General features: G+C 64.4%; 61 protein-coding genes (2 of these 61 only partly in view). 35 read left to right on the forward strand and 26 right to left on the reverse strand.

The features are described from left to right. Positions 1-125 carry the beginning of an MFS transporter gene (locus GJ698_RS15895; protein ID WP_154358720.1) on the reverse strand. It extends 1,090 nt beyond the left edge of the window, so 125 of the gene's 1,215 nt are visible here — the first part of the coding sequence; its start codon is at positions 123-125; its stop codon lies off the left edge, out of view. A 94-nt stretch (positions 126-219) separates the two neighbouring features. Here GJ698_RS15895 and GJ698_RS15900 point away from each other — a divergent pair, with 94 nt between their 5' ends. After that, on the forward strand, positions 220-1,113 hold the full coding sequence (locus GJ698_RS15900; RefSeq protein WP_154358722.1) for a LysR family transcriptional regulator: 894 nt from the start codon (positions 220-222) through the stop codon (positions 1,111-1,113). 2 nt (positions 1,114-1,115) lie between these two features. Here GJ698_RS15900 and GJ698_RS15905 read toward each other — a convergent pair whose 3' ends face one another. Genes GJ698_RS15905 through GJ698_RS15920 form a run of 4 tightly spaced genes read right to left on the reverse strand, consistent with a single transcriptional unit; the run spans position 1,116 to position 3,606 of the window. Further along, complete coding sequence (locus GJ698_RS15905) at positions 1,116-1,988, reverse strand: hypothetical protein (protein WP_154358724.1); 873 nt, start codon at positions 1,986-1,988, stop codon at positions 1,116-1,118. Positions 1,989-2,002: 14 nt separating this feature from the next. Continuing rightward, on the reverse strand, positions 2,003-2,782 hold the full coding sequence (locus GJ698_RS15910; protein ID WP_154358726.1) for a hypothetical protein: 780 nt from the start codon (positions 2,780-2,782) through the stop codon (positions 2,003-2,005). Between the two features lie 2 nt (positions 2,783-2,784). Further along, the gene (locus tag GJ698_RS15915; protein ID WP_154358728.1) at positions 2,785-3,285 is read right to left on the reverse strand and encodes a hypothetical protein; all 501 of its coding nucleotides are present in this window, start codon (positions 3,283-3,285) and stop codon (positions 2,785-2,787) included. Positions 3,286-3,312: 27 nt separating this feature from the next. After that, a complete protein-coding gene (locus tag GJ698_RS15920; protein WP_154358730.1) occupies positions 3,313-3,606 on the reverse strand; it encodes a DnaJ domain-containing protein in 294 nt (97 codons plus the stop codon). A 140-nt stretch (positions 3,607-3,746) separates the two neighbouring features. Here GJ698_RS15920 and GJ698_RS15925 point away from each other — a divergent pair, with 140 nt between their 5' ends. The 4 genes from GJ698_RS15925 (at position 3,747) to GJ698_RS15940 (ending at position 8,430) form a co-directional block, all read left to right on the forward strand. Next, complete coding sequence (locus GJ698_RS15925; protein ID WP_154358733.1) at positions 3,747-5,513, forward strand: glutamine--tRNA ligase/YqeY domain fusion protein; 1,767 nt, start codon at positions 3,747-3,749, stop codon at positions 5,511-5,513. A gap of 150 nt (positions 5,514-5,663) precedes the next feature. Then, complete coding sequence (locus tag GJ698_RS15930; protein WP_371865332.1) at positions 5,664-7,475, forward strand: CHASE domain-containing protein; 1,812 nt, start codon at positions 5,664-5,666, stop codon at positions 7,473-7,475. Positions 7,476-7,562: 87 nt separating this feature from the next. Beyond that, on the forward strand, positions 7,563-8,153 hold the full coding sequence (locus GJ698_RS15935; protein ID WP_229260014.1) for a glycine-rich domain-containing protein: 591 nt from the start codon (positions 7,563-7,565) through the stop codon (positions 8,151-8,153). Positions 8,154-8,223: 70 nt separating this feature from the next. Further along, the gene (locus tag GJ698_RS15940; RefSeq protein ID WP_154358735.1) at positions 8,224-8,430 is read left to right on the forward strand and encodes a hypothetical protein; all 207 of its coding nucleotides are present in this window, start codon (positions 8,224-8,226) and stop codon (positions 8,428-8,430) included. 71 nt (positions 8,431-8,501) lie between these two features. On the opposite strand, the gene GJ698_RS15945 is transcribed toward GJ698_RS15940, so the two are convergent. The 3 genes from GJ698_RS15945 to GJ698_RS15955 all read right to left on the reverse strand — a co-directional run bounded on the left by GJ698_RS15945 (position 8,502) and on the right by GJ698_RS15955 (position 10,288). Beyond that, on the reverse strand, positions 8,502-8,741 hold the full coding sequence (locus GJ698_RS15945) for a hypothetical protein (RefSeq protein ID WP_154358737.1): 240 nt from the start codon (positions 8,739-8,741) through the stop codon (positions 8,502-8,504). A 272-nt stretch (positions 8,742-9,013) separates the two neighbouring features. Beyond that, positions 9,014-9,265, reverse strand: a complete 252-nt coding sequence (locus tag GJ698_RS15950; RefSeq protein WP_154358739.1) for a hypothetical protein — start codon at positions 9,263-9,265, stop codon at positions 9,014-9,016. Between the two features lie 150 nt (positions 9,266-9,415). Continuing rightward, a complete protein-coding gene (locus GJ698_RS15955) occupies positions 9,416-10,288 on the reverse strand; it encodes an SDR family oxidoreductase (protein WP_154358741.1) in 873 nt (290 codons plus the stop codon). Positions 10,289-10,377: 89 nt separating this feature from the next. Here GJ698_RS15955 and GJ698_RS15960 point away from each other — a divergent pair, with 89 nt between their 5' ends. The 5 genes from GJ698_RS15960 to GJ698_RS15980 all read left to right on the forward strand — a co-directional run bounded on the left by GJ698_RS15960 (position 10,378) and on the right by GJ698_RS15980 (position 15,390). Further along, positions 10,378-11,403 (forward strand): CDP-6-deoxy-delta-3,4-glucoseen reductase, encoded by a 1,026-nt coding sequence (locus GJ698_RS15960; protein WP_154358743.1) that lies wholly within the window; start codon positions 10,378-10,380, stop codon positions 11,401-11,403. Between the two features lie 75 nt (positions 11,404-11,478). Further along, positions 11,479-12,717 (forward strand): MFS transporter, encoded by a 1,239-nt coding sequence (locus tag GJ698_RS15965; RefSeq protein ID WP_154358745.1) that lies wholly within the window; start codon positions 11,479-11,481, stop codon positions 12,715-12,717. Further along, on the forward strand, positions 12,714-13,373 hold the full coding sequence (locus GJ698_RS15970; protein ID WP_154358747.1) for a DUF1345 domain-containing protein: 660 nt from the start codon (positions 12,714-12,716) through the stop codon (positions 13,371-13,373). The genes GJ698_RS15965 and GJ698_RS15970 overlap by 4 nt, the downstream gene beginning before the upstream one ends. 7 nt (positions 13,374-13,380) lie before the next feature. Then, positions 13,381-14,937 (forward strand): dienelactone hydrolase family protein, encoded by a 1,557-nt coding sequence (locus tag GJ698_RS15975; protein ID WP_154358749.1) that lies wholly within the window; start codon positions 13,381-13,383, stop codon positions 14,935-14,937. A gap of 75 nt (positions 14,938-15,012) precedes the next feature. Further along, the gene (locus GJ698_RS15980) at positions 15,013-15,390 is read left to right on the forward strand and encodes an HPF/RaiA family ribosome-associated protein (protein ID WP_154358751.1); all 378 of its coding nucleotides are present in this window, start codon (positions 15,013-15,015) and stop codon (positions 15,388-15,390) included. A gap of 22 nt (positions 15,391-15,412) precedes the next feature. Here GJ698_RS15980 and GJ698_RS15985 read toward each other — a convergent pair whose 3' ends face one another. Then, positions 15,413-16,192 (reverse strand): helical backbone metal receptor, encoded by a 780-nt coding sequence (locus tag GJ698_RS15985; protein ID WP_154358753.1) that lies wholly within the window; start codon positions 16,190-16,192, stop codon positions 15,413-15,415. 128 nt (positions 16,193-16,320) lie between these two features. On the opposite strand from GJ698_RS15985, the gene GJ698_RS15990 reads away from it, so the two are divergent. Continuing rightward, positions 16,321-17,292, forward strand: a complete 972-nt coding sequence (locus GJ698_RS15990; protein ID WP_154358755.1) for a GGDEF domain-containing protein — start codon at positions 16,321-16,323, stop codon at positions 17,290-17,292. On the opposite strand, the gene GJ698_RS15995 is transcribed toward GJ698_RS15990, so the two are convergent. Then, positions 17,293-17,919 carry a DUF5610 domain-containing protein gene (locus GJ698_RS15995; protein ID WP_154358757.1) on the reverse strand — a complete coding sequence of 209 codons (627 nt, stop codon included), beginning with the start codon at positions 17,917-17,919 and terminating at the stop codon, positions 17,293-17,295. Positions 17,920-17,980: 61 nt separating this feature from the next. Here GJ698_RS15995 and sbcB point away from each other — a divergent pair, with 61 nt between their 5' ends. After that, the gene (sbcB, locus tag GJ698_RS16000) at positions 17,981-19,423 is read left to right on the forward strand and encodes an exodeoxyribonuclease I (protein WP_154358759.1); all 1,443 of its coding nucleotides are present in this window, start codon (positions 17,981-17,983) and stop codon (positions 19,421-19,423) included. A gap of 135 nt (positions 19,424-19,558) precedes the next feature. Next, on the forward strand, positions 19,559-20,926 hold the full coding sequence (locus GJ698_RS16005) for a serine hydrolase domain-containing protein (RefSeq protein ID WP_166454885.1): 1,368 nt from the start codon (positions 19,559-19,561) through the stop codon (positions 20,924-20,926). 9 nt (positions 20,927-20,935) lie between these two features. On the opposite strand, the gene pyrF is transcribed toward GJ698_RS16005, so the two are convergent. Next, the gene (gene pyrF, locus GJ698_RS16010; protein WP_371865333.1) at positions 20,936-21,757 is read right to left on the reverse strand and encodes an orotidine-5'-phosphate decarboxylase; all 822 of its coding nucleotides are present in this window, start codon (positions 21,755-21,757) and stop codon (positions 20,936-20,938) included. Between the two features lie 95 nt (positions 21,758-21,852). On the opposite strand from pyrF, the gene GJ698_RS16015 reads away from it, so the two are divergent. Together GJ698_RS16015 and GJ698_RS16020 are read left to right on the forward strand one after the other, a co-directional pair. After that, positions 21,853-22,614, forward strand: coding sequence for an SDR family NAD(P)-dependent oxidoreductase (locus GJ698_RS16015; protein WP_154358763.1), 762 nt, complete (start codon positions 21,853-21,855; stop codon positions 22,612-22,614). Between the two features lie 288 nt (positions 22,615-22,902). Then, on the forward strand, positions 22,903-23,295 hold the full coding sequence (locus tag GJ698_RS16020; protein ID WP_154358765.1) for a VanZ family protein: 393 nt from the start codon (positions 22,903-22,905) through the stop codon (positions 23,293-23,295). Here the strand turns inward: GJ698_RS16020 and GJ698_RS16025 are convergent. Then, positions 23,249-23,464 carry a hypothetical protein gene (locus GJ698_RS16025; protein WP_154358767.1) on the reverse strand — a complete coding sequence of 72 codons (216 nt, stop codon included), beginning with the start codon at positions 23,462-23,464 and terminating at the stop codon, positions 23,249-23,251. The two genes, GJ698_RS16020 and GJ698_RS16025, sit on opposite strands and share 47 nt — an antisense overlap. Positions 23,465-23,601: 137 nt before the next feature. Here GJ698_RS16025 and GJ698_RS16030 point away from each other — a divergent pair, with 137 nt between their 5' ends. Then, positions 23,602-23,991, forward strand: a complete 390-nt coding sequence (locus GJ698_RS16030; RefSeq protein ID WP_154358769.1) for a hypothetical protein — start codon at positions 23,602-23,604, stop codon at positions 23,989-23,991. On the opposite strand, the gene GJ698_RS16035 is transcribed toward GJ698_RS16030, so the two are convergent. Together GJ698_RS16035 and GJ698_RS16040 are read right to left on the reverse strand one after the other, a co-directional pair. Beyond that, positions 23,988-24,890: a TraB/GumN family protein gene (locus GJ698_RS16035; protein ID WP_154358771.1), complete on the reverse strand. Its 903-nt coding sequence runs from the start codon at positions 24,888-24,890 to the stop codon at positions 23,988-23,990. The two genes, GJ698_RS16030 and GJ698_RS16035, sit on opposite strands and share 4 nt — an antisense overlap. 134 nt (positions 24,891-25,024) lie before the next feature. Next, a complete protein-coding gene (locus GJ698_RS16040; protein WP_154358772.1) occupies positions 25,025-25,786 on the reverse strand; it encodes a substrate-binding periplasmic protein in 762 nt (253 codons plus the stop codon). Between the two features lie 61 nt (positions 25,787-25,847). Between GJ698_RS16040 and GJ698_RS16045 the strand changes: the two genes are divergently transcribed. Together GJ698_RS16045 and GJ698_RS16050 are read left to right on the forward strand one after the other, a co-directional pair. Beyond that, on the forward strand, positions 25,848-26,855 hold the full coding sequence (locus GJ698_RS16045) for an LLM class flavin-dependent oxidoreductase (RefSeq protein ID WP_154358773.1): 1,008 nt from the start codon (positions 25,848-25,850) through the stop codon (positions 26,853-26,855). A 114-nt stretch (positions 26,856-26,969) separates the two neighbouring features. Continuing rightward, the gene (locus tag GJ698_RS16050; RefSeq protein WP_154358954.1) at positions 26,970-28,121 is read left to right on the forward strand and encodes an MFS transporter; all 1,152 of its coding nucleotides are present in this window, start codon (positions 26,970-26,972) and stop codon (positions 28,119-28,121) included. A gap of 97 nt (positions 28,122-28,218) precedes the next feature. On the opposite strand, the gene GJ698_RS16055 is transcribed toward GJ698_RS16050, so the two are convergent. The 6 genes from GJ698_RS16055 to GJ698_RS16080 all read right to left on the reverse strand — a co-directional run bounded on the left by GJ698_RS16055 (position 28,219) and on the right by GJ698_RS16080 (position 31,828). After that, positions 28,219-28,680 carry a hypothetical protein gene (locus GJ698_RS16055; protein WP_229260015.1) on the reverse strand — a complete coding sequence of 154 codons (462 nt, stop codon included), beginning with the start codon at positions 28,678-28,680 and terminating at the stop codon, positions 28,219-28,221. Continuing rightward, positions 28,677-29,501, reverse strand: coding sequence for a hypothetical protein (locus GJ698_RS16060; RefSeq protein WP_166454886.1), 825 nt, complete (start codon positions 29,499-29,501; stop codon positions 28,677-28,679). Before GJ698_RS16060 ends, GJ698_RS16055 begins: the two co-directional genes overlap by 4 nt. Beyond that, on the reverse strand, positions 29,501-30,292 hold the full coding sequence (locus GJ698_RS16065) for a hypothetical protein (RefSeq protein WP_154358774.1): 792 nt from the start codon (positions 30,290-30,292) through the stop codon (positions 29,501-29,503). The genes GJ698_RS16060 and GJ698_RS16065 overlap by 1 nt, the downstream gene beginning before the upstream one ends. Positions 30,293-30,338: 46 nt before the next feature. Continuing rightward, a complete protein-coding gene (locus tag GJ698_RS16070; protein WP_154358775.1) occupies positions 30,339-30,848 on the reverse strand; it encodes a DUF6160 family protein in 510 nt (169 codons plus the stop codon). A gap of 118 nt (positions 30,849-30,966) precedes the next feature. Beyond that, positions 30,967-31,476, reverse strand: a complete 510-nt coding sequence (locus GJ698_RS16075; protein ID WP_154358776.1) for a DUF6160 family protein — start codon at positions 31,474-31,476, stop codon at positions 30,967-30,969. 67 nt (positions 31,477-31,543) lie between these two features. Beyond that, a complete protein-coding gene (locus GJ698_RS16080; protein ID WP_154358777.1) occupies positions 31,544-31,828 on the reverse strand; it encodes a hypothetical protein in 285 nt (94 codons plus the stop codon). 97 nt (positions 31,829-31,925) lie between these two features. Here GJ698_RS16080 and GJ698_RS16085 point away from each other — a divergent pair, with 97 nt between their 5' ends. Genes GJ698_RS16085 through GJ698_RS16110 form a run of 6 tightly spaced genes read left to right on the forward strand, consistent with a single transcriptional unit; the run spans position 31,926 to position 37,548 of the window. Continuing rightward, positions 31,926-32,693 carry a C39 family peptidase gene (locus tag GJ698_RS16085; protein ID WP_154358778.1) on the forward strand — a complete coding sequence of 256 codons (768 nt, stop codon included), beginning with the start codon at positions 31,926-31,928 and terminating at the stop codon, positions 32,691-32,693. Between the two features lie 36 nt (positions 32,694-32,729). Beyond that, complete coding sequence (locus GJ698_RS16090; RefSeq protein WP_154358779.1) at positions 32,730-33,743, forward strand: transporter; 1,014 nt, start codon at positions 32,730-32,732, stop codon at positions 33,741-33,743. After that, positions 33,743-35,359 (forward strand): OmpP1/FadL family transporter, encoded by a 1,617-nt coding sequence (locus tag GJ698_RS16095; RefSeq protein WP_154358780.1) that lies wholly within the window; start codon positions 33,743-33,745, stop codon positions 35,357-35,359. Before GJ698_RS16090 ends, GJ698_RS16095 begins: the two co-directional genes overlap by 1 nt. A 20-nt stretch (positions 35,360-35,379) precedes the next feature. Beyond that, complete coding sequence (locus GJ698_RS16100) at positions 35,380-35,922, forward strand: DUF2059 domain-containing protein (RefSeq protein WP_154358781.1); 543 nt, start codon at positions 35,380-35,382, stop codon at positions 35,920-35,922. Next, positions 35,919-36,899, forward strand: a complete 981-nt coding sequence (locus GJ698_RS16105) for an AraC family transcriptional regulator (RefSeq protein ID WP_154358782.1) — start codon at positions 35,919-35,921, stop codon at positions 36,897-36,899. Before GJ698_RS16100 ends, GJ698_RS16105 begins: the two co-directional genes overlap by 4 nt. A gap of 4 nt (positions 36,900-36,903) precedes the next feature. Continuing rightward, a complete protein-coding gene (locus tag GJ698_RS16110; RefSeq protein ID WP_229260016.1) occupies positions 36,904-37,548 on the forward strand; it encodes a cyclic di-GMP-binding domain-containing protein, MshE-related in 645 nt (214 codons plus the stop codon). 79 nt (positions 37,549-37,627) lie between these two features. Here GJ698_RS16110 and GJ698_RS16115 read toward each other — a convergent pair whose 3' ends face one another. Further along, a complete protein-coding gene (locus tag GJ698_RS16115) occupies positions 37,628-39,244 on the reverse strand; it encodes a M28 family peptidase (RefSeq protein WP_154358786.1) in 1,617 nt (538 codons plus the stop codon). 102 nt (positions 39,245-39,346) lie between these two features. Here GJ698_RS16115 and gluQRS point away from each other — a divergent pair, with 102 nt between their 5' ends. Both gluQRS and GJ698_RS16125 read left to right on the forward strand, forming a co-directional pair. Next, positions 39,347-40,258 carry a tRNA glutamyl-Q(34) synthetase GluQRS gene (gene gluQRS, locus GJ698_RS16120; protein ID WP_154358788.1) on the forward strand — a complete coding sequence of 304 codons (912 nt, stop codon included), beginning with the start codon at positions 39,347-39,349 and terminating at the stop codon, positions 40,256-40,258. A 42-nt stretch (positions 40,259-40,300) separates the two neighbouring features. After that, positions 40,301-41,797, forward strand: coding sequence for a CYTH and CHAD domain-containing protein (locus GJ698_RS16125; protein WP_154358790.1), 1,497 nt, complete (start codon positions 40,301-40,303; stop codon positions 41,795-41,797). Here the strand turns inward: GJ698_RS16125 and GJ698_RS16130 are convergent, their stop codons facing one another. From GJ698_RS16130 to GJ698_RS16140, 3 genes are all read right to left on the reverse strand, one after another. Next, positions 41,798-42,184, reverse strand: coding sequence for a hypothetical protein (locus tag GJ698_RS16130; protein ID WP_154358792.1), 387 nt, complete (start codon positions 42,182-42,184; stop codon positions 41,798-41,800). It lies immediately after the preceding gene. Positions 42,185-42,220: 36 nt separating this feature from the next. Further along, positions 42,221-42,817: a LysE family translocator gene (locus GJ698_RS16135; protein WP_154358794.1), complete on the reverse strand. Its 597-nt coding sequence runs from the start codon at positions 42,815-42,817 to the stop codon at positions 42,221-42,223. 100 nt (positions 42,818-42,917) lie between these two features. Then, complete coding sequence (locus tag GJ698_RS16140; protein ID WP_154358796.1) at positions 42,918-43,844, reverse strand: LysR substrate-binding domain-containing protein; 927 nt, start codon at positions 43,842-43,844, stop codon at positions 42,918-42,920. A gap of 91 nt (positions 43,845-43,935) precedes the next feature. On the opposite strand from GJ698_RS16140, the gene GJ698_RS16145 reads away from it, so the two are divergent. Genes GJ698_RS16145 through GJ698_RS16165 form a run of 5 tightly spaced genes read left to right on the forward strand, consistent with a single transcriptional unit; the run spans position 43,936 to position 49,096 of the window. Then, positions 43,936-44,643 (forward strand): HAD family hydrolase, encoded by a 708-nt coding sequence (locus tag GJ698_RS16145; protein WP_229260017.1) that lies wholly within the window; start codon positions 43,936-43,938, stop codon positions 44,641-44,643. Positions 44,644-44,674: 31 nt separating this feature from the next. Next, complete coding sequence (locus GJ698_RS16150) at positions 44,675-46,216, forward strand: hypothetical protein (RefSeq protein ID WP_229260018.1); 1,542 nt, start codon at positions 44,675-44,677, stop codon at positions 46,214-46,216. After that, positions 46,203-46,739, forward strand: coding sequence for a DinB family protein (locus GJ698_RS16155; RefSeq protein ID WP_154358798.1), 537 nt, complete (start codon positions 46,203-46,205; stop codon positions 46,737-46,739). Before GJ698_RS16150 ends, GJ698_RS16155 begins: the two co-directional genes overlap by 14 nt. After that, the gene (locus GJ698_RS16160; protein ID WP_154358800.1) at positions 46,736-47,737 is read left to right on the forward strand and encodes a 2-hydroxyacid dehydrogenase; all 1,002 of its coding nucleotides are present in this window, start codon (positions 46,736-46,738) and stop codon (positions 47,735-47,737) included. The genes GJ698_RS16155 and GJ698_RS16160 overlap by 4 nt, the downstream gene beginning before the upstream one ends. A gap of 15 nt (positions 47,738-47,752) precedes the next feature. Beyond that, a complete protein-coding gene (locus GJ698_RS16165; protein ID WP_154358802.1) occupies positions 47,753-49,096 on the forward strand; it encodes a DUF3422 family protein in 1,344 nt (447 codons plus the stop codon). On the opposite strand, the gene GJ698_RS16170 is transcribed toward GJ698_RS16165, so the two are convergent. Beyond that, complete coding sequence (locus GJ698_RS16170) at positions 49,086-49,922, reverse strand: alpha/beta hydrolase (protein ID WP_154358804.1); 837 nt, start codon at positions 49,920-49,922, stop codon at positions 49,086-49,088. The genes GJ698_RS16165 and GJ698_RS16170 overlap by 11 nt on opposite strands. 141 nt (positions 49,923-50,063) lie before the next feature. Here GJ698_RS16170 and GJ698_RS16175 point away from each other — a divergent pair, with 141 nt between their 5' ends. From GJ698_RS16175 to GJ698_RS16185, 3 genes are read left to right on the forward strand one after another with little or no spacing between them, the layout of a single operon-like run. Next, the gene (locus tag GJ698_RS16175) at positions 50,064-50,837 is read left to right on the forward strand and encodes an alpha/beta fold hydrolase (protein WP_154358806.1); all 774 of its coding nucleotides are present in this window, start codon (positions 50,064-50,066) and stop codon (positions 50,835-50,837) included. An 11-nt stretch (positions 50,838-50,848) separates the two neighbouring features. After that, positions 50,849-52,000 (forward strand): M23 family metallopeptidase, encoded by a 1,152-nt coding sequence (locus tag GJ698_RS16180; protein ID WP_154358808.1) that lies wholly within the window; start codon positions 50,849-50,851, stop codon positions 51,998-52,000. A 2-nt stretch (positions 52,001-52,002) separates the two neighbouring features. Beyond that, positions 52,003-52,851: an alpha/beta hydrolase family protein gene (locus GJ698_RS16185; RefSeq protein ID WP_154358810.1), complete on the forward strand. Its 849-nt coding sequence runs from the start codon at positions 52,003-52,005 to the stop codon at positions 52,849-52,851. Between the two features lie 6 nt (positions 52,852-52,857). Here the strand turns inward: GJ698_RS16185 and GJ698_RS16190 are convergent, their stop codons facing one another. Further along, positions 52,858-53,226, reverse strand: coding sequence for a MerR family transcriptional regulator (locus tag GJ698_RS16190; RefSeq protein WP_154358812.1), 369 nt, complete (start codon positions 53,224-53,226; stop codon positions 52,858-52,860). Between the two features lie 67 nt (positions 53,227-53,293). Between GJ698_RS16190 and GJ698_RS16195 the strand changes: the two genes are divergently transcribed. Further along, positions 53,294-54,089, forward strand: the 5' portion of a protein-coding gene (locus GJ698_RS16195) for an NADH:flavin oxidoreductase/NADH oxidase family protein (protein WP_208023831.1). It continues 434 nt past the right edge of the window; 796 of the gene's 1,230 nt are visible here — the first part of the coding sequence; its start codon is at positions 53,294-53,296; its stop codon lies off the right edge, out of view.

Genomic DNA, 54,089 nt, shown 5'->3' on the forward strand with positions numbered 1-54,089 from the left:
GGCATCAGCGGCTGCACGCAGTACAGCAGCGCGAACGTGGTGAAGCCGCCAAAGAACATGGCGCGGTTGCTGCGTTTGAATTCGGCGCTGCCGAGGGCGATGCGGGGCATGGTGGCGGCTAACATGATGATCCTGCGAGGTACGATGACTTCATCTTAGGATTGCGCCACTAAGCTGTCCAATATATATTTAAGTCGTTAGTTATACTTTAAAAAGATAATGGAACTCCGCCACCTGCGCTACTTCGTTGCCGTTGCCGAAGAACTCAGCTTTACCCGCGCCGCCGAGCGCCTGCATATCGGCCAGCCGCCGCTTAGCCACCAGATCCAGATGCTGGAAGCCGAAGTGGGCGCTCAGCTGCTGGAGCGCAGCAAGCGCTGGGTGCGGCTCACCGAGGCCGGCAAGCTGTTCCTGGACGACGCGCGCCGCGTGCTGGCCCTGTCCGAACAGGCGATGCAGACCGCGCGCCGGGCCGAGCGCGGCGAGGCCGGCGAACTGCGCGTCGGCTTCACCTTCTCCACGCCGCTGACGCCGCTGTTCGCGGCCATGATCAACCGCTACCGCCAGCGCTATCCGGGCGTGCAGCTGACCTTGAAGGAGATGTCGACGCTGGGGCAGATCGAAGCGCTGGCCGCGCGCGAGCTCGACCTGGGCCTGGTGCGGCCGCCGGAACTGACGCTGCCGGAATCGGTGGAACTGACGGTGTTGCGGCGCGATCCGCTGGTGATGGTGCTGCCGATCGGCCATCCGCTGGCGCGGAAGCACAGCATCGCCATCAATGACCTGAAGGGCGAGCCGCTGGTGATGTATCCGGAAAGCGCCGGCACCGGCATCCATCCGCAGATCAACCGGCTGTGCCGCGAGGCCGGCTTCAAGCCGACCATCGCCATGGAGGCGGGCGAGGCCTCGACCATCATCGGCCTGGTGGCGGCCGGCTGCGGCGTGTCGGTGTTGCCGAGTTCGTTCAACATCATCCAGATGAGCGATGTCTGCTACCGGCCGATGGCCGATGCCGAGGCCACCACCACGCTCTACCTGGCGCGCCGCAAGGACGCGGTGTCGCCGCTGGTGGCGGCCTTTGTCGCAGTGGCAACCGAGGCCGCCGGCGCATAGGCTCAGGAGTAGTCGGCGTCCAGTTCGGAGCCGGCGTAGTTCTCCAGTTCCGCGAACAGCGTTTTCATCGCCGTGCGGCCCTTGATGTTCTGCAGCACGGTGCAGTTCTGGCGATAGCTCTCGATGCGCTCCAGCAGCACCGGGTGATGCTGCACCGGCACCTTGGCCAGCAGCGCCGCCCAGCCGGCCTCGTAATCCGGCTTGTTCTTGCGCACCGCCTTGACAAAGCGCTCGAACTCCTTCTGGCCGGTGCGGGCGACGATCAGGCCGCCGCCTTCCACCGCGAAGATGATGGCCAGCGCGATCACGCCTTCGGCATTCAGGTCGGCGTCGCTGACCGGGCCTTCGGTGTTATGGCGGCGCAGCCAGTTGGCCAGCCGCACCACCGCCTGCACTTCCTTGCGCTGCTTGAACTGCACCGCGTAGCGCGCGCTGCCGTCCCAGTTCTGGTTCGGATCGGTCTGGCAGATGTCGATGAACTTGTCGCGCAGGCGCCGCGCCGCGTACACCGGATCGGTGTCGTACTCGCCCACCAGCGCATCTTCCGGCAGCGCCGACAACTCCTTGATCATGCGGAAGCCGACCTGGAAGGCGTGTTCGGCGCCCTCCTCGATCAGCAGGTCCAGCGCGGCCAGGTCGTCGGCGTCCGGCAGCTCATGGTCGAGCCCCAGCGACACGCAGCCCACCGTCAGCTGCAAGGCCTTCTGGATGCCGTCGGCGGTGCGGTCGTTGGTGAACTTCTCGGCCACCATGGCGGTGATGCCGGTCAGCTCGTCGGCCAGCGCATAGGCCGCGTCGTCGTCCGGATTGGCCGCCAGTTGCTGGATCGCACGGGTCAGGCGCGGCAGGGTTTCTACTACGATTGCAGGCAGCATGTATCAGGCACCTGTCACGAGAAGATGTTGGTGCCGACCGAGCGGCGCGAGGTCTTGGCCACGCGCGTCGACGGCACCTGCTTGCGCAGACGGTACAGCAGTTCCTTGGTCGAGCGCTGCAGAATGGTCGGCTCTTCGTCCGGATCGTCGTTGTACTCGGCGTCGGCCAGGTCGGCGCTGTGGCGGAATTCCGGGAACAGCTCGAACAGCGCGCGGTCCCAGCCGTCTTCCGAGGCTTGCGCCAGGGCCACGGCCAGCGGAACCACGTCGTTGTCGGACGAGGTCTGGCCGGTCAGGTACGGGCCTTTCGAGATGATCTCGCCAGCCACCTCCAGGATTTCCTTCGGCGCCATCGAGAACAGGATGGCGAACGCGGTCGAACCGTGGTCGGTGGCCGAAGCAGCCGCCAGCAGTTCGTTGCGGCGCTCTTCGTCATCGGTGGAGAACACCACGCCGTGGATGTGCGCGAACAGCGACTCGGCGATGCGCTCCGGGTCGTCCTCGATCTGGTCGTCCGGCCAGGTGGCGGCGATGAAGGCCAGGCTGTCGGCCCAGGCCTTCGGCGGCACCAGCAGCGTCGCCAGCGACATCTTGCCGCCGTCAAAGCCGGCCATGTGCAGCGCCGTCACTTGCGGCGGAATGTTGTTGAGCACTTCCACCACCGCAAGGTCGCCGAACTGGTCGGCGGCTTCGGCGAAGGCTTGCTCGGCGTGGCTCAGCGAGCCGGCCAGCACCAGCTCCGTCACTTGCTTGCTCAGGGCTGGCAGGTTGGCGCTGTTGTTTTCATCGGACATGCTTATTCTCCATCCTGGTCGAACATTTGCGCGAAGTCGTCGGTGGCCGCATCTTCGTCTTCGATATCGTCGCCATCGTCGTTGGCCGACAGCTGGTCCAGCGACTGGTCGTCATCGTCCCACTTGCGCGGATTCTTGTGCAGGAAGGCGGTGATGATGGCCTGGCGCGCCAGTTCCGGCATGCTCTCGCCGATCGCCTCGTACATGCGGGCCGCGTCGTCGCCCTTGCAGGCGGCCATGGCGAACACGCGCGCCGGGTCGCCGAACTCGTAGTCTTCCGCTTCGGCCAGCAGGCCTTTCGGGTCGCTGAACTCGATGTGATCGACCAGCGCGAACGCCAGCATGTTGACGTCCTCGATGCCGCCGCCGCTGGCGTACTCGGACACCAGCGCCTCCACCATGCGCTGGTAGTTCTTGCGGTCCGGCGGGTCGCCGAGGATGCCTTCGATCTGGCCTTCCAGCTCGCGCGATTGATAGGCGAACTCGGGGTGTACTTTTCTCATTGCTTGCTTTCTTAAAAACTGGGTGGCTTACGCCGCCGGCAGCGTGGTGCCGTGCAGGGCGAAGACCGAACGCCATAACTGATAGGCTTCCGCCTCCGCGTCGATGATGATGCGGTGGTTGACGCTCTGGTTGTATTCCTCGCGCTTGACCGGGTCCGACAGGACCTCGTAGGCCTTGGTCACGGCCTTGAAGCGCGCATCGGCGCCGGGCGCGGGGTTGCGGTCCGGGTGATAGCGCATCGCCAGCGAGCGGTAGACTTTCTTGATCTCGTCTTCCGTGGCGTTCGGCGCGATACCCAGTGTATTGTAATAATTTTCCATTTTGGAAACTCCGGGCCTGTGCAAAACTCATTAAAGATGCATTATACCTGTCCGACGCGCCGCAGCATTTACCCTCAGTCCGCCCGGCTGATACGGTAAAATGCCCCATACACGAACTTTTGCATAGCCAAACTTCTCAGATGAGCAACGACAAAAACAGCCCAGCGCCAGCCCTACCGTCCAATTTCCTGCGCGCCATCGTCGAACACGACCTGGCGGCCCACACCCATGACCGCGCCGGCATGCCAAGCGTGATCACCCGCTTCCCGCCGGAGCCGAACGGTTACCTGCACGTCGGCCACGCCAAGTCGATCTGCCTGAACTTCGGCCTCGCGCGCGACTACCAGGGCCGCTGCAACCTGCGCTTCGACGACACCAACCCGGCCAAGGAAGAGCAGGAATACGTCGACACCATCATCGACAGCGTCAAGTGGCTGGGCTTCGACTACGACTATCCGACGGCGGACGGCGGCGTCGAGCATCACCTGCACTACGCCTCGGACTACTTCGACCAGCTGTACGCGATGGCCGAGTACCTGATCCAGCAAGGCTATGCCTACGTCGACAGCCAGTCGGCAGACGAGATGGCGGCCAACCGCGGCAATTTCAATACGCCGGGCACCAACTCGCCGTTCCGCAACCGTCCGCGCGAGGAATCGCTGCAGATCTTCCGCGACATGAAGGCCGGCAAATACGCCGACGGCGAACACATCCTGCGCGCCAAGATCAGCGAAGATGCGATGGCCTCGCCGAACATGAATATGCGCGATCCGGCCATCTACCGCATCCGCCACGCGCACCACGTGCGCACCGGCGACGCCTGGTGCATCTACCCGATGTACGACTACACGCACCCGATCTCGGACGCGCTGGAAAACATCACCCATTCGATTTGCACGCTGGAATTCCAGGACCACCGCCCGTTCTACGACTGGCTGCTGGAAACCCTGTCGAAAGGCGGCTTCTTCACGCTGCCGGTGCCGCGCCAGTACGAATTCTCGCGCCTCAACCTGACCTACGTCGTGACCTCCAAGCGCAAGCTGCGCCAGCTGGTCGAAGAAAAAATCGTCGACGGCTGGGACGACCCGCGCATGCCGACCATCGTCGGCCTGCGCCGCCGCGGCTACACGCCGGAAGCCATCCACCTGTTCTGCGAACGCATCGGCGTCACCAAGGCCGACGGCTGGATCGACATGAGCACGCTGGAAGGCTGCGTGCGCGAAGACCTGGACCCGAAAGCGCCGCGCGCCACCGCCGTGCTGCGTCCGCTGAAACTGATCGTCGACAACTATCCGGAAGGCCAGAGCGAGGAATGCACCTCGCCGGTCCACCCGCACCACCCGGAAATGGGCGTGCGCACCTTCCCGTTCTCGCGCGAGCTGTGGATCGAGGAAGAGGACTTCATGGAAACCCCGGTCAAGGGCTACTTCCGCTACTTCCCGCCGATCGGCGACAACCCGGGCAGCCGCGTGCGCCTGCGCCACGGCTTCGTCACCGAGTGCACCGGTTTCGACAAGGATGACAACGGCAAGGTCATCGCCGTCCACGTCAAGTACTTCGAGGATTCGAAATCCGGCACGCCGGGTTCCGACACCTACAAGGTCAAGGGCAACATCCACTGGGTGTCGGCCGCCGCCGCGGTGCAAGCCGAAGTGCGCCTGTACGACCGCCTGTTTACCGACGCCCAGCCGGACGCCGGCGGCAAGGACTTCATCTCGCTGCTGAATCCGAACGCTAAGGAAGTGGTCACCGCCTACCTGGAGCCGGGCATGAGCGCGGCGCAGGCCGACCAGCGCTACCAGTTCGAGCGCCACGGCTACTTCGTCGCCGACCGCGTCGACTCGCAGCCAGGCAAGCCGGTGTTCAACCGCATCGTCACGCTGAAGGACAGCTGGACCGCGAAGTAAGCGCCCGCTCACTCTGAAGACGGCACCTGCGGGTGCCGTTTTTTATGCACAAAGCGTCCAGGACAAGCAAACACTAGCATTAAAATACTTGACTTGCCGAAGTGTTATTTCCTATAGTCAAAAGACTATTGTGATTTGCAAGGATCCGAGGTGACCGCCCTGTTCGCGCAAAAACAACTGTTTTCCGCGTCCCGGCCGGTCTGGTGGGCCGGCGTGCTATTGTCGCTCGGAGTAGGCGGGCTGTTCTATCTGGCGGCCGACCGCACCATCGAATACGACGCCGGCGAGCGCTTCCTGCACCAGGCGCAAAACGCCCAGTACAACATCAATTCCCGGCTGAACGCCTACACCGACGTGCTGCGCGGCACCGCCAGCTTCTTCCACGCCGCCGAACAGGTCGACCGCGCCAGCTTCCACCGCTACGTGCAGGGCCTGAACATCGCCAGCCAGTTCCCGGCGCTGGACAATATCAACTACGCCCGCTATGTGACCGACGCCCAGCGCGACGCCTTCGAGCACAGCATGGACAGCGCGGCCGACGACGCGCTCGGCTATCCCGGCCAGTTCCAGGTCACGCCGGCGGAGCGCCACGCCGAATACTGGGTGCTGACCATGATCGAACCGCTGGCGCCGTTCCGCGAAAAAATCGGCCGCGACATCGGCTGCCGCGGCCCGGTGGCGCGCGCGCTGCGGCAGGGCCGCGACAGCGGCGAGCTCAGCGCCTCCGGCATGCCGATCGACAGCGCCCACCAGCCGCAGGGCTCCGGGCTGGCGCTGCGGCTGCCGGTGTACCGCACCGGCCAGCCGCTGGACACGCTGGCGCAGCGCCGCGCCGCCTACGTCGGCTCGGTCGGCATCGGCTTCAACGTGCCGCGCCTGGTACAGGCGGCGCTGGAGCAGATGCAGGTGCGCGACACCCGCTTGCTGCTGCTCGACAGCGGCGACGCCAGCGGCGCCGTCCAGCCGCCGGCGCAGCTGTTCGACAGCAAGCCCGAGAGTCCGGTGCTGCGGCCCAACGAACTGTTCAGCGTGGCGCTGCCCATCGATTTCCACCACCGCCACTGGAGCGCGCACTTCAGCGCCCCTAAGGCCAACTGGTTCAGCCGCTTCGACACCTGGCTGCCGTGGCTGGCGATGCTGTGCGGCTTCACCGGCTCGCTGCTGTTCTACCTCCTGTTCCATACGCTGTCGTCGTCGCGCATGCGGGCGCTCAAGATGGCCAAGGAAATGACGCGCGAGCTGCGCGCCAGCCAGGCGCGGCTGCAGCAGTCGCACCACAAGCTGCGCCGCCTGGCCGCGCACTCGGACAAGATCAAGGAAGAGGAACGCAAGCGCATCGCCCGCGAGATCCACGACGACCTGGGCCAGAACCTGCTGGTGCTGCGCATCGACGTCGACCTGCTGACCACCCGCACGCGCCATCGCCACCCGCGCCTGCACACGCGCGCGCAACGCATGCTGAGCCAGATCGACAGCAGCATCAAGAGCGTGCGCCACATCATCAACGACCTGCGCCCGACGGTGCTGGACCTGGGCCTGAACGCGGCGGTGGAATGGCAGATCGCGCAGTTCCGCACGCGCTCCGGCATGATGTGCGAACTGATCGACCACGATACCGAGATCCGCATCGACGACCGGCGCGCCACCGCCTTCTTCCGCGTGCTGCAGGAGTCGTTGAGCAACATCCTGCAGCACGCCCACGCCAGCCTGGTGCGGGTGGAGCTGCGCCAGAGCGGCGGCATGCTGTGCATGACCATCACCGACAACGGCATCGGCGTGCGCGACAGCAGCCGCAACAAGGTGGGCTCGTTCGGCCTGGTCGGCATCGAGGAACGCATCAGCCTGCTGGGCGGCACCTGCGCGATCAGCGGCAGCCCGAACGGCGGCACCACGGTGGCGATCGCGGTGCCGGTGGCCGACAGCGCCACGCGCCACGCAACTTTCCTTGCAAACATTGATTAATCTCAAGAGTCGGCGGTCGCCGGCGGTCAGAATCAAAGGCGTTCTCAGCCTTTTTCAACCCGCATCAATACCGCCAAGGAGATTCTGATGAATGCCCAAACAATGCACGCCATCGCCGCCCTCGACCTGGAACCGATCAAAGTCAAACTGATGCACGAAGAATCCGGCGAAGGCTGGACGCTGGAGCGCGCCAACGCGGTCGAGTTCGAATATCGCCGCTTCCTGCAGCTGATGAAGCAGTATCCGGACGAGCAGACCGCGCCGCTGGTCGATGTCGACACCTTCTGGCACTACCACATCCTCGATACGATGAAATACCACGCCGACTGCGACGCCGTGTTCGGCCACTACCTGCACCACTTCCCCTACATCGGCCTGCGCGGCGAGGATGACGAGGCGGCCCACCTCCGCGTCGGCCAGCGCATGCGGGAGCTGTATGAAGCCACCTTCGGCGAGGATTACGTGCGCGCCGCGACGGCCCATTCCGGCGCGTTGCCGCCGCAGATGGCGCACTCGGGCGCCATGCCGCCGCAAATCGCGCATTCGGGCGCGCTGCCGCCGCAAATGGCGCCTGCCGGCGTGGCCAACGCCAGCGCCGCCCAGGCCGAGGCGGCCATTGTAGCGGCGCAACAGTCCAGCTTCTACAGCCTGCGCCCGCGCCTGCCGCTGCCGGCCTGATACACAAAAAGCGGGCGGTATGCCCAAAAAAGTGGCATACTCGGGTGTCTACAGATGATCGGAGCGCATCATGGCCGTCAATTCAGTCACACCGAGCAGCACCACCGCCATCCAGCAAGCCGTCCCCGCCCGCCAGCCGGAACCAGTCCAGCCGGTGGACAAGCCGGCCGAACGCGTGGCCCAGGCCGCGCCGCCACCGCCGCCCCAGGCAGCCGTGGCGCCCACCGTCAACACCAGCGGCCAGCGCATCGGCACCACCATCAGCACCTCCGCCTGAACCGGCGGCGGGCTAAAAAAAACGGCGCGTTACCGTTGGGTACGCGCCGTTTTCTATTGGGTGGTCCGTGATCAGGACGCCATCATTTCGCGCAGTTCGCGAATGCTGAAATCGCTGATTTCGTGCATGCGGATCAGGATGGTGGCGCCGATCGGCAGCGTGTTGTGGCGGATTTTGGAGATGACCGGCGGGGCCACTTCCAGCGCGCGCGACAGGGCTGCATCGTTTTTCAGTTGCAGTTTTTCGATGATGGCGTCCAGCACGCGGTTCGGGTTATACGACGGCGACGCAGTGATTTCTTTAAGAGACATAGTGTTTAAGTAGGTTCTTGGCCGTCTTTTGCGAAAAAACGACACATGGGTAAGAAAAATTTTTAGCTCAATTACCAGTGAAGCACTACGAAACACGAACATTTATGCCGCGTTTTAGTGCTTAACCAAGATAATACACGCTTACGTTACAAAAGGGCTAACTCAGCGGACACTTCCGTGAGATTTTGAGAGATTTTAACCCTATTTTGTGTGGTAGTGACGATTTATGTTGTAAAAATAAGTATCAATCTATGTAAAGACCGCTCTGCGGGTCAGTTTGGACGGCTGATGCCGGCGGCAAGGAAACACCATTCCACCGCCATCAGCGTGGCGAGTTGGGCGATCGTGCCTGGGAGGAACAACGTTGAAGTCGAGAAATGTTCAGATTTGTCGGCGCTGCAATGCCAGCCCAGCTGGCGGCGTATTTCTTCCGGCACCGGCGGCGGGCAGCTGCTGAACTCACGCTGCCGCTGTCGCATATAGGCGCGGACTTGCTCCTTGGTCGGCTGCACAGTGGCTGGCATGCGCACACTCCTTGTGAAAGAAGGCTAACAATATCGTAACATACGATGACTTGCTTGATATGCATCAAACGAGTGATCTTATTAAGTTTGTCACATAAAACTGACGTAGAGCTTGCATTAGCTTAATTTTCGTTGCTTCTTTACATATCTTTACAAGCCCTGGAGCGTCGCCGCCACCGTCGGGTAGCGCAGGCGCACGCGCAATTCGCGCTTGATGCGGCGGTTCAGCAGGCGGCGCGACTCCGACATGAACGACAGCAGCGCCGGCGACACTACCTGCTGCAACGCCGCGCGCGGCAGGCGCGGCGGGCGCGGCAGCCCGAAAGCATCGGCGACCGCATCGAAATAGTGCGCCATCTTCATATCGCTGTCATCCACCGCATGGTAGCTACGGTTCGGTAGCGCACGATACAGCGCATGGACGATGATCGCGGCCAGGTCGTCGGCGTGAATGTGGTTGGTATAGACGTCGTCGGCCTCGATCAAGGCCGGCGTGCCTTGCTGCAGGCGCTTCAGCGGCAGGCGGTCGGCGCCGTAGATGCCGGGCACGCGCAGGATGGCCAGGCTGGCGCCGGCGCGGCGCGCCCAGTTGCGCAGGCTGCGTTCCGCATCAACCCGGCGCAGCGCGCGCGCATTGCGCGGCGCCACCGGCCGGCTCTCGTCAAACAGCGCGCCGCCGCAATCACCATAGACGCCGGTGGTGCTGACATACACCACCCTGCCGCCGGCCGGCAGCACCGCGCTCAGGTTGCGGGTGCGCGTATCGAGCACGCCGTCGGCCGGCGGCGGCGCCAGGTGCACCACCCACGGCGCCAGGCCGTCCAGGCGCCGCAAGGTGGCGGGCCGGTCCAGATCGGCCACCAGCGGCACGGCGCCGGCGGCGCGCAGCTCGGCGCAGCGCGCCGGCTGGCTGGTGGTGGCGAACACCCGGAAATGCCGGGACAGCAGCGGCAGCAGGCGCATGCCGACGTCGCCGCAGCCGACAATCAGCAGGCGCGGACGGTGAAAAGCGGTTTTTTTCATGTGGTGGATTGTAACGCGGGAGGCCTGCCGACCTCGCTGACTAAGGTAAAATAAAGGGTTACCGCCAACTGCTCCAAAGCCCCTATCGTATGACGTTTCAAATAACTGTACAGCCCAGCGGCCACCAATTCAGCTGCGAGGAAGACGAAACCATCCTGGCGGCGGCCATGCGCGCCGGCGTCGGCCTGCCTTACGGCTGCAAGAACGGCGCCTGCAGTTCCTGCAAGGGCAAGGTTCTGTCCGGCGCAGTCACCCACAAGCCGCACCAGGAACGCGCGCTGCCCAAGGATGAGGAAGCCAAAGGCGCGTCACTGTTCTGCTGCGCCCTGGCCCACAGCGACGTGGTGATCGAGGCGCGCGAAGTGGCCGGCAGCGACGACTACCCGATCCGCAAGATGCCGTCGCGGGTGGCGACCCTGGAAAGAATGGCGCCGGACGTGATCGTCATGACGCTGCAACTGCCGGCCAACGAGACGCTGAAATTCCGCGCCGGCCAGTACATCGAATTCCTGCTCAAGGACGGCAAGCGCCGCAGCTACAGCCTGGCTTCGCCGCCGGAGCAGGACCAGCCGCTGGCGCTGCACATCCGCCACCTGCCGGGGGGCCTGTTCACCGACCAGGTGTTCGGCGCCATGAAGGAGCGCGACATCCTGCGCTTCGAAGGCCCGATGGGCACCTTCTTCGTGCGCGAGGACAGCGACAAGCCGATGGTGCTGCTGGCCTCCGGCACCGGTTTCGCGCCGATCAAGGCCATCGTCGAGCACCTGCGCGCGCAAGGCTCGACCCGCCAGATGACGCTGTACTGGGGCGGCCGCCGTCCGCAGGACCTGTACATGGACGCGCTGTGCCGCGAGTGGGCCGCCGCCCTGCCCAACTTCCACTACGTGCCGGTGATCTCGGCGCCGCAGCCGGAAGACAGCTGGGCCGGCCGCACCGGCTATGTGCACCAGGCGGTGATGGCCGACCTGCCGGACCTGTCGGGCCACCAGGTGTATGCCTGCGGCGCGCCGGTGATGGTGGAATCGGCCAAGGCCGACTTTGTCGAACGGTGCCGATTGCCGGACGACGAGTTCTACGCGGACGCCTTCACCACCGAGGCGGACCTCAACAAGTAACACAAAGTATCAGCATCCAACCCACAGGGCCGACAGGGATGCAGAGTCCCAAGGCTCTGCTCCCTGAAAGCGCCAATGTCAGACAGCACCTCACGTAACGGCTTCAGCGTCCTGCGCCACCGTAACTTTACCCTCTACCTCTCCGCCCGTACCCTGGCCACCCTGGCCGTGCAAATGCAAAACGTCGCCATCGGCTGGCAAGTGTATTCGATGACGCACAACCTGTTCGACCTGGGCCTGATCGGCCTGTCGCAGTTCCTGCCCTTCCTGCTGCTGATCCTGATCGCCGGCCACGCCGCCGACCGCTACGACCGCCGCAACCTGATCGCCCTGTCGCTCGGCGCGCAGCTGCTGTGCGGCCTGATGCTGCTGGGTTTCACCTACACCGGACTGAGCAGCGTGTGGCCGGTGTTCGCGGTGCTGGCGGTGTACGGCAGCGCGCGCGCCTTCATGGGGCCGGCCACGCAGGCCATCCTGGTCAACCTGGTGCCGCAGGAAAGCTTCAGCAAGGCGGTGGCGCTGAGTTCCTCCAGCTTCCACGTGGCGGTGATCGTCGGCCCGACGCTGGGCGGCCTGTTCTACCTGGCCGGGCCGAAAACGGTGTACATGATTTCCTCCACGCTGCTGGTGCTGGCGGTGGTGATGATGTGCATGGTCAAATCGGTCAAGCAGGCCAGCGCCAGCGGCCCGGCCTCGTGGCACACGGTGCTGGAAGGCCTGCGCTTCGTGTGGAACAAGAAAGTGGTGCTGGGAGCGATTTCGCTCGACCTGTTCGCCGTGCTGTTCGGCGGCGCCACCGCGCTGCTGCCGGCGCTGGCGCACGACGTGCTGCATATCGGCCCCAGCGGCCTCGGCGCGCTGCGCACCATGCCAGGCGTCGGCGCGGCGCTGTGCTCGATCGTGCTGGCCTTCTTCCCGATCACCCGCCGCGTCGGCGCGTGGATGCTGGGCGGCGTGGCGCTGTTCGGCGTCGGCACCATCGTGCTTGGCTCGACCACCAGCTTCGTGCTGGCGCTGGTGGTGCTGTTCCTGATGGGCGCCGGCGACATGATCAGCGTCTACGTGCGCCACCTGCTGGTGCAGTACGAAACGCCGGATGAAATCCGCGGCCGCGTCAGCGCCGTCAACTCGGTGTTCATCGGCGCTTCCAACGAGCTGGGCGAATTTGAATCCGGCATCACCGCCGGCTGGCTGGGCCTGACGCGCGCCATCCTGTTCGGCGGCGCCGCCACGCTGGGCGTGGTGGGCGCCTGGACCGTGCTGTTCCCGGTACTGTCGCGCATGGACCGCTTCCCGCACGAGGACAAACAATGAAACTGCATCTGCCCGCCCTGATCCACAGCCGTCCTCACCTGAGCCTGGCCATCACCCTGGGCGTGCTGACCTTTCCGTTTCTGCCGCATGCCTGGCCGTGGCTGACGCGGCTGCTGACCTGCTGGGACGTGCTGGTGTGGAGCTACCTGGTGACGATGGGCTGGATGATGACGCAGGCGGACCACCACGACATCAAGCGCGCCGCCTGCCGGCAGGATGAAAAAGGCCCGGTGATCCTGGCCGTGCTGTCGCTGGCGGTGCTGGTCAGCCTGGCCGCCATCGTGTCGCAGCTGTCGTCCACCAAGGACTTGCCGGAAGGCGCGCTGGCGCTGCGCTACACGCTGGGCGTGCTGACCCTGATCGGTTCGTGGTTCATGGTCGGCATCATGTTCTGTTCGCACTATGCGCACCTGTACTACATCGACGACGGCGACGACAAGCCGCTCGGCTTCCCGGACGACGACGTAGTGCCGAACTACTGGGACTTCCTGTACTTTTCGTTCACCGTCAGCGTGGCGGTGCAGACCTCCGACGTCACGGTGCGCACGCGCCGCCTGCGCAAGGTGGTGCTGGGCCAGTCGGTGCTGTGCTTCTTCTACAACCTGGCGATCCTCGGCCTGTCGATCAACATCGCCGCCTCGCTCATCAACGGCTAAATCCCCTATGCGCAAACGCCTGCTTGTCCTGCTGTTCGGCGTCGCCGTCCAGACCAGTTCCGCCGCCGGCCCCACATTTCCAGGCGGGCCTGGCCAGTATGCCGTGGGGCAGCGCGTGGTCCAGTTGTACGACCGCTCGCGCGCCTATCCGAACAGGATCGACCTGGTCACCGGCATGCCGGCGCAAGGCGAGCGCGCACGGCCGCTGCAAGCGTTACTTTGGTATCCGGCCGAGAAGCAAGGCGCGGCGATCCATTACGAAGACTACCTGCGCAGCGCCGCCACAGAGGAACAGTTCAAGCGCACGGACGCCGAGGTGGGCAAGGCCGTCGCCACCTACCTGCAGGACAACTATCCGAACCTGGACGCGCAGCAAAGCAAGGCCGCGCTGGCGCAGACCATGCTGGCCCGGCGCGACGCACCGCCGCTTGCCGGCAAGTTCCCGATCGTGATCTACGCGCCCGGCTCCAGCGCCACCGCCTACGACAACGCCGACCTGTGCGAATACCTCGCCAGCCAGGGCTATCTGGTGATCGCCAGCGCCAGCACCGGCATGCACACGCGCAGCATGAACATCGATCTCGACTCGGCCGAATCGGAGGCGCGCGACATCTCCTTCCTGCTTGGCTACGCCGCTACCCTCCCGCAGGCCGACGACAGCCACGTGGCCGCCATGGGCTACAGCTTCGGCGGCCTGGCCAACGTGCTGGCCGCCGCCAGGGACGACCGCATCACCGCGCTGGTGTCGCTGGACGGCTCGGTGCGCTACTTCCCCGCCATCGTGCAGCAGGCGGCCTACGCGACGCCGGAACGGCTGGCGCTGCCCATGTTGTACCTCGGCGGCAAGCCCTACACGGCGGAGCTGATGAACCGCATCAAGCAGGTGCCGACCTACAGCCTGATGAACCAGATGAAGTTCTCGGAGCTGTACAACGTCACCATGTACACCATGGAACACGCAGCCTTCCAGTCGGAGTCGCTGCGGCTGGGGCCGGAACCGCGCTTCGGCGAATACTCGCGCGACGAAGCCACGCTGGCGCACGGCTGGATGGGCCGCTACGTGCTGGCCTTCCTGAATGCCTACCTGCGCAACGACGCCGCCGCGCTGGCCTTCATGAACAACAAGCCGACGGCCAACAGCGTGCCGGCCCACCTGCTGGCGGTCGACGTGCACCACGCCGAAGGCGAACCGCCGACACTGACCACCATGGCCAGCCAGTTCGCGCGTCACGGACATAAAGACCTGACCGGCATCTACCGCGACATGCATCAGCGCGACGCCAGCTTCAAGCCGGACGAGCGCGGCCTGATCGCGTGGGGCGAGAAATTCCTCGACGTAAATCGCTACCCGGAGGCAATTGAAATTTATCGGCTGACCACCAGCCTGTATCCGGACAGCGGACGCGCCATGTTCTACCTCGCCATGACCTACGAGCGGCACCACGACAATACGCTGGCGATCGAGGCCTACCAGCGCGTGCTGGGCTTCTGGCCCGATATGGCGGAAGCCAAACAAAGCATCGCCAAGTTGAAGACTGCGGAAAAAGATGGCCAGATCAAGTAGGCGTTAGGCAATTAACGCCCACTTAAGCCTGGAAGGAGTAAGATGGTCTCGCAGTCCAACAACAGGAGCAAGCGTATGCAAATCCAAATCAACACAGACAAAACCGTCGATCGTCAAGCAGGCCTGGACGACCATGTGCAATCTGTCGTGAGCAATGCCCTCCACCGCTTCGGCGAGCAAGTCACCCGCGTCGAAGTCCATCTCAGCGACAACCTGGGCCAGAAATCGGCCGATGGCGACAACCGCTGCCTGATGGAGGCGCGTCTCACCGGCCTGCAACCGATCGCTGTCAGCGACCACGCTGCCACCCTGCATCAGGCCATCAGCGGCGCCACCGAGAAGCTCAAGCGCGCCATCGAAACCGCCGTGGGCAAGCTGAACGCCCACAAACGCCATGCCGACGGCACCGGCGCCGTCTCGGCCGCCCTGGTGGCCGACGCGGAAGAAGAGTAAGCCCCAGCGCGGGGGCCGGCGCTCAGCTTTGCGCCAGCTCCCGCAAATACCGCAAGCCTTGCAGCGACCGGCTGCCATACCACGACATCATCTCGCCATCGACCAGCAGCACCGGCTTGCCGATCTGGCGCTCCAGCACTTCCGCATGGGCCTCGGTAAAGCGATACGGCTCGCTCGACAACAACACGCCGTCGATGCTGTCGATCAGTTCGCGCGACCAGCGGAATTCCGGATAACGTTCCTCTCCCAGCTCCGGCACGCTCCAGCCGATTTCCTCCAGCATGCGCGCGATGTAGGTGTCGCGTGAAATCGTCATCCACGGATCCTGCCACACGCAGTACAGCATGGTTTGCGGCGGCCCTTTCGGCGCGGCCTTCAACAGCGCATATTCCGTCTCGAACGCCGCGCACCAGTCGGCGGCCTGCTGCGTACGGCAGAATATCCCGCCCATCAGCCGCGCCAGTTCGACATTGTCGTACGGCCGCAAGGGATGGGTAACCACCAGGTGCGGCACGAATTCGGCCAGCGCATCGGCGGTCGGCTTTTCGTTCTCGTCGATATTCAGCACCACGTGCGTGGGCGCCAGCTGGCGGATCTTGTCCAGGTTGACGTCCTTGGTGCCGCCCACCTTCGGAATATCCTGCACCACGTCCCACGGATGGATGCAGAAACCGGTGCGCCCCACCACCTGCGCGGCCAGTCCCAGGTCGCACAGCAGTTCGGTGATCGACGGCACCAGCGACACGATCCGCGCGTCCGGCGCGGGTTGATGCACGGTGCCCAGCGCGTCGGTATAAGCCATGTTGTATCCCATCGGTTGCAATGCCGTATTGAACCATAAAACCGGGTGAAATCTGGTTCGCCACCAGTGTTTTCGGCTATGATAAATAAAGAACTATTGATTGCCTTTTGGCATCCAGAGAGACACCCTTGAAAGAAATCAGCACATTCGGCTCATCGAGCTACCGGATCAGCGACTTGCAGTTACTGCGCAACTCCGACGAAGACGACGCCGCCATCGCCAAGTTGCTCTCCCGTTGCCCGATCATGCTGCTGGACGCCGGCGACGCCGTCACCGAATCGAACCGCGCGCGCCTGTACATCCTGCTGCGCGGCACACTTTCCGTCACCAACGACACCCGCACCGGCATGGCCGACGGCACGGTCAGCAAGATCCTGCCGGGCGAAAGCGTGGGCGAACAATCGGTGCTGGATGACGAGGCCAACCTGGCCAGCATCAGCGCGCTCGAGCAAAGCGAAGTGCTGGTGATCGAGGCCGACATCGTCTGGCAGCTGATTGACGAATCAAATGTGCTGGCGCGTAACCTGCTGCGCCTGCTGTCGTTCCGCATCCGCGCCGCCAACGCGCAGCTGCGTCGGCGCCAGAAACTGGGCGAGTTCTACCGCCAGCTGTCGATGGTCGACGGCCTGACCGGCCTGTGCAACCGCGCCTGGCTCAACGACCTGCTGCCGACCATGGTGGCGACCGCGCACGCCTCGTCATCGCCGCTGGCGCTGATCATGATCGACCTCGATCACTTCAAGCAATTCAACGACAGCCACGGCCACCAGGCCGGCGACGAGGCGCTGCGCGCCGCCGCGCAGGTGCTGAGCGGCGCGCTGCGGCCGACCGACTTCGCGGTCCGTTACGGCGGCGAGGAAATGATGGTGCTGTTGCCGGACACCAGCGACAAGGTGGCGCTGTCGGTGGCGGAACGCCTGTGCGAACGGATGCGGCAGGCCAAGGTGTTTGCCGACATGCGCCAGCCGCTGCCGCATATCACCGCCTCGTTCGGCGTGGCGGTGCTGCGGCCGGATCAGAACGAGCACGACCTGATCGCCACTGCCGACGCCGCGCTGTACCGCGCCAAGGAGCTGGGCCGCAACCAGGTGGTGGCGTAGTCAGGCGGCGGCCTGGTCGGTCGCTTTGGCGGTCGCGGTGGTCGTGCTGGAGCTGGTGGCGGTAGCGGTAGCGGTAGCGGCGGCATCGTCCGCTTTCGGCGTGTGCGCGGCAACGAAATCGGCGTAGCCCTTCTGCACCAGCTCGTAGGTTTTGTCGATGTTGCTGGCGATGTCGCCGTTCAGCACGTTCAGGCCTTGCAGCACATCGCGCGCCTCCTTGAAGCCCTGGTCCATGCCTTTTTTGATGGTGTCCATGAACTTGGTGAGCAAGGCGCCTTCGTCCTCGCCCGGGTGCTGCTGCTTGTAGGCTTCGAAAAATCCCGTCGACAAGGATACAATGCGGCCGGCGGTGCCTTCCGGAGTATTATCCTGCGACATGGCGTTCTGGATGGCGTTGTCGCCGAAATCGCTCTTGAGCGCCTCGTTGATGCCGGTGAGCGCGGTTTTCAGCACCACCGACATCGGATCGTTTGCCGAACTGATCGAGACCGACAGCGAAGCTTGCACGATGGAAGCGTTGAGTTCCGCCTTCGCCTTCGCAGCCACGGACACCGGCTTGTCGTCCTTGGACTGGACTTGTGTGGCGGCGTTGGTATTGCTTGAAGTAACCGATACGGGAGTAGCCATGATGTTGCTCCTCTGTGAACATGCTGAATTATCGGCAGTTTTTTAAATTACTGTAGCACCTATGACTAATCAGACCTTTCTCTGGCACGACTACGAAACCTTTGGCGCCATGGCGCGTCGCGACCGCCCGGCGCAATTCGCCGCGATCCGCACCGACGCCGAGCTCAACGAAATCGGCGATCCGATCATGTTGTATTGCAAGCCCGCCAATGACTTCTTGCCTGATCCGCAATCTTGCCTGATCACCGGCATTACGCCGCAGCAATGCCTGGAATGGGGCGTGCCGGAACACCAGTTCGCCGCCACCATCGAAAAGGCGTTCTCGCAGCCGGGCACCATCGGCGTCGGCTACAACACCATCCGCTTCGACGACGAAATCACCCGCTTCATGTTCTGGCGCAACCTGATCGATCCGTATGCGCGCGAATGGCAGAACCAGTGCGGCCGCTGGGATCTGCTGGACGTGGTGCGCATGACCTATGCGCTGCGTCCGGAAGGCATCAACTGGCCGACCAAGGAAGACGGCAAGCCCAGCTTCAAGCTGGAAGACCTGGCCCGGGTCAACGGCCTGCTGCACGAGTCGGCGCACGATGCGCTGTCCGACGTGCGCGCGACCATCGCGCTGGCGCGCCTGATCCGCCAGCACCAGCCCAAGCTGTTCGACTTCTGCTTCGCGCTGCACAAGAAGGACCGCGTGGCCGACGAGATCGGCATGCACCTGGCGCCGAATCTGCGCGCGCCGTTCCTGCACGTGTCCGGCATGTTCCCGGCCGAGCGCGGCTGCATCGCGCTGGTCTACCCGCTGGGCACGCATCCGACCAACAAGAACGAGATCATCGTCTGGGATTGTGCGTATGACCCGAGCGAGCTGTACACGCTGGACGCGGAAACCATCCGCACCCGCATCTTCACCCGCAGCGACGCGCTGCCGGAGGGCATGACGCGCCTGCCGGTGAAAAGCATCCACCTGAACAAGTCGCCGATGCTGGTGTCCAACCTGAAGACGCTGTCGCCGGCGATGCAGGCCAAGTGGGGCATCGACCTGGAACAGGGCAAGGCGCACGCGGCGATCGCCGCCGCCGGCCGCGACCTCGGCGCCATCTGGGACGAAGTGTTCTACCGTCCGGCCGGCCAGCCGCTGGATGTGGACGAGGACCTGTACAACGGTTTCATCAGCAAGGACGACCGCCGCCTGCTCGACACGCTGCGCAAGGAATCGCCGGCGCGCCTGGCGGTGGCCTCGCCGTCGTTCGGCGACGCGCGGCTGGGCGAACTGCTGTTCCGCTACCGCGCGCGCAACTTCCCGGAAACGCTGTCGGACACCGAGATGGAGCACTGGGAACAGCACCGCGCCGCGCGCTTCTACGAAGGCGCCGGCGGCGCCCGCACCATCGACGACTTCTTCGCCCAGATCGACGAGCTGCAACAGCACGCCGACGAGCGCGCCGAACAAATCCTCGCCGATCTCTACGAATACGCCGAACTGGTAGCCCCGGTCCAATAACCGCCCGATCCGGCGATTCCACCGCCGGGCATGTCATTTGCGCCATCTGTCGCACGCCGCTAGCCAGCGCTTCCTCGTGGAAATATGATAACGATGACTTTTCACTCATCGTTATCATTATTTGGGGAGATACCTATGCGACTGCTCAACGCCGCCATCCTGTCCTTTTGCATTGGACCGTTATCCGGCTACGCCGCCACCAAGGCCGAGAGCATCGATGCGGAACTCAAACGGCTGTTTCCGGCCAATCTGCCGGGCGCGGCGGTGCTGGTGGTCAAGGATGGCGTGACGGTATTGAACAAGGGCTATGGACTGGCCAACGTCGAATTGAACGTGCCGATCCAGCCGGACAACGTGTTCTACGCCGCCTCGGTCGGCAAGCAGTTCACGGCAGCCGCGATCATGAAGCTGGTCGAGGACGGCAAGCTGGATTTGCAGACGCCGGTGCGCCAGTACTTCCCTACCGCCCCGGCATCGTGGAACGGCATCACCGTCGAACACCTGCTGCACCATACCTCGGGCGTCGCCAACATCTTTACCGACGCCGGCTTTCGCCAGCATGCGTTCGAGGACCACACGCCGCAGCAAATGCTGGACCAGGCCATCGCCATGCCGCTGCTGGCGCCGCCGGGCAAGGCTTTCGCGTACTCGTCGGTGAACTACACGCTGCTGGCGATGATCATCGAGCAGTTGTCCGGCGAAAAATACGATGCTTATCTGGCACGCCAGTTCTTTGTTCCGCTGGGCATGACGCACACATATTTCATCCAGAACGCCGGCCTGATCAAGGGCCTGGTCACGCCATACGAACGCGGCCCGCAGCTGGCGGTGCGCTGGCATAGCAGCCTGCTGCTCGGCGGCGGCAGCTACGCCTCCACCAACGCCGACCTGGCGCGCTGGACGACCGCGCTACAGGGCGGCAAGGTGCTGAAACCGGTCAGCCTGAAAGCGATGGACACCGCCGTGACGCTGCCGGACGGCAAACGCGTGCCCTACGGCTACGGCATCCGCCCGCACACGCTGGCCGGCCAGCCCTATCTGCGCAGCAGCGGCGACATCCAGGGCTTCCACGCCGAAGTGGTGTACATGCCGCAGTCGAAAGTGTTGGTTTCCATGTTGAGCAACAGCGAAGACACGCCGAAGTTCGGCCTGCTGCCCGCAGCGAGGCACATCGCCATCATGGCCGCCGGCATGCCGCTGCATGCGGTGACGCCGCAGAAGCTGCCGGACAGCGTGCTGCAGCAGCGCGCCGGCGTCTACCAGCATGGCGACGAGCGCTATGCCTTCCATGTGAAGGATGGCCGGCTGCTGGTGGAATATCCGGCCGGCGCCAAGGCAAAATGGGAACCGCTGCTGGCGCTGTCGCCGACCGAGTTCTACTACGAGGCCAACAGCGACTTCCGCATCCGCTTCGCCACCAGCGCGGACGGCCGCCAGACCTCGCAATGGTACGAGATGGACCCGCTGGACAACGACACCGATCCGGTCTTCGACAAGCAGTAAGCGGCGCGCTTAGCCGCGATACTGGTTGATGGCGTTGCGGGTTTCTTCGGCGACGCGGCGGGCGGCGGTGGCGAAGTCTTCGCCGGCTTGCGGCGCCGCGTACAGGATCGCGCGCGACGAGTTGATCATCATGCCGGCGCCATTGGCGGTGCGGCCCGAGGTCACCGTCGCCGCGATATCGCCGCCCTGCGCGCCGATGCCCGGCACCAGCAGCGGCATGTCGCCGACAATCGCCCGCACCTGCGCCAGTTCTTCCGGGAAGGTGGCGCCCACCACCAGCGCGCACTGGCCGTTGCTGTTCCATTTCTCCGCCACCAGGCGCGCCACGTGCTGGTACAGCGGCTTGCCGCCCACATCCAGGAACTGCAGATCCGACCCGCCGGGATTCGAGGTGCGGCACAGGATGATCACGCCGCGGTCGCTCCACTCCATGTACGGCTCCACCGAATCCGAACCCATGTAGGGATTGACGGTCACCGCGTCGGCGCCGTAGCGGTCGTAGGCTTCGCGCGCGTACTGGCGCGCGGTGGCGCCGATGTCGCCGCGCTTGGCGTCCAGGATCAGCGGCATGTGCGGATAGTGTTCGCGCACATAGGCGCAGATGCGCTCCAGCTGGTCTTCCGCGCTCAGCGCGGCAAAATAGGCGATCTGCGGCTTGAACGAGCACGCCAGGTCGGCGGTCGCGTCGATGATCTCGCGGCAGAAGTTGTAGATGCCTTGCGGATCGTTCTGGAACTGGGCCGGCAGCTTGGCCAGGTCCGGGTCCAGGCCCACGCACAGCAGGGAGTCGTTGGCCGTCCAGGCGGCGGATAATTTGTTGATAAAAGTCACGACGGCTCCCGAATGAAAATTGCAAACCCTCTATTGTAACCCGCCCATGGGCGCCTGTTAAAATTTGCCATCTCCACCTCAGAAAGCCCATACCCATGAAATTAACCGATAAAGTCGCGGTCGTCACCGGCGCCACGCAAGGCATCGGCCTCGCCTGCGCCCAGCGCATGATCGCTGAAGGCGCCAAAGTCATGCTGGTGGATATCAAGCCGGAAGGCGCCGACGCCGCCACCGCGCTGGGCGAAAACGCCCGCTTCTTCGCCGCCGACGTCAGCCAAAAGGCCGATGTGGACGCCATGGTGGCCGCCACCCTCGCCGCCTTCGGCCGTATCGACATCCTGATCAACAACGCCGGCGTCACCCACGCCGCCAACTTCCTCGACGTCTGCGAGGAAGATTTTGACCGCGTCATGCGCATCAACCTGAAGTCGATGTTCCTGTGCGGCCAGGCCGTGGCGCGCGTGATGGTCAAGCAGCAGGGCGGTTCCATCATCAATATGTCCAGCGTCAACGCCGAGCTGGCGATCCCGAACCAGGTGCCCTACGTGGTGTCGAAAGGCGCGATCAACCAGCTGACCAAGGTGATGTCGCTCAACCTGGTCGAGCACGGCATCCGCGTCAACGGCATCGGCCCCGGCACCATTTTGACCGAGCTGGCCAAGAAAGCCGTGATGGCCAGCCCGGAATCGCGCCACACCATTTTGTCGCGCACACCGATGGGCCGCTGCGGCGAGCCGGAGGAAGTGGCGTCGATCGCCGCCTTCCTGGCCAGCGACGACGCCAGCTACATGACCGGCCAGACCCTGTACGTGGACGGCGGCCGGTTGGCGCTGAACTACACCGTGCCCGTCAAATGAGAGAGTTATGCCCTAGCCTGATGTCTGGTATCTGAAAGAACAATTAGACACTGATCTGGCAACGCAGCATAATTACACCTGTCTCCACTATTCTCCTCCAAGAAAATAGTTTTAAGCCCGCTCCAGTCAGCGGGCTTTTTTTTTGCGTGGTGTCATGACGGCGTAACAAACGCTGCCTATACTGGTCACATCTTAAGTACATGCAACCGATAGGCATGACTCAAGAAAGGTGCACCGGAGTCCGGTGCACCACTCCCCCTTTTTTGCAGTGCATGGTATTGTCTCCTCATGCTCAAGCAATTACTCCTTACCGACTCCCTCGCCCGTCTCCGCTACTGGACCGCCATCGCGTTGTACCTGCTGATCCTGATACTGGGCTCGGTCCCCGGCGCCCGCCAGGACATCGGCGAAGTCGCCTCCGGCGTCATCCTGCATTCCATCGCCTACGCCGGGCTGACCTTCCTGATCTTCACCGGCGGCAGCGGCGCGCCGTCGCAGCGCGCCGGCAAGGCCGTGCTCACCATCGCCGCCATGGGCGCGCTGGACGAGTGCGTGCAAAGCTTCTTCCCGTATCGCCACGGCGCCGTGTCGGACTGGATGGTGGACTGCAGCGCCGCGATGCTGACGGCCGCCGTCATGTGGCTTCTCTGGAGTCGGTATCGCATCCTTCCGGCTGACTGACTTCGCCGGTTGCCAGCTCGACGTCCATCCGCATTTCCTGCAGCTGCTCGGCCTTGGCCACGCGTACCAGGCCGTGCAGTGCGTGGAGGAAGAAATGCCGGCTGCGGGTGTCGCCGCAGGTGGCATCAATTAGCTCTTCGATAATGGTATCTGTCACGCGTGTCAACATATCGATATCCTTTAAAGTGATACCGGACAATTATTGCGTGTAGGTAGCATCATTCAATTGATGTACATCAATCGAGAGGCTAGGTAAGGGAACAATGCGGTCAGACGCGCCTCTGAGCATATTTGAGGGAGGCGACAATGACAAAGACCACCGTATTGACCATGGCGCTGTGCCTGCTTGCCGCAACGGCCTGCGCCGACAAGATGACGCAGGACAGCGGCACATCCGGCATGCCGGGACCGAGCCCGCAGGCAGCGACCACCACGACGACAACCCCGGCCGCCGCCACCTACGGCGTGGTGCAAGCCATCGACCAGTTGCAGCGTCAGGACGTCGGCCTGAGCGCGATGGGCGCCGCCGGCGCGGCGGCTGCCGGCGGCAATATGGGGTCGCCGACCGACAAGGTCTACCGCGTCACCGTCCGCCTGGACGACGGCAGCAACCAGATGGTGGTGGAAGAATCCATGCCCGGCTACAAAATCGGCGACCGCGTCCGCTACAGCAACGGCCGCGTGCAGGCGTATTAATAAAGCTGCTCGACCTGGTAGCCGCGCCGCTTGAGCAACTGCGGCAAGCCATCGTCGCCCACCAGATGCAGCAGGCCGACGCCGACAAACGCCACCTGGTCCTGCTGCATGATGCGCTCGATGTTGGCGGCCATCTCCGGATTGCGCTTGCCGAGCAGGACGCGGTTCATGAAGCCGGCCGAAATGCTGTCGCCGCTGGTGGCGGTGTGCCAGGCGGCCTGGATGCCGCTGCGGTCGGCAACGCTCCACGCTTCCAGCAGCGCTTGCGAGCGCTTCAGCGAATCGCCGTCGGCGAGGTCGGCCAGGTTCTCCAGCAGGTATTGCTCCTGCTGCTGCGCGTCCAGCGTATCGAACAGGCTCAGTTGATAATCCGCGCTCTCCAGTTCGCGCACCGTCTTTTCCTGCTTCTGCGCGGCGGCCAGCAGTGCGAACTCCACCGCCTGGCTGCGCTGGTAGCCGTTCTTGTCCAGCTCAGCGCCGACCAGCAGGTTGGCGATCAGCCACGGCTTGTATTGCTGCACCGACGCCAGCGCAATGCCGGCGCGCGCCAGCGCCTGCACGGTCTTGTCCAGCGTAGCCGGAGTCAGATGATTCTGGACGCTGTCGCCTTCCGCATAGCGTCCATAGCGCGTCAGCGCGACCTGGAACGCCTTGTCTTCGCGAATATCCAGTTCGATCACCAGCGCCTTGGAATCAAGCAGCGCGCGCGCAGCCACCTCGTCCAGCGGATAGGCGCCGTCGCGGCCGACGTGGACCGTGCCATAGAGATAGCTGGTTTTGCCGTCATGCGTCACCCGGTACAGCTGGCCCCGATGCTGGGCCGAGGTTTCCAGCGTGCCGGCGGCGAAAACAGCCTGGCAGCAAGCCAGCAGGAGAGCAAACAAAATACCGGATTTCATCGCGCGTGCCATAGAATTAATATTTACATTGAAATAAAAACAGAATAAGGCGAACGCCTCACCGTTTTTCAATAGTAATTCAGGACCACACGCCGTCAGAAAGTATTTTTAAAAACCGTCGGCAAAATAAAACATTATTTAAGGCGATTCTGATAAGTACTGATTATTTTGCTCACACTTCCGTCTTTAATCAGCAGATCAATTGCCTTATTCACCTCATCCAGCCGCACGCGCGCCTGCGGCGACACGGCGCACCGGGCCTTGTAGCTCTTGATAACCAGGGGCGGATATAGCGATAGTTTCTCGCCAACCTTGAGATAATAATCAAGCGTGCTTTGCTGGGTAATAGCATGATGCAAACGCCCGGCCGCTATTTTACGGAGATTACCCGATGACGAATGGCCATCATCGCGGACAAAACCCGATCCCAGCTTTTCCAATTCGGGATAGTAATATCCCAACACCGTTGCAACGGGTTGTCCGGCAATATCCTGGAGTTTATGTGGCTGGGGAATGGAGGTATCGGTTAACAGCACTTCGGCGACCGGGAAAAAGCCCTTGGACCACTCGAACTTGCCCGGCAGCCAGGACGGCAGATACAGGCAGATCACATCGGCCTGGCCGGCGTCCAGCGCCATGGCGATGCGCTTGCGCGGCAACAGCAGAAAGCGCGCTTCCCGCCCAAGTTTGGCGGCCAGCGCCTCGCCCAGCTGCTTGTGAAAGCCGTCGACCAGATGGTTATCGCTGAACGCGGCCATCGGCATCTCGGTGCCGGTGTCGACCGCCACCACCAGCGGCGGGATGGCTGCGCCGGCGTGCGGCGCCAGGGTCATTGCCGCGGCAATCAGGGCCTGTCCTGCACGCTTGGCCCAATCTGTGTATGCTTGTCTATCCATTTAGAAAGATTATACCCACACACTTTCAATGGGCATGTGATTACTTGAGAGACCTGCACCCATGATTCCATTCTCCATCCTCGACCTGTCCCCTATCGCCGAAGGCAGCAATGCGTCCGCCTCGTTCCGCAACACGCTGGACCTGGCCCAGCACGGCGAACGCTGGGGCTACCAGCGCTACTGGCTGGCCGAACACCACGGCATGCCCGGCATCGCCAGCGCCGCCACGGCGGTGGTGATCGCCCACGTGGCCGGCGGCACCAGCACCATCCGCGTGGGCGCCGGCGGCATCATGCTGCCGAACCATTCGCCGCTGGTGATCGCCGAACAGTTCGGCACGCTGGAAGCGCTGTTCCCCGGCCGTATCGACCTCGGCCTGGGCCGCGCGCCCGGCTCCGACCAGACCACCGCGCGCGCCCTGCGCCGCAACCTCGACAGCGACGCCGATGCCTTCCCGCAGGATGTGCTGGAACTGCAAGACTATATGTCCGACAACTCGCGCCAGCGCGTGCTGGCCGTGCCGGGCAACGGCGCCAAGGTGCCGCTGTGGATACTCGGCTCCAGCACCTTCGGCGCGCAACTGGCGGCGCACCTGGGCTTGCCGTTCGCGTTCGCCTCGCACTTTGCGCCGCAGATGATGCAGCAGGCGATGGCGCTGTACCGCGCCAACTTCCAGCCATCGGCACAACTGGCCAAGCCGTATGTGATGCTGGGCTTTAACGTGTTTGCCGCCGACACCGACGAAGAAGCGCACTTCCGCGCCACCTCGATGCAGCAGGCCTTCGTCAACCTGCGCACCGGCCGCCCGTCCAGGCTGCCGCCGCCGAAAGCCGGCTACCTCGAATCGCTGGGTCTGCCCGAGCGCGCGATGCTGGATTCGGTGCTGTCGTGTACCGCGATCGGTTCGCCGGCCACGGTGAGCCGCCAGCTGCAGGACTTCATCGCCCGCACCGGCGCGGACGAACTGATGATCACCTCGCAGATCTACGAGCACGCGCAGCGCCTGCGCTCGTACGAAATCACCGCCGAGGTGCGGCAATCGCTGGCACGCGAACAGGCGGGCCTGTAAAAACCGGCGCCCGCGCAGCAGCAATTCTTCATGCCCTGTAAAATTGCCGCCCTTCCAAATTTTCAGGAGCATGACGTGAGCCAGTCCCACGCCCAGCAAGACCTTTCACCCGGCATGGTCTGGTTGTTTGCCATTGCAACCGGCCTGATCGTCGCCAACCTGTACTACGCGCAAACGCTGATCGGGCCGATCAGCCGCGCCACCGGCCTCGATCCCGGCGCAGCCGGCCTGATCGTCACGCTGACGCAGATCGGCTACTGCATCGGCCTGCTGTTCATCGTGCCGTTGGGCGACTTGCTGGAAAATCGCCGGCTGATCGTCATCGCCCTGCTGGTGACGGCGGTGGCCTTGCTGGCCGCCTCGATGACCAGCAGCGCCAACCTGTTCCTGTTTGCCGCGCTGTGCATCGGCCTCGGTTCGGTGGCGGCGCAGATCGTGGTGCCGTTCGCGGCGCATTTGTCCAAACCTGAAACGCGCGGCAAGACTGTCGGCAAAGTCATGAGCGGCCTGCTGATGGGCATCATGCTGGCGCGCCCGGTGGCCAGCCTGGTGGCGGATGCGCTAGGATGGCATGCGATCTTCGTGCTGTCGGCGATCACCACGGCGGCGCTGGCCTTCCTGTTGCGTACGCGCTTGCCGCAGCGGCAGCCGGAGGGCGGCATGCATTACTTTGCGCTGCTTGGTTCGATGTGGCACCTGCTGAAGACCACGCCGGTGCTGCGCCGTCGCGCGGCATACCAGGCGTGCATGTTTGGCGCGTTCAGCCTGTTCTGGACGTGCGTGTCGCTGGAACTGACGGGTCCGTATTTCCAGATCAGCCAGGCCGGCGTGGCGATTTTTGCGCTGGTGGGTGTGGCGGGTGCGATTGCATCGCCGATTGCCGGCCATCGCGCGGATCAGGGCAAGAGCCGTTCGACCACCATGGTGGCGCTGTTGCTGGGAGTGCTGGCGTTCGCCATGCCGCTGGTGATCCACAGCAGCCGTCTGGTGGACTTGGGCGTGCTGGTGATGACGTCGATTATTCTGGACATGGGCGTGTCGGCGAACCTGGTGACGGGACAGCGCGCGATCTTTGCCTTGCCGGCGGAGATACGCAGCCGCCTGAATGGTTTGTACATGGCGCTGTTCTTCATGGGCGGCGCGATCGGATCGTCGCTGGGCGGCTGGATGTTTGCCGCGCACGGGTGGACGGGGGTGCTGTGGACAGGGCTCGCGTTTCCGCTGATCGCATTGTGCGTGTTTGCCACCGAGACCCGCAAACCGTAGGGTCAGACCCCGTCCGGGGTCTGACCCTTGGCTGGCCGTGCGGGGTAAAACGCAGCCTCCGACTGAGCGCCCAAATCGGGGCCGCTGCCCTCCGCGCTCAGTGCCCCCAGAAACGCACCTGCCCTTGCAGCGACACCGTGCCGTTGATGTTGATGCTGCCCAGGTTGCCCGTCACCGGCGCGCTGGGGTCGTTCTGCACACTCAGCGATTCGAAGCCGAAATTGGTGTAGCGTACATATCCCGGCAGCCCAATCGCAATATAGTCGCCGCCGCCATCGCTGCGCGTCTGCACACCGAGATTAACGGTGAACATATCCACCGTCCCCCGCACATTTTTGAACACGATGTAGCGATTCTGCCCGCCGCCGCTGAACCCCAGCGACAAGCGGCTATCGCTCACCGCCCCCACCAGCGTCGGGTCATTCAGCACCACGTGCGCCGCAAAGCTGATGCCGTCGCCGCCGATGACCTTGGCCAACTCCGCATCGTCCAGCGCCCGCAACTCGCCCGCCCGCGCCACGCTGGCCCATAGCAGCAAGCACAGCACGCGCTTCATCATTGCTTGAACTTGATATCAAGGTACTGGATCTGGATCGATCCAATCCGCGACGCACCGAGATCCACCGTCGGCTGTCCCGGACTCACAAAGGAAATATTGTCCACCGCGATGCTGCCCGCCGGCGCCTGCCCGCTGCCATAACGCGCATCCGGCCAGTCGATGCCAATATGTAGACGCGGCCCGGTTTCGTCATTCAAGGCATTGATCACCGCCGGCTGCGACGCCACGTTCGCGATCTGCCACGCGCCGCCATCGGCGCCGCCGAGATGAATGCCGCTCAACACCATGGCCTCGCTCGCATCCTCGCGCCCGCGCGGCTGGAACGACAGCTGCGCGATATCCATCTTCAACGCCGCGCCGAACGCGATGCCGTCATTTACCTGCGGCGTGGTGAACTGCAAGCCTCCGCCGGTCAGCACCAGATCCTTGACCACCACACTGCCCTGCTCGCGCACCACGCCGTTGGCGCCGACGCCCCAGTCATACGCCATCTGCCAGCGCTGCTCGGCGTTGGCGTTCAAGGGAAACGCGATGTTGATCACATCCGCCAGCCCAGGCGCACCCGGCACGATATCCAGCCGGAACGGATCGGAAAACGGCAACAGACTGTCGCTGCGCGAGGCGCTGAATTTTTCCACGTACAGGCTGGCGCCGTTCGGCGCGGTGTAGCTGACGCGCGCATCGCCGCTCATGGCGAAGCCGTTCAGATCGAAGCTGACGCCATCGCGCCCGCGCACCGCTGACAAGGCGCTGTCGCTCAGCGGCTCCATCGCGCCGGCCGACGACATTGCCATCAATAGGCCCAGCAGCGCGCGCCGCATCAGCGTCCCTTCGGCAGGTTGGGCGGCGTGATGCCGCTGGTGTTCAGCGCCTGTAATTTGTCGCGCCAGTTCAGCCACACGCCGGCCTGCGCCGGATCGGACGCCGGCAAGCCCGCCGCCGTCGGGAACTGCACGCCGGTCTTTAACAGCGACACCCAGAAATCACGGCTGCCGCCGCTGGCGTCGCCCGCCGTCACGCCGCCCAGCTGCGACAGCGTCAGGCACGGCGCCGTGCACGAACCATCCCAGCGCTTGCCGCCCAACGCATCGGTGCGCGAATCCAGCACCAGCGTGCTGCCGTCGGCCTCCGTGCCGGTCACGCGCATCGAGCCGGACAAGGTTTTCACCTGCAAACCGATATCGCCGCTGATCGACTCGAAGCCGAAGCGCAGGCCGATCGCCTCGCGCGAGGCGCCGTCGGCGGCATTTTTATACACGAATTCAAAATAGGGATTGCTGATCTGCACCAGGCGCTGCGCCTCGGTGCCGTCGCTGCGGCCGAACTGCATCAGCGGGATATCCAAGTCCGCACCGCCGCCGTTGCGCAGCGAGTAGGTGTATTCGCCCAGCCGCATATTGCGGATATTGGCGCTCAGTGAAATGTCCGCGTCCAGCGCGACCTTGCTGAAGTCGTAGCCACCCAGGCTGGTGTTGGTGAGCGTGACCAGGCCCTGCCCGCGCGTGTTGGACAGTTCGTCTTCGCTCATGGGCTGCATCTGGGCCGACGCCGCGTGCATGCCGCACAGCAGTGCCGCGCCCGACAGCAGCCGGCGCAATGTGGTGAAAGTCATGATGGGGAAACGGCGGTCCGGGTCGGGACCGCCGCCGCTCAGCCGATTAGTGAGCGAAGATCCACACGGTGGTACCGCGCATATCGATCTGGTTCATGGCGACAGAGCCGAACGAGGCGGTACTGTTGCCCATCTTGATCGCGTCGACCGACACGTTCAGGTAGTGACCGTCGGCCACCACGGTTTGCGGAATGGCGATCTGCACCACGTCGCCGCCGGCGGTCTTGCTGTAGAAGTTGCCGGAGTCGGTCACGCCGGCAGCGCCGGCAGCCATCAGGAAGGAGTTGCGCGACAGGATGTCGATGTTCGCAGCGATCAGGCCGTTGACCTTGATGCCGTTGAACGACACCGAACCGCCGCCCAGGCCGTTGGTATCGAGCGCGTCGGTATCGGTGTAGGTGAAGGAATTGATCTTGATGTTCAGGTTGGCGGCGATCGAGACGCCGTCCTGGCCGCTGACGGTGCTGAGTTCAGCGTCTTGAATCGGGGTCATGGCCGAGGCCGAGAATGCCAGGGTTGCCAGGGCTGCAGCTGCTGCGGTTTTGATGAATTGCATGATTCCGTCTCCGTGAATTGTTATGTTTTTTGATACTGCGGGAACCATCTTAGGGTCCCGCAGCTGCTACCGTCCATGACTGCTCAGGCCAAGCAACAGGCCTGGCGAGCCGCCGGGATCAGTGCGCGAAGATCCACACGGTGGTGCCGCGCATGTCGATCTGGTTCATCGCGACCGAACCGAACGAAGCGGTGCTGTTGCCCATCTTGATCGCGTCAACAGACACGTTCAGGTAGTGGCCGTCAGCGACCACCGATTGTGGAATCGCGATCTGCACCACGTCGCCGCCGGTGGTTTTGTTGTAGAACGTGCCCGAATCGGTCACGCCGGCGGCGCCCGCGGCCAGCATGAAGGAGTTGCGCGACAGGATGTCGATGTTCGCAGCGATCAGGCCGTTGACCTTGATGCCGTTGAACGACACCGAACCGCCGCCCAGGCCGTTGGCATCAACCGCGTCGGTGTCGGTGTAGGTGAAGGAATCGATCTTGATGTTCAGGTTGGCAGCGATCGATACGCCGTCCTGGCCGCTGACGGTGCTCAGCTCTGCGTCCTGGATCGGGGTCATGGCCGAAGCCGAGAAGGCGATGGTTGCCAGGGCTGCTGCCAGTGCGGTTTTGATGGTTTGCATGTGCTATCTCCGGTGTTGTGGTTGGTTTGGGGGTGCTACAAATCTTAATATTTGACTATTAATTAAATTAATCATATGAGTCGCCGCCGCAACGGGTCCAGCTTGCCGCGCTGACCGCGAAAGCCAACCACACGGCCTTGCGAGCCAGCAGAGTGAAGCGCTTGTTGCAGGCATGTCGCACCGGTCTTGCGCGCGATACCATACCTTTCAAGGCAAAACCTAGAGTCACATTTCTAAAAAAGAAGCTGCGATTGACGGTATGTTCATGCGTTAATAAATTACAAAAATGAAAAGACGAGTTGCCGCTTAAATAAAGCACGACCGTACTAATCTGAATAGTGGAGACAAGCATGAAAACGACAACGGGGCGCCCGACGCCCCTGGGCGGAGCTCAGCCCGCCGCTTTGCACCGGACCTTTTTTACGCGCGCACGCGTGAAGGGTTAGCCCATGCTGATGCTATTGCTGGGCGTGGTGGCCGCCCTCATCGGCGGCGCCGGTGTCCTGTCCCGACACGAACCGCAGGACCGGCCCCAGGGCCAGTTCGAGATGCCGCAAACGCTGCTCGGCGGCGGCGCCTATGTGCAATCGGTGCAGATGGAGCCGTTCTCCGAGCTCAAGTACAAGCACATCGTGCGCCAGGCCTTCGACTACAGCTGCGGCTCGGCCGCGCTGGTCACCATCCTCAACTACCACCTGGGCGTGATGGTCAACGAGCAGCAGGCCATGGAAGGCATGCTGGACAAGGGCGAGAAGGACAAGATCATCGAGCGGCGCGGCTTTTCGCTGCTCGACATGAAGCGCTACGTCGGCTCCATCGGTCTGTCCGGCGCCGGCTTCAAGGCCGAGATCAAGGACCTGCAAACGCTGACCGAGCCGGCCATCGTGCCGATCGACTACGGCGGCGCCAAGCACTTCGTGGTGCTGCGCGGCATCCGCGACGGCGTGGTCTACATTGCCGATCCGTCGGCCGGCAACATCGTCTTCTCGGTCGAGGAATTCACCCGCTGGTGGGACAAGAACACCCTGTTCATCATTTCGCCGGCCAAGGGCCGGCAACCGCGCGGCGACCTGGCGCTGACCGACCAGGAACTGGGCGTGGTCGACATGGACCGCGTCACCGGCAAAGGCCGCCAGGAAGCGCTCAGCAACAGCGCCCTGATCCTGATGCGCGCCGTCAATTCCGGCGCCGCCGGCACCTGGATGCACCGCAATTAATCCCCTCAGCGCAATCACTCTCACAAGGAAGCCGATATGATGTTTCGTACCATCCCCTTTGCCGTCGCCGTGGCGCTGACCGCGACGCCAGTCCTGGCCCAGGAAACCACCCCGCCCGCGGCGCCCGCCACGGCCGACGCCGCGCGCGACGCGCTGGCCAAGAAGGAAGGCGAAGGCGACCAGAGCGCGCTGCTCAAGCAGACCCTGACCGCCGTCGACAAGCAATACTCGCTGATCCGCCGCGGCCAGATGTCGCTGACCTACGACCTGAGCTACAGCTACGTGGGCGAGGACCGCATCGTCACCGACATCGCCAACGGCAACGCCACGCTGTTCAACATCGAGAACAACAACTCGCACACGGTCACCAACACCTTCTCCGCCGATTACGGCGTGCTCAACAACCTGACCGCCAACCTCACCCTGCCGCTGATCTCGCGCTACGCCGACACGGCGGCGCGCAGCGGCATGTCCAACTCGCTGGGCGACATCGGCGTCGGCGCGCGCTGGCAGCCGTTCGAGGCGCACCGCGACACGCCCAACCTGACGCTGATCAGCAACGTGCGCCTGCCGACCGGCCGCAGCCCGTTCAAGATCATCGCCGGCACCGGCGAGGCCACCGGCAGCGGCGTCGGCGCGCTGACGCTGGGCCTGAACGTCAACAAGATCGTCGACCCGGTCGCGCTGTTCGGCTCGCTGAACTACACGCTCAGCACGCCGGCCAAGGACTTGTGGCAGATCAACGGCTCGCGCATCCTGACCCGCGTCCAGCCGGGCGGCAGCTTCGGCTTCGGCATGGGCTTCGCGTATGCGCTGTCGTACGGCATCTCGACCACCGTGTCGTTCCAGGAAGCGATTTCGGCCGGTTCCAAACTGCGCTTTGCCGACGGCCTGGAAGCCAAGACCCATATGCAGACTTCGGGCATCCTCAACCTGGGCCTGGGCTACCGCATCTCGCCCAAGACCACCATCAACTTCTCGGTCGGCATCGGCGTCACGCCGGACTCGCCTAACCTGGTGGTGGGCATGAACCTGCCGTTGAGCTTCTGATGCCACGCCGCCTCGCCATCGCGGCCGCTGTCGCCAGCACGCTGGGTACGCTCTGTACCTTCAGCCTGCCGGCGCGCGCCGCGCTGACCGAAAACCTCACCACCAGCGTGGTCGCGATGGCGATGGGAAATGCGGTGACCGCCGACCCGCCGGGCATCCAGTCGATCCACTTCAACCCGGCCGGGCTGGCGCGCATGACCGGCGACAGCGAAAGCATCCACAACTTCGTGGCGTCGATCCGCACCAGCGCCAGCTTCACGCCGGGCCAGGGCTTCGACGTCGGCGGCTGGCGCGACGATCCGCTGTCCAACACCTCCACCGGCCCGGTGCGGCAGATCATGTACGTGCCCGGCTACGGCATGCCCGGCTGGCGGCTGCCGGCGGTGGCCGTGCCCGGCATCGGCATGTCGTGGAATAAGGCCGGCTCGCCGTGGACCTTCGCCACCGACAGCTACATGGCGCAGGCCATGAGCCTGGACCGCACCACCGATCCCAACGATCCCGGCCAGTACCAGGGCCGGCAGTTGCAGATCCAGCGGCTGGTGTACGCCGCGCCGTCGGTGGGCTACAAGTATTCCGACACGCTGCGCTTCGGCGTGGCGGTACCGATCGCGCATGCGGCCTTCGTGGTCGACACCAATATGCGCTTCCCCAATGAGCTGCTGGGCGTGTTCGGCCAGCTGCAAAAAGGCTGGTGCCCGGAAGACGGCGGCAACATCATCGACGTGTTCGGCTTCGGCGTGTGCGGCGGCGGCAAGGACGGCATGGTCAGCCCGTTCAAGAAGGCGGCCAATATGCGGGTGGAACTGACCTCGCCGTTCGACCCGACCATCAACTTCGGCGTGCTGTGGGAACCGTCGCCGAAATTCGCCATCGGCGCTGTGTACCAGGGCGGCTCCAAGACGCACTACACCGGCAACTACGTGTTCACCACCGATCCCATGCTGCGCAACTTCGTGCGCGGCATGAACGCCAGTCTGCTGGGACCGATCGCCGGCGCGGTGCTGGGCTTCCCGTCCTCGATACCCGCCGAGCAAAAAGGCAATATGAGCGCGACGATTCCCTTCCCTGCCCACTTGCAGGTGGGGATCAAGCTCAAGCCGGTGAAGTACGTGCAACTCAACGTCGACGCCAGCTATGCGCGCTGGAGCGAATGGGACGCGCTGCGCTTCCAGTTCGACCAGAGCATCAAGCTGCTGGAAGTGGCGCGGCTGTACGGCATTCCGGATTCGGGCAAGCTGGTGATCCCGCGCGGTTACAAGAGCGTGGTCAACTTCGCCTACGGCCTGCAGCTGAATCCGCTGGAGCGGCTGTCGATCCGGCTGGGCTACGAGCCGCGCAAGAGCTCGGTCCCGGCCGACAAGATCGACCTGCTGGCGCCGCTGCCGGACACCAAGCTGCTGAGTGCCGGCATCGGCTTCAAGCTCAACAAGAATACCGACATCAACATCACCGGCTCCTACATGACCGGCAAGTTCAATACGCCGGCCAACACCAGCTGCAATATGAACTGCAACAACTTCCTCAACATCATCTACAACCCGTACGCGGGACAGGACGTGCGCGGCGACATCCACGTCCGCTATTTCGGCTTTGAAATCAACAAGCGTTTCTGATTTATCCTGGAGGAGCACACATGAAAAAAATAACACATCAACTCGCATTGCTGACCCTGAGCGCGGCGTGCCTGGGCGTGCACGCCGCGCCGGTTTCGCCAGCCAAACAGGCGCTGGTGGACCAAGTGCTGAAGCTGTGGAATATCGACAGCATCGGCCAGTCCATGCTGCAAGTGCCGGTGGCCGACGCCGTGCAGCAGGCGCGCGCCATGCTGCAAGGCCGCGCCGCGCCGGAGAAACGCGATGCGGCCATGAACGACATCGTCGGCGAAGCCAAGCAGTTCATGAACGAGGCCACGCCGATCACCCGCGCCAGCGCCGACAGGCTGATCCCGACCACCATTGCGCCGATGCTTGCCGAGCGCTACACGGAAGACGAACTGAAGCAGCTGATCGCCATCCTCGAATCGCCGGTCAAGAAAAAGTTTGAAGCCATGGTGCCGGAAATGCAGAAAACCCTGGGCGAAGGCGTGGCGGCCGACACTCGTCCGGTAATCGATCCCAAGCTGCAGGGCCTGAAGGAAAAAATCGGCCTGCGTCTGCGCGCTGCGGTCACGCCATGACGTACTCTTCCGCCCTGCATCTGGTGCGCGGCGTGAAATCGCGCCTGGCGCAATCCGGCGTGCAAGCAGACGCGCTGTTCCATGAAGCCGGCCTGGACGAAGGCGACGGCCTGGCGTGCGACGCGCTGACGCTGTCGGACAAACTCAGCCACCTGTGGGAACTGCTGGTGCAGCAATCGGGCGATCCGCTGATCGGGCTGAAGATCTCGGCGCCGCACCGGCTCGGCTGGCTGGGCGTGATGGGCCACATCATGCTGGTGTCGCCGACGGTGCAAAGCTCGATCGAACGCTTCCAGGGCCACACGCGCGTGGGACTGGTGCTGCCCGGTGCGCGGCGTTCGGTGCCGCAGCAGCGCTACGACTTTGTCTGGTGCGTGCTGCTGCGGTCCCTGCGCTGCGCTGCCGGCCGGGACGACATCGCTCCCGTGATAGTGGAATACAACTTCCCGACGCCGGCCAATGCGCGCGTGTACGAGGAAACCTTCGGCTGCCCGGTGCGTTTCGACATGCCGCACAACGTCATGGAATTTTCGGATACCGACCTGGTCTCGGCGCTGCCCGCCAATCCGCCGCTGATGAATGGCGGCGGCGAGCGCGTGCTGGCCTCGCTGGCGGCAGCCGAACCGCCGACCTTCAGCGCCAAGGTGCAGTCCTTGCTGGCCAGCCTGCTGCCGAAAGGTCCGCCGCACCGCGACGACGTCGCCGCGCAAATGATGATGAGCGAGCGCACGCTGCAACGTCGGCTGGCCGAGGAAGGCACCAGCTTCACCAACCTGGTCGACGACACGCGGCGCGAGCTGGCGCGGCAATCGCTGAGCGCGGGAGAGCTGTCGCTGAAGATGCTCAGTTTCCAGCTGGGCTTCTCGGAGCCCAGCGCGTTTTACCGGGCGTGCAAGCGCTGGTTCGGCATGGCGCCGTCGGACATCCAGCATAAAAAAGGAGACAGCCATGGGATGGCTAACAAGCAATCAGAATAAATCGATGCTGGGTCAGCTTCTGGTCAAACAGAAGCTGATTACCGAAGAACAGCTGGCCAGCGCCATCGCGCTGCAGCGCCAGACCGGCCAGCGGCTGGGCGACATCTTCGCCGAGCTGAACCTGATCACGCACCAGCACATCGAAGACGCCCTGCGCAAGCAGCGCCGGCTGCGGATGGCGGCCGCCATCGCGACGTCCCTGCTGGCGCCGCTGGAAACCTACGCCGCCACCGCCTTGCCGGCGGCCGCGCTGACGTCCAGCGCCTCCGCCACCCGCGCCTTGCGCGCGCTGAGCGAAGAAGAACTGGGCGACACCTCGGCCCAGGGCCTCAGCGACGACCTGGTCAGCGCGGTCAAAAACGCCAGGAGCAACGGCCTGGAAGTGGTGGGCGAAATGAGCAAGCTGCTCAACCCGGTGCTGGGTTTCCTCGAAGCGGACACCAGCATGAAAAACGTCGTCTACGACCCGAACAAAGCCGCCGCCACCATCAACAAGGACGGCACGCTGACGTTGAGCCTGCCGTCCTCGATCGGCGAAATCGCCTTCAACAACATCCGCGTCAAAGGCACCGAAGGCAGCAGCTTCGGCAGCATCTCCATCAAAGGCATCGACCTCACCGGCACCAGCATCACCGTCGGCTTCCATTAAACCGGGGTCAGTGCCGACATTCGGACATTTAGTCGCGCGCGACTAAATGTCCGAATGTCGGCACTGACCCCGGTTTTTATTACTTGTTGCGGGGGACGGCGAAGGCGTCGCCGGCTTTCCACTCCGGAAGCTTGGCGGCGTTGGCGATCAGGCGGCCCAGGTTGAGCGTGTACTGGGCGGTCTGCACCATGCCCGACAAGTCCCAGCTGGCGTCGTATTCGTCGCTGACCTGGTGGTAGCGCTTGCCATAGGCCTGGGCCTTGGCTTTCGAACCTTCCGGGTCCTTGATGTAGTCGCGGCCCGATTCGATCGAGAATGCCGGTACGCCGTTCTTGGCGAAGTTGAAGTGGTCGCTGCGGAAGTAGCCGCCCGCCAGGTCCGGCTTGGCGGCGGCGATCTGCATGCCCATCGATTTCGCCGCCGTTTCGGCCAGTTTGCCCAGCTCGGTGCGCTCGCTGCCCTGCGTGCCGATGTCGCGCGTGGCGCCGACGAAGTTCAGGCTGTCCAGGTTCAGGTTGGCCGCCGTTTTCGCCAGCGGCCACAGCGGCGACGAGGCGTAGGCCGCGCTGCCCAGCAGGCCCTGTTCTTCGGCCGCCACCCACAGGAACATCTGGCTGCGCTTGGCCGGCGCCGCTTTGGCCTGCTGCGCCATGGCCAGCAAGGCTGCCGAACCGGAGGCGTTGTCCACCGCGCCGTTGAAGATCGTATCGCCGCTGTCGCCCTGCTTGCCCAGGTGATCCCAGTGCGCGCTGTAGATTACCACTTCATCCTTCAGCTTGGGATCGGTGCCCGGCACCACGGCCGCGACGTTGAATTGCTCGACCTTGCGCACCGCCGCCTTCATTTCGCCATTCAGCCTGGCGGCCAGCGGCACCGGCTTGAAGTCCTTCTTCTCGGCGGCGGCGCGCAGCGCGTCCAGATCCTGACCGGCGGCGGTGAACAGCGCGCGCGCCGTGTCGTCCGTCATCCAGCCTTGCAGCTGCGTGCCCAGCGTGCCGGCCGCCAGCTGGAAGCGCTCCACGCCCGACCAGCTGTTCTGGATCACGCTCCAGCCATACGACGCCGTCGGCGTGGTGTGGATCAGCAGCACGCCGGCCGCGCCCTGGCGCTGCGCTTCTTCAAACTTGTAGGTCCAGCGGCCGTAGTAGGTCAGGCCCTTGCCGTTGAAGCGGTTCGGCTGTTCGGCCGTCGGCTGCGGGTCGTTGACCATCATGACCAGGATCTTGCCCTTCAGGTCCATGCCCTTGTAGTCGTTCCACTGCTCGTCCGGCGCGGTGATGCCGTAGCCGACGAACACCAGGTCCGCATTGAAGCTGTGCGCGGCGGTCGCATCGCCCGGCGCAAACACCCAGTCCTTGCCGAAGGCGATGTCCAGCGGCTTGCCGCCCGCTTCCAGTTTCAGCGTGCTCTCGGCTGGCTGCGTCTTGACGCCGGCGATCAACACCGGCTGGCGGAAGCTGCCGCCATTGCCCGGTTTCAGGCCCAGCGCCATCGCCTGGGTTTCCAGATACGCCACCGTCAAATCGCCGCCGCGCTGGCCGGTGCCGCGTCCTTCCAGCAGGTCGCTGGCCAGGAATTGCAGATGGGCGCGCAACGGCGCTTCCTGCACCATGGCGGTCTTGCCGGCATCGGCGTGAACGGGGAATGCCAGCGCCAGGCTCATGGCCAGCGCGGATGCTACAAAGGATGTCTTCATTGTTATGATGTCCTGGGTCAGTGATCGATGCGGTTTTTCCGCGCGGACATTGTATGCGATTTGCCGCCGCCGTCATCCGCCCGTCGCGTTAAAATGGCGGACATGACTGCACGCACTCCCTACATCGGCCGCTTCGCCCCTTCGCCGACCGGCCCCCTGCATTTCGGCTCGCTGGTCGCCGCCATGGCCAGCTATCTCGACGCCAAGGCGCACCACGGCCAGTGGCTGCTGCGCATCGAGGACGTGGATGGCGCCCGCAACGTCGACGGCGCCGCCGAGCACATCCTGGCTTCGATCCAGCGCTGCGGCATGCACTGGGACGGCGACGTCTCCTGGCAAACGCAGCGCTACCCGCTATACCAGCAGGCGCTGGAGCAGTTGGGCGGCCTGGTCTATCCCTGCGGCTGCTCGCGCCGCGAAATCGCCGATTCGCAGGTGAACCTGGCCGGCCACCACACGCAGGCGCTGGTCTATCCCGGCATCTGCCGCGACGGCCTCGCGCCCGGCAAGGTGGAACGCGCGCTGCGCCTGAAAGTGCCGCAGTCGCCGCACTGCGTGCTGTCCTTCGAGGACCGCTGGGCCGGCCGCTACAGCCAGGATCTGACCGCCGACGTGGGCGATTTCATCATCCGCCGCGCCGACGGCTACTGGGCTTACCAGCTGGCGGTGGTGGTGGACGACGGCGCGCAAGGCATCACCGACATCGTGCGCGGCGCCGACCTGCTCGATTCGACGCCGCGCCAGCTCTATCTGCAACAGGTGCTGGGCCTGCCGCAGCCAACCTATCTGCACGTGCCGGTGGTGGTCAACGAGGCGGGCGACAAGATGTCCAAGCAAACCGGCGCGCAGGCCTTCGACACCGGCGCCGATCCGCAGGTGCTGTTGCGCGAGGCCATGCTGCCGGCCGCCCGCTTTCTCGGCCTGGATATACAGGCGGAAACGATCGATGCCTTCTGGCGCGCCGCCACGCCTGCCTGGGCGCAACTATTGCAAACGCTGCCGCGCCGCCCGTAAAAACGTGCGCCGCGCATCGGCGCTTTTCCCTACACTGATCCGATGGAAGTCGAACTTAAACTCTTACTGGCGCCTGAACACAACGAGCAGGTGCTGCAGCATCCGCTGCTCGGCGAGCCGGCGCGCGTGCAGCAACTGACGGCGCGCTACTTCGATACGCCAGACCTGCACCTGATGCGCCACGGCGCCGGCCTGCGCGTGCGCCGGGTCGATGGCGCGTGGATACAGACCATGAAAGCGGGCGGCAGCGTGCAGAGCGGCCTGCACAGCCGCAACGAATGGGAAGGCCAGGTGGACCGCTCGTGGCCGCGGCTCGGCAAGCTGCGCAAACTGATCGGCGACGACCGGCAATGGCTGACGGTGCTCGACGCCACCAACCTCAAGGAGCGGCTGGAGCCGCTGTTCCTGGTGGATGTGCAGCGTCACGTGTGGGATGTGGAAATCGACGGCAATCGCATCGAAGTGGCGCTCGACGTCGGCCACATCGAACGCCAGTCGCACCGGGCGCCGGTCAACGAAATCGAACTGGAACTGAAGGATGGCGATCCCGCCGGCCTGTACGCCTTCGCGCTGCAACTGCTGGAGGATATTCCTCTGCGCATCAGCAACATCAACAAGGCGCAGCGCGGCTACATGCTGGTGCGCGAAAGCGGCCACGCACCGTTCCGCGCGCAGGCGCTGGACCTGGACGCCGACGCCAGCCTCAGCGACGCCCTGCCCGCCGTGCTGGGCAACTGCCTGGAGCACATCCAGCGCAACGAAGTGGCGGTGATCGAAGGCGACGATCAGGAAACGCTGCACCAGATGCGCGTGGGCGTGCGCCGCCTGCGCTCGGCCATCAAGCTGTTCAAGGATATCGCGCCCTGCCCGCCTGCGCTGCTGGAGGATGTCAGCTGGCTGGGCACGGAACTGGGCGCGGCGCGCGATTGGGATGTGCTGCTGTCATCGACGCTGACGCGCATCGACGCCACGCCCGGCGGTCAGCACAGCATGCTGGAGCTGCTGTCGCTGGCGCAGCAAACCGCGCAAGCCAAACGGCGCGAGGCGGCGCAAGCTTTACTTTCGCAGCGCTATACCAGATTGATGCTGACGCTGGGATCATGGATGCTGCAGGCGGCGCCACTGCTGAATGGATCGGCGGCGCAGTTCTCGCGCCACACCTTGCAGCACCTGCACAAGTCGCTGCTGAAGCGCGCCGCGCGCATGAACGACAGCGACGCCGCCAGCGCCCACCGCACGCGCATCGCCGCCAAGCGGGGCCGCTACGCGCTGGAATTCTTCCACTCGCTGTACCGCGCCAAGGGAGCGCATGAATATCTGAAAACGCTGGCCGCCGCGCAGGACGAACTGGGGCAGCATAACGATCTGGTGGTGGCCGACCGGCTATTGCAGGAACTGGCGCAGGACCAGCCGCAGGCGGCCGGCGTGATCCAGTTCGCGCGCGGCTACCTGATCGCGCAGCAGGCCACGCAGCCGGCCGACCTGGCGGCGATCCGCAACCGCCTGCACGCGCTGCGGCTGCCGCACGTTAAACGCTGATCAACGACGCGCGGGCTTGGAGATCACGCTCCAGGTCAGCGTGCCGGGGCACTTGGCCTGCTGCACCGCCAGCAGCGCATCGTCGGCCTCGGTGCTGGCCTGTGCATACTCCTTGCGGCCCGATACCTTGAAGTGCAGCGCCGGCGAGGCCGAGCTGGCGGTCTTCGACAGCGTCGGCGCGAAGCCGCGCTCGGTGAGGATCTTGCGGCAAGGCGCCAGGCCGGTCAGCTCGTCCGCCTCGATGTCGATGGTGAAAATCCAGCTCTCCACATAGCCGCGCGCGGCGCGATCCGGCTCCGGCAGCATCAGGTTGGACGGCACGGTGGCGGCGCCGGCGGCGACAGACAGCAAGGTGGCGCTCAACGCCAGCGCGATTCGACGAAACATGGGCATTTCCTAAAAATCCGGTAAAACGCTATGGTATCAGGCCAGCAGCGGATACAGGGTGGCGACCAGCGCCAGCGCCATCACCACGTTGAAAATGCGTACCGAACGAGGATCCTGCAGCACGCGCCGCATGGCCACGCCGAACAGCGCCCACGAGCCGACGCAGAACACGCCGATCACGCCAAACACGCCGGACAGCAGCGCCACGTCGGCCACATGGAAGCCCTGCGGCAGATAAGTGGTCAGCGCGCTGAGCGACATCACCCAGGCCTTCGGATTGATCCACTGGAAAGCCGCGGCGCCCCAGAAGCCCATCGGCTTCGACAGGCTGACCTGCTGCGCGCTCATCGGCGCCGCGTGCGCCAGCTTCCACGCCAGCCATAGCAGATAGATGGCGCCGGCGTACTTGAGGATGGTCTGCAACATCGGCACCTGCTCGAACACCGCATGCAGTCCCAGCCCGGTCGCGAAAATCATGAAGGTGAAGCCGCAGGTAATGCCGAACAGATGCGGCAGCGAGCGCTTGAAACCGTAATTCAGGCCGGAAGCCAGAATCATGGTGTTGTTGGGGCCGGGCGTGATGGAGCTGATGGCGGCAAAGGTGCACAGGGGCAGCAGCAATTCGGGCGACATGGAGTATCCGTTCTCAAGGTGTGCTTGCATTGTACGGTCAGCTGTACTGGCCGCAACCAGTACACTTATACAAACAGTTGCCATCACTGTATAGGTAACTTTACCGGTACGAGCTTTCCAGTTCGCGCCGCACCAGGTCCTGGCCGTTTTCGATCACGAAGTCCTGGAACGACGCCGCCACCTTGGGAATCGGCTGATCGGTCAGGTGCATGATATGCCAGTCCGCCTCCACCGGATTGTGCGCCATCGGCAGCATGGACAGCAGGCCGGCCTTGAATTCCAGCGCGCAGGCGTGCACCGACAGAAAGCCCACGCCCAGGCCGGCCGACACCATGCGCTTGATCGCCTCGTTGCTGGACACTTCGGAACCGAATTCCGCCGCATGCCCTTCCTCGCGCAGCAGCTTCTCGACCGCCGTGCGCGTTCCCGAGCCGCGTTCGCGTACCAGCAGGTTGGCCGCCATCACGTCGTTGAGCGTGATTTTTTTCTTCTTCATCAGCGGGTGCGACGGGCTGGCGACAAAAGCCATCGGGTGGCGTGCGAAACGGGCGGCGCTGGTGCGCAGCTCGCGCGGCGGCGTGCCCATGATGGCCAGCTCGATCTCGTGCCGCGCCAGCATATTGATGATCTCCGTGCGGTTGCCCACCTGGAGCTTGAGCCGCACGTCCGGCCGCTCCAGCGTGAACGGCACCAGCAGCGGCGGCAGCAAGTGCTCCGCCGTGGTCACCGCGCCGATGCGTAGCGTACCGGAGGTGACGCCCTGCAGCGCCGCCAGTTCGTCGGTGGCCTGCTCCCACAGCCGCAGGATGCGCTCGGAGAAATCGGCCATCACCTCGCCGGCCGCCGTCAGCTGGATGTTGCGGCCGACCTTGCGTGTCAGTGGCATGCCGGTGATCTCTTCCAGCGTGCGCAGTTGCAGCGACACCGCCGGCTGCGTCAGGTGCATGGCGTCCGCTGCGCGCGACACGCTCTCGTGGCGGGCTACCAGTACAAGCGATTCCAGCTGCCGAAAACTGGCATGATACATAAGAATTCCTTATTAATTATCCAAAATCTTTAATTTTTCTTTTGTTCATTCTACCTCTATATTGATAGACATCTGACATCGTTGAGCGAGAATGAACATGAGCATAGACGTGATCTTCCTGGGCCTGGACGGCGTTCTGTTCGATACCGAAGCCCTGCACCTGGCGGCCTGCAATGCGGCGTTTGCCAACGCCGGCCTGTCGCTGCGCTGGACCTTGCCGGCGTTGCGCGCGGCCGCCGCCGCCCACGGCTATGCGCGCGCCATCGGTTCCGCCGTCGCCCTGCCGCCGCTGTCGCGCGAAAAACAGCGCGTGGCCGAACTCTTCGAAGACAAGCACCGCCAGTTCCACCAGGCGATCCTGGCGCGTCCGCCGCAGGCGCAGACCGCCGCGCTGAAGCTGATCGAGGATGCCGCCGCCGCCGGCTGCAAGATCTGCATCCTGACCGACCTGCCGGCGCCGGCCACCTCGGCGTTGCTGGAGCGCCACTTCGGGGCCGACGTCACCAGCTTGTTCAGCGTGGTCGCGGGCGGCGCCAGTTTCGACGCGCCTGCCGGCACCGGTCCCTATGCGCACGCGCTGCACGCCATGGGCGTCCAGCCGCAGGACGCCGTCGCCATCGACACCGCCGTGCCGGCCCTGCGCGCCGCCGCCGACGCCGGCCTGCGGACCGTCTCCGTTGCGCCCTACGGTACGGACGTGGTGCGCCCGCGCCAGTTCATCACTTTCGACGCCCTGCACGAATTGCAGGCCAGCCCCTGCGTTCCGGCGCCAAAGCCGGCGCTGCACCGCGCGGCGTAAAGAAGCCGCAAAACCGGCCGATAATGAGGTTATGACAACGATCGCCTCCATCAACCGGACCACGCCAGCAGCCACCGCTCCAACGGCGGCCGGCAGCTACACGTCCACGTCCAGCGCCGCCAGCACGGCAGGCAATGGCTCTTCCACCGTGGTGTCGCTGGGCGCGGCCGCCGCGCCGGTGTCCGACAAGGCGCTGGTGTGGGAAAACCGCACCCGCAGCACCTCCGCCAGCCTGATGGCGCGCAACTTCGGCAACGAGGTCGGCGCCAACCGCCTGAAAGGCCTGGGCGGCGAGCTGCTGAAACAGGTGGCCTACGACGGCGCGGATTTTTCGCAGACGGTGCAGCAGGCGCCGGGCGGCACGCAAGCCAACACCTATGACATGCTGGTGTCGCCGTCGCAGGTATCGCAGCACGGCATGGGCGACAACCAGATCTCGCTGAGCATCACCACCCGCAGCGGCGCCAAGGTGGAGCTGAAGCTGGACGCGGGCGACAACAGCATCGCCGTCGAAGCGCACGTCGACGGCAAGCTGACCGACACGGAGCGCAAGGCGCTGGGTGAATTGTCCGACGCCTTCCAGAAGTCCATCGATGGCCTGAGCGAAGACCCGCCGCGCATCGACATCGCCGGCCTGACGCAGTTCGACAGCAGCGCGCTGGCGTCGGTGGACCTGAAGGGCCGCGTCAAACTCAATGCCAACGACACGCAACAGCTGGACTTCCATGCCGACAGCACCCAGCGCACGTTGAGCTTCAGCGGCCCGGCCGGCAACGCCAGCATCGACGTCGATCTGAGCAAGCCTGCCAGCTGGGGCAGCAAGGAGCAGCAGGCCACGGCGCTGAAGAATTATCTGCAGCAGGTCGACCAGGCCGGCGTGCGCGGCCAGGGCAAAGGCGACATGATCACGATGTTCAAGGACGCCTTCACCGGCATGAACAGCGACTACGGCAAGCCGCCGCCGGCTTCGCCGCAAAGCATTTTCCTGACCGACCAGGATCACGCGCTGACCACCGGCCTGGCCGACTTCAGCGCGTCGTTCGCGCAGACCGAGGTGTCGTCCAATCCGATGCGTCCTTCGGAAAAGGACAGCTTCGCCTACGACCTGTCGCAGAAGACCAGCATCAGCGGCACTTCGCAGCTGGACCGCGGCGTCTCGCAGAAGCAGGAGTCGCACCTGAAGGCGCGCTATCACGAGCCGGTGAAGGCCGGCGCCTTGCTGGCGCTGGACATGTCGCCCAACTCGCAGAACTACAAGTACAACATCATCGACGACAGCGCCAGCAGCAGCACCAGCATCAGCTACGAGAAAGGCGTGCTGGCCAAGGCCTCGCTGGAAACGCAGGCGCACCAGTCGATACGGACGCTGAAATACATGCTGGGCAAACTGAAGGACGACCAGACCACGCCGGACGGCAAGGCGATGTCGCGCGACCTGGTGCCGACGCTGGAGCCGGAGCGCTACGGCCTCGATCCACTCACCGACGACCAGCGCACGCAGATGCTGGCCACCCTGAACAAGCAGATCTTCCTGCAATCGAATCCGTCCGCGATACCTGATGAGCGCAACTGAACACTTTACCCTGCTGGCGCGCTACAACGCCGGCATGAACCAGCAGCTCTACGACGCCGCAGCGAAACTGCCGGCGGGCGAATTCACGGCCAATCGCAAGGCCTTCTTTGGCTCGCTGGCCGGCACGCTGAACCACCTGCTGACGGCCGACACGCTCTGGCTCAAGCGCTTCGCCGCGCACCCGGCGCAGTTCGCGGCGCTGCAAGCGGTACGCGACACGCCGCAGCCGGCGTCGCTGGCGCACTCCTTCGGTGACGACCTGCCGACGCTGCGCGCACACCGCGAGCGGCTGGACGCCGTCATCAGCGCCCTGGCGGCGCAACTGACGGAAGCCGACCTGGCGCAGCCCTTTGAATACCGCAGTACCCGCGGCGATATTTACTGCAAGGAGTTCGGCCTGGTTCTGCTACACTTCTTCAATCACCAGACCCATCACCGCGGCCAGGCCAGCACATTGCTGACACAGGCCGGCGTCGACCTCGGCGTGACCGATATCATCGTGCTGGTGCCGGAGCTGCCATGAAAATCGCCGTCTACAGCGCCCAGCCCTACGACCGCCGCTTCCTCGACGAAGCGCGCGCCGCCTTGCCCGCGCCCGGCGTGGAGGCGGCCTATTTCTCCGACCGGCTGGAACTGGACACCGTGCCGCTGGCGCAAGGCTGCGCCGCCGTCTGCGTATTCGTCAACGACCTGCTGGACGCGCCGGTGCTGGAAGCCCTGCACGCGCTGGGCGTGCGCGCCGTGCTGCTGCGCTGCGCCGGCTTTAACAACGTCGACCTGCAAGCGGGCGCGCGGCTTGGCCTGTTCATGGCGCGCGTGCCGGCCTACGCGCCGGAAGCGGTGGCCGAACACGCGCTGGCGCTGGCCATGACGCTGAACCGCCGTACCCACCGCGCCTACGCGCGCGTCCGTGAAGGCAATTTCGCGCTGGACGGGCTGCTGGGCATGACGCTGCACGGCAAGACCGTCGGCATCGTCGGCGCCGGCCAGATCGGCGCCTGCGCCGCGCGCATCTTCCACGGCATGGGCTGCAAGGTGCTGGTCAGCGACCCGGCGCCCACGCCGCAGCTGGACCAGGTGGCCGAGCGCGCGCCGCTCGACGCGCTGCTGGCGCAGTCGGACGTGGTCTCGCTGCATTGCCCGCTGATGGACGCCACCCGCCACATGATCAACGCCGGCAGCCTGGCGCGCATGAAGCCCGGCGCCATGCTGGTCAACACCTCGCGCGGCGGCTTGATCGACACCGCCGCCGTGATCGAGGCACTGAAATCCGGCCAGCTCGGCGCGCTGGCCATCGACGTCTATGAACAGGAGAGCACGCTGTTCTTCCAGGACCACTCCAGCGACATCATCGCCGACGACGTGTTCCAGCGGCTGATGACCTTCCCCAACGTGCTGGTCACCGGACACCAGGGCTTCTTTACCATTGAAGCGATGCGCGAAATCGCCGCCGTCACCTTTGCCAATCTCGCCTGCCACATGCAGGGTACTCCCTGCACCAACGCGCTCCCCACCACCTAGTTTTTAAGGAAGTTCATGTCGCTCGCCTATCGTGCCAATGCCGATTTCGCCAAGCTGAATCACCCGATGCGGGTTCCGCTGTCGGCCGAAATCCACTCGCGGCCTTTCCTGCATTTGCAGGCGCCGGAAAGCCTGACCCATTTCGCGCTGTACCTGCAACAGGACCAGCCGTCGCGCCAGAACCACCGCGCGAGTCAGCACCAGATCCTGGAGCAGCTGTGCGTGCACTACGGCGTGGCCGGCCCGCATCCGCAGGCGCGCTACTTCTTCCACGACTTCGGCCGCTTCCGCCTGAAGTGGGAATGCCACACCGAGTTCGCCACCTACACCTTTGTCGAACGCGGCGAGCCAGGCCTTGACTGCCGCGCTTCGTTCGAACGCATGCCGCTGCAGCACGTGCCCCAGGAATGGCTGGCCGGCCTGCACGGCAAGATCATCGTCGCCGCCCACGTCCTGCTGTGCAAGGAAACGGCCGGCGACGACAGCTTCGCCGATGGCATCAGCGATCTGTTCCAGGGCAAGTCGCTGGTGGGCAGCAGCGCCGGCGGCAATGCCGAGGTGTGGACCGACTTCCTGATCCAGCCGGATGGCTTCAGCCGCTTCGTGGTGCGCGACCAGCAACTGCGCGAGTTCCAGCCCGGCCGCCTGGTGGGCCGCCTGCTGGAAATCGAAACCTACCGCATGATGGCCTTGCTGGGCCTGCCGCAGGCCGAAGCCACGCAGCCGGCGCTGAACACCATCGAGAACGAACTGGCCGACCTGACCGCCACGCTGGTCAAGGACGAAGCCAACGACGACCAGGATCTGCTGAACCGCATCACCAGCCTGGCGGCGCAACTGGAGAAAATCTCGGTCAGCAACAGCTACCGCTTCGCTGCCTCGCAGGCTTACTTCAACCTGGTGCAGTCGCGCATCCAGGAGCTGCGCGAAGTGCGCATCGAAGGCACGCCGACGCTGGCGGAGTTCATGGGCCGCCGCCTGGCGCCGGCGATGAACACCTGTACCTCGGTGGCGCAGCGGCAGGAGACACTGGCCAAACGTATCGCCCGCAGCAACGACCTGCTGCGCACGCGCGTCGGCATCGAGCAGGAACAGCAGAATCGCAAGATCCTGCAATCGCTGGACGCGCGCGCGGCCCAGCAACTGCGCTTGCAGCAAGCCGTGGAAGGCCTGTCGGTGGCGGCGATTTCGTACTACACGCTGGGATTGGTGGGCTATGTCGGCAAGGCGATGAAGGCCGGCAGCCTGCCGGTGAATCCGGACCTGATGACCGGCATCGCCGTGCCGCTGGTGATCGGCGCCGTCTGGCTAGGCCTGCGCCGCCTGCATCACCAGCTGTCGGGATCAGCTAAGCACTGAAGCGGCTGGCCAGGAAACTGGCGATGCGCGTCTGCGTCGATTCCAGATAAGGGATGTTCAGGTGGTCGGAATCAGGAATGATTTCGTCCGCGTGCAGCGTCCCCAGTTTCTGCACCAGCAGGTCGGTATGCGAATGCGGCACGATATCGTCGACCGCCGCGCGCAGCACATAGGTCGGCGCCTTCAGCTGCGAGGCATACTTCACCGATTCAAATTTATGCCGCAGCACGTACTCCACCGGCAGCGTCTTGAACTTGCGCTTGGCGATCGCCAGGATCGAGTCGTATGGCGTAATCAGCACGATGGAATTGGCGTCGCGCTCCATCGCCACCTGCACCGCCACGCCGGAACCCAGGCTGCGGCCGACCACGGCGATGCGCTTCGGATCGACGTGATGGCGCTCACTGAGCCAGTCGTACAGCATGCGGCCATCTTCGACAAAGTGTTCCTCGGCCGGATCGCCATGCGAATCGCCGTAGCCGCGGTAATTCACCGCCAGCACCGCCATGCCGGGAAACAGCTTGCCGGCGTCGCGCGCCACCCAGGACACCTCCTCCGAGCGGCCGCCGAAATACACCACGCCCGGATGCGGCCCCGCCACCGGAGGCGTCATCAGCCAGCCGGACAAGCGCGTGCCGTCCTTGGAACGCACGACGATAGGCCGCGTGCGGTGGCCCGAGCTGTAAGGCTTCAGCACCTCGCGCTTGCTGCCCAGTGGATTGAACAGCAGCCGCTTCTGGTTGGCGGCCACCGCTGCGGTAAGTCCCATCCAGAGCACGCTGACGATGCCGGCCAGGCCCGCGACTTTTTTGGAATTGTTGTTCATAGTTCCTACTCTACTCTTCTCGTGCAAGCCTGCTGCACGCACAAGCTACAAAATTTGCGGCGGCGTGGTATAGACCACACATGGGGGCCGATGGCGCAACCCGGTATAATCGTCGCTTCGCTTTTTCATGACTCGCTGACAATGAAACCTGCTGTCGTCCTGCTGCATAGCTCCATGAGTTCCAAGTCCCAGTGGCTGCCGCTGAAAGCGCAGCTGGGCGAAGATTATCGCTGCATCGCGGTGGATTTGCAGGGCTACGGCGCCTCGCCGTTCCCGGCCGACGCCGGCGCCGATTATACCCACACGCTGGCGCACGAGGTGGACGCCGTGGTGGCCGCCCTCTCCTCCGGGCTGGAGCCGGGCGAAGCGTTTCACCTGATCGGCCATTCCTTCGGCGGCGCCTGCGCGCTGCACATGGCGCGCCGCATGCCGCAACGCGTACTGTCGCTGACGCTGTTCGAGCCGGTGGCCTTCCACCTTTTGGCGGAGCAGCATCCTGCCAAGGCGGAAATCGTCGACGTGGTGGGCCGCATCCGCGCCTGCGCCAGCGACCGCGACGCCACCCGCATCTTCATCGACTACTGGAACCGCGATGGCGCTTTCGACGCCGCACCCGAAGCCGCTCAAACCAAGATGGTGGCGCAGATCGCCAAAGTCAAGCTGGACTTCCAGGCACTGTTGGGCGAAGCGGCAACCTTGGATGATCTGTCCATGTTGACCATGCCGTCGCTGGTGATGGCCGGCGAGCGCAGCCCCGCCTCCACGCGCCTGCTGGTCGAGCAGCTTGGCGCCTCGCTGCCGAATGCCACGGCGCTGCAAACGCGCACCGCGCATATGGGGCCGATCACCCATCCAGACGTCGTCAATCCGCTCATCGCCAATTTCCTGAGCGGCGCCGAAATCGCCATCGATTGAGAAAGCCCGCCATGCGCCTGCCCGCCTTGCTGCTTAGTCTTCTGACCTTTCATGCAATGGCGACTGCGGGCGCACAAGCGCCGGTCGTGGTCCACGCCCTGCATGCGCCGCAAACCGTGGAAGCCGGCGACGGCAGCCGGCGGCTGTACTACGAACTCGATATCGGCAATTTCTACGCCGATACCGGTCCGCTGCAACTGACCGCCGCCAGCGTCTACGCGGACGGCGGCAGCGCGCCCATCGCCACCTTCAGCGGCGCGCAACTGGCCGGCCTGCTCAGGCCCGGCAAGGAGCTGGATGCCGACAACACGCTGTCGATCCCAGGCGGCGCGCACGCCATGCTGCTGATCGCCGCCACACTGCCTGCCGGCGCACCACCACGCACGCTGCGCAATACGCTGACCTTCAGAACCGCCAAGGGCGCGGTGCAGACAGCGGACGACATTCCCGTCGCCGTCAACGCCGCGCCGCCCGTCGTGCTGGGCGCACCGCTGCGCACCGGCCTGTGGCTGGCGGACGAAGGCCCCGGCAACGCACAGTCGCACCACTGGGGCAGCGTCATCGCGCAGAACGGACTGCTGACCATCCCGCAGCGCTACGCCATCGACTTCTTCGGCCTGGATGCGCAAGGCCACGCGGTGCGCGTGCCGATCGACCAGATGGCCGACAGCGCCGTCACCGACTGGGTAGGCTGGAATACCGAAGTGCTGGCCGCCGCCGATGGCGTCGTGCGCGACGTGCAGGACGGCGTGGCCGACCGCAAGCCGCTGTCGCCGCAGGAGCAGCCGGACGAACTGACGGCCCGCACCTTGTACGGCAATTTCGTCGTGCTGGAAGTGGCGCCCAAGGTGTTCGTGCACTACGCGCACCTGCGGCAAGACAGTGTGCAGGTCAAGATCGGGCAGCGCATCAAGCGCGGCGCGGTGCTGGCCCGCCTTGGCCTGACTGGCGGCGCAGGCGCGCCGCACCTGCACTTCCACGTCGCCGACAAAGCCAGCTTCGCCGATTCACAGGGGCTGCCCTTCGTATTCGACAGCTATACGCCGGCCGGCCACACCACGGAAGGCGAAGCGCTGAACAAAGATTCAACCATTTCAATTTCGCCAAACGCGGCGCGCCTGCATCGGCGCATGCCGCTGAACGGCGACATCATCGGATTCTAACCATGCGTATCACATCACTGCTACAACCCATTTTATTCACCTTGGCTGTCGCCGGTGCGCCGGCGTTGGCCGGCGCGGCTGAACACCTCGTCACCATCGCACCGGACGTCAACGGCGCCTGGGTCACGCCGGATGGCGCGTGGGACGGCCGCACGGTGTTGTTCCTGCACGGCTTCGCCGACGACATGGACGGCGCCGGGGACCTGAGCAAGCGCATGTCGGCGCGGCTGGCGCAGATGGGCATCGCCTCGCTGCGCGTGAACTTCCGTGGCGAAGGAGACCGCAAACGTAGCGACATCGAATCGACGCTGCAAAGCCGCATCGAAGACACCGAGGCGGCATATGCCTTCGTGACCAGGCAGCCGGGCGTGCAGCCTGCGCGCAGCGCGGTACTGGGCTGGAGCCTGGGCGCCACCACCGCCATCATCACCGGCGGCCGTCATCCGCAATGGTTCCGCAGCATGGTGCTGTGGTCCTCCCCGAGCGGCGACCAATGGGTGCAGATGGCGTCCTCGCCAACCGCACAGAAAGCGCTGCGCGAGGGCGTGGCGACCGACGACGTGGCGGGCTGGAAGCGCATCACCACCAAGCGCGCGTTCTACGAAAGCTTTCGTGGCGTGAACCTGGATCAGTCGCTGGTCAACTACCCCGGCGCCTTCCTGACCATCCGTGGCAGCAATGACTTCCTGCCGCAAGGCGATGCGCAGATGCTGAAGCTCATTCCCGGCAAGCCGGCGGAGGCAGCCCTGATTGGCGGTGCGGATCACATCTTCAACGTCTTCCAGCAAGACGGTGGCGCCGCACAGCGCGTGATGGACCTCACCGCCGACTGGCTGGTGCGCACGCTGTAGCAGTCCTCAGTATTTGGCACACTCATTGCGCGCCCAGCTGGCGCGCAAGCGTTCCTCGGCTTCCAGCAGGCCGACACGCTGCGCCTGCAGCGTTTGCATCATCTTGTCGATTTCGTCGAGCCGCGACGACAGTCCCTGCAACAGGCCGTCCCTCAAGGTTTCGCCCTCCAGCGCCATGATGTTGCGCATCGTCTCCAGCGTAAAGCCCAGGCTTTGTCCCAGCACGATCACGTTCAGCCGCTCCAGCACCGCCTCCGGATACTCGCGGTAACCGTTGGCGCCGCGCGCGGCCTTGGGCAGCAGGCCCATTCTCTCGTAGTAGCGGATCGCCGATGTCGCCATGCCGGCGCGCTCCGCCAATTCTCCTATCTTCATTTCGCTTGACCTTGAAGTTGACTTCAAGCTTAGCATAGCCTATTTCCGATACCAATCAAGGCATGTCATGATGTTCAATCCACTCACCCTGCCCAATGGCAGCACCATTCCCAACCGCCTGGCGAAAGCCGCGATGGAGGAAAACATGGCCGCTGAAGGCCAGTTGCCCGGCGCCGCGCTGTTTCGCCTGTACGAACAATGGGCGGACGGCGGCGCCGGTCTTATCATCACCGGCAATGTGATGATCGACCCACGTGCCCTCACCGGCCCAGGCGGCGTGGTGCTGGAAGCTTCGACGCCGCTGGAACCATTCAGGCAGTGGGCCAAGGCAGCGCGGCGTCACGGCGCGCAGGTATGGATGCAGATTAACCATCCGGGGCGCCAGGTGATGGCGGACATGGGCGGCAACGCCTGGGCGCCGTCGGCGGTGGCGCTGGACCTGGGCAAGCATAGCAAGCTGTTCGCCCAACCGGTCGCCATGAACGCCGCGCAGATCGCCGAAGTGATCACGCGCTTTGCCGACACCGCGCACGCGGCCGAACAGGCAGACTTCAGCGGCGTGCAGCTGCACGCGGCGCACGGTTACCTGATCTCGCAGTTCCTGTCGCCGCTGGCCAACCGCCGCGACGACGAATGGGGCGGCAGCCTGGCCAATCGTGCCCGCCTGCTGCTGGAAGTGGTACGCGCGGTGCGTGCACGCGTGTCGCCGGGCTTCAGCGTTGCGGTCAAGCTGAATTCCGCCGATTTCCAGCGCGGCGGCTTCTCCGCGGACGATGCACGGCAGGTGGTTCTACTGCTGAACGACCTGGCGGTCGATGTAATCGAACTGTCCGGCGGCAGCTACGAAAGCCCCGCCATGCAAG

It is taken from the genome of Duganella aquatilis (genome assembly GCF_009674565.1).
Taxonomy (GTDB): Bacteria; Pseudomonadota; Gammaproteobacteria; order Burkholderiales; family Burkholderiaceae_D; genus Rugamonas; species Rugamonas aquatilis.

Bases quoted from the DNA above. Each gene is read 5' to 3' on its own strand.
- GJ698_RS16145 (WP_229260017.1), top strand. From the start codon at position 43,936: ATGAACATGAGCATAGACGTGATCTTCCTGGGCCTGGACGGCGTTCTG.
- GJ698_RS16090 (WP_154358779.1), top strand. From the start codon at position 32,730: ATGATGTTTCGTACCATCCCCTTTGCCGTCGCCGTGGCGCTGACCGCG.
- GJ698_RS16070 (WP_154358775.1), bottom strand. From the start codon at position 30,848: ATGCAATTCATCAAAACCGCAGCAGCTGCAGCCCTGGCAACCCTGGCA.
- GJ698_RS16020 (WP_154358765.1), top strand. From the start codon at position 22,903: ATGCTCAAGCAATTACTCCTTACCGACTCCCTCGCCCGTCTCCGCTAC.
- GJ698_RS15905 (WP_154358724.1), bottom strand. From the start codon at position 1,988: ATGCTGCCTGCAATCGTAGTAGAAACCCTGCCGCGCCTGACCCGTGCG.
- GJ698_RS16180 (WP_154358808.1), top strand. From the start codon at position 50,849: ATGCGCCTGCCCGCCTTGCTGCTTAGTCTTCTGACCTTTCATGCAATG.
- GJ698_RS16050 (WP_154358954.1), top strand. From the start codon at position 26,970: ATGGTCTGGTTGTTTGCCATTGCAACCGGCCTGATCGTCGCCAACCTG.
- GJ698_RS16140 (WP_154358796.1), bottom strand. From the start codon at position 43,844: ATGTATCATGCCAGTTTTCGGCAGCTGGAATCGCTTGTACTGGTAGCC.
- gluQRS (WP_154358788.1), top strand. From the start codon at position 39,347: ATGACTGCACGCACTCCCTACATCGGCCGCTTCGCCCCTTCGCCGACC.
- GJ698_RS15900 (WP_154358722.1), top strand. From the start codon at position 220: ATGGAACTCCGCCACCTGCGCTACTTCGTTGCCGTTGCCGAAGAACTC.
- GJ698_RS15935 (WP_229260014.1), top strand. From the start codon at position 7,563: ATGAATGCCCAAACAATGCACGCCATCGCCGCCCTCGACCTGGAACCG.
- GJ698_RS16060 (WP_166454886.1), bottom strand. From the start codon at position 29,501: ATGCGGCGCGCGCTGCTGGGCCTATTGATGGCAATGTCGTCGGCCGGC.
- GJ698_RS16110 (WP_229260016.1), top strand. From the start codon at position 36,904: ATGCTGGGTCAGCTTCTGGTCAAACAGAAGCTGATTACCGAAGAACAG.
- GJ698_RS15965 (WP_154358745.1), top strand. From the start codon at position 11,479: ATGTCAGACAGCACCTCACGTAACGGCTTCAGCGTCCTGCGCCACCGT.
- GJ698_RS15920 (WP_154358730.1), bottom strand. From the start codon at position 3,606: ATGGAAAATTATTACAATACACTGGGTATCGCGCCGAACGCCACGGAA.
- GJ698_RS15945 (WP_154358737.1), bottom strand. From the start codon at position 8,741: ATGTCTCTTAAAGAAATCACTGCGTCGCCGTCGTATAACCCGAACCGC.
- sbcB (WP_154358759.1), top strand. From the start codon at position 17,981: ATGACTAATCAGACCTTTCTCTGGCACGACTACGAAACCTTTGGCGCC.
- GJ698_RS16065 (WP_154358774.1), bottom strand. From the start codon at position 30,292: ATGACTTTCACCACATTGCGCCGGCTGCTGTCGGGCGCGGCACTGCTG.
- GJ698_RS16185 (WP_154358810.1), top strand. From the start codon at position 52,003: ATGCGTATCACATCACTGCTACAACCCATTTTATTCACCTTGGCTGTC.
- GJ698_RS16115 (WP_154358786.1), bottom strand. From the start codon at position 39,244: ATGAAGACATCCTTTGTAGCATCCGCGCTGGCCATGAGCCTGGCGCTG.
- GJ698_RS16175 (WP_154358806.1), top strand. From the start codon at position 50,064: ATGAAACCTGCTGTCGTCCTGCTGCATAGCTCCATGAGTTCCAAGTCC.
- GJ698_RS16035 (WP_154358771.1), bottom strand. From the start codon at position 24,890: ATGAAATCCGGTATTTTGTTTGCTCTCCTGCTGGCTTGCTGCCAGGCT.
- GJ698_RS16030 (WP_154358769.1), top strand. From the start codon at position 23,602: ATGACAAAGACCACCGTATTGACCATGGCGCTGTGCCTGCTTGCCGCA.
- GJ698_RS16160 (WP_154358800.1), top strand. From the start codon at position 46,736: ATGAAAATCGCCGTCTACAGCGCCCAGCCCTACGACCGCCGCTTCCTC.
- GJ698_RS15915 (WP_154358728.1), bottom strand. From the start codon at position 3,285: ATGAGAAAAGTACACCCCGAGTTCGCCTATCAATCGCGCGAGCTGGAA.
- GJ698_RS15980 (WP_154358751.1), top strand. From the start codon at position 15,013: ATGCAAATCCAAATCAACACAGACAAAACCGTCGATCGTCAAGCAGGC.
- GJ698_RS15995 (WP_154358757.1), bottom strand. From the start codon at position 17,919: ATGGCTACTCCCGTATCGGTTACTTCAAGCAATACCAACGCCGCCACA.
- GJ698_RS16015 (WP_154358763.1), top strand. From the start codon at position 21,853: ATGAAATTAACCGATAAAGTCGCGGTCGTCACCGGCGCCACGCAAGGC.
- GJ698_RS16190 (WP_154358812.1), bottom strand. From the start codon at position 53,226: ATGAAGATAGGAGAATTGGCGGAGCGCGCCGGCATGGCGACATCGGCG.
- GJ698_RS15960 (WP_154358743.1), top strand. From the start codon at position 10,378: ATGACGTTTCAAATAACTGTACAGCCCAGCGGCCACCAATTCAGCTGC.
- GJ698_RS15940 (WP_154358735.1), top strand. From the start codon at position 8,224: ATGGCCGTCAATTCAGTCACACCGAGCAGCACCACCGCCATCCAGCAA.
- GJ698_RS16085 (WP_154358778.1), top strand. From the start codon at position 31,926: ATGCTGATGCTATTGCTGGGCGTGGTGGCCGCCCTCATCGGCGGCGCC.
- GJ698_RS16040 (WP_154358772.1), bottom strand. From the start codon at position 25,786: ATGGATAGACAAGCATACACAGATTGGGCCAAGCGTGCAGGACAGGCC.
- GJ698_RS16150 (WP_229260018.1), top strand. From the start codon at position 44,675: ATGACAACGATCGCCTCCATCAACCGGACCACGCCAGCAGCCACCGCT.
- GJ698_RS15985 (WP_154358753.1), bottom strand. From the start codon at position 16,192: ATGGCTTATACCGACGCGCTGGGCACCGTGCATCAACCCGCGCCGGAC.
- GJ698_RS16105 (WP_154358782.1), top strand. From the start codon at position 35,919: ATGACGTACTCTTCCGCCCTGCATCTGGTGCGCGGCGTGAAATCGCGC.
- GJ698_RS15955 (WP_154358741.1), bottom strand. From the start codon at position 10,288: ATGAAAAAAACCGCTTTTCACCGTCCGCGCCTGCTGATTGTCGGCTGC.
- GJ698_RS16135 (WP_154358794.1), bottom strand. From the start codon at position 42,817: ATGTCGCCCGAATTGCTGCTGCCCCTGTGCACCTTTGCCGCCATCAGC.
- GJ698_RS16080 (WP_154358777.1), bottom strand. From the start codon at position 31,828: ATGCTTGTCTCCACTATTCAGATTAGTACGGTCGTGCTTTATTTAAGC.
- GJ698_RS16005 (WP_166454885.1), top strand. From the start codon at position 19,559: ATGCGACTGCTCAACGCCGCCATCCTGTCCTTTTGCATTGGACCGTTA.
- GJ698_RS16100 (WP_154358781.1), top strand. From the start codon at position 35,380: ATGAAAAAAATAACACATCAACTCGCATTGCTGACCCTGAGCGCGGCG.
- GJ698_RS16165 (WP_154358802.1), top strand. From the start codon at position 47,753: ATGTCGCTCGCCTATCGTGCCAATGCCGATTTCGCCAAGCTGAATCAC.
- GJ698_RS15925 (WP_154358733.1), top strand. From the start codon at position 3,747: ATGAGCAACGACAAAAACAGCCCAGCGCCAGCCCTACCGTCCAATTTC.
- GJ698_RS16095 (WP_154358780.1), top strand. From the start codon at position 33,743: ATGCCACGCCGCCTCGCCATCGCGGCCGCTGTCGCCAGCACGCTGGGT.
- GJ698_RS16170 (WP_154358804.1), bottom strand. From the start codon at position 49,922: ATGAACAACAATTCCAAAAAAGTCGCGGGCCTGGCCGGCATCGTCAGC.
- GJ698_RS16045 (WP_154358773.1), top strand. From the start codon at position 25,848: ATGATTCCATTCTCCATCCTCGACCTGTCCCCTATCGCCGAAGGCAGC.
- GJ698_RS15950 (WP_154358739.1), bottom strand. From the start codon at position 9,265: ATGCCAGCCACTGTGCAGCCGACCAAGGAGCAAGTCCGCGCCTATATG.
- GJ698_RS16125 (WP_154358790.1), top strand. From the start codon at position 40,301: ATGGAAGTCGAACTTAAACTCTTACTGGCGCCTGAACACAACGAGCAG.
- GJ698_RS15910 (WP_154358726.1), bottom strand. From the start codon at position 2,782: ATGTCCGATGAAAACAACAGCGCCAACCTGCCAGCCCTGAGCAAGCAA.
- GJ698_RS16075 (WP_154358776.1), bottom strand. From the start codon at position 31,476: ATGCAAACCATCAAAACCGCACTGGCAGCAGCCCTGGCAACCATCGCC.
- GJ698_RS16130 (WP_154358792.1), bottom strand. From the start codon at position 42,184: ATGTTTCGTCGAATCGCGCTGGCGTTGAGCGCCACCTTGCTGTCTGTC.
- GJ698_RS15975 (WP_154358749.1), top strand. From the start codon at position 13,381: ATGCGCAAACGCCTGCTTGTCCTGCTGTTCGGCGTCGCCGTCCAGACC.
- GJ698_RS16055 (WP_229260015.1), bottom strand. From the start codon at position 28,680: ATGATGAAGCGCGTGCTGTGCTTGCTGCTATGGGCCAGCGTGGCGCGG.
- GJ698_RS15970 (WP_154358747.1), top strand. From the start codon at position 12,714: ATGAAACTGCATCTGCCCGCCCTGATCCACAGCCGTCCTCACCTGAGC.
- GJ698_RS16025 (WP_154358767.1), bottom strand. From the start codon at position 23,464: ATGTTGACACGCGTGACAGATACCATTATCGAAGAGCTAATTGATGCC.
- GJ698_RS16155 (WP_154358798.1), top strand. From the start codon at position 46,203: ATGAGCGCAACTGAACACTTTACCCTGCTGGCGCGCTACAACGCCGGC.